The sequence below is a fragment of the Paraplanobispora siamensis genome (assembly GCF_016863175.1).
In the GTDB taxonomy this organism is placed as follows: domain Bacteria; phylum Actinomycetota; class Actinomycetes; order Streptosporangiales; family Streptosporangiaceae; genus Planobispora; species Planobispora siamensis.
The window spans coordinates 112,706-168,645 of record NZ_BOOJ01000027.1 but is presented as its reverse complement, the minus strand read 5'-3'; the positions used below and the strand labels follow the sequence as shown (position 1 = coordinate 168,645).

The 55,940-nt window shown below is 72.0% G+C and carries 53 protein-coding genes (2 of these 53 running past the window's edge); 35 read left to right on the top strand and 18 right to left on the bottom strand.

Annotated features, from left to right (window positions below):
* The 3 genes from Psi01_RS15185 to Psi01_RS15175 all read left to right on the top strand — a co-directional run.
* Positions 1-764 carry the 3' portion of an NAD(P)H-dependent glycerol-3-phosphate dehydrogenase gene (locus tag Psi01_RS15185; protein WP_204064640.1) on the top strand. The gene continues 244 nt to the left of window position 1, outside the view, so only the last 764 of its 1,008 coding nucleotides appear in the window; its start codon lies beyond the left edge, outside the window; its stop codon occupies positions 762-764.
* A gap of 8 nt (positions 765-772) precedes the next feature.
* Positions 773-1,975 carry a trans-sulfuration enzyme family protein gene (locus tag Psi01_RS15180; RefSeq protein WP_204064789.1) on the top strand — a complete coding sequence of 401 codons (1,203 nt, stop codon included), beginning with the start codon at positions 773-775 and terminating at the stop codon, positions 1,973-1,975.
* Positions 1,976-2,040: 65 nt separating this feature from the next.
* Positions 2,041-3,150: a D-alanine--D-alanine ligase family protein gene (locus tag Psi01_RS15175; protein ID WP_204064639.1), complete on the top strand. Its 1,110-nt coding sequence runs from the start codon at positions 2,041-2,043 to the stop codon at positions 3,148-3,150.
* Here the strand turns inward: Psi01_RS15175 and Psi01_RS15170 are convergent.
* Both Psi01_RS15170 and Psi01_RS15165 read right to left on the bottom strand, forming a co-directional pair.
* Entirely contained in the window at positions 3,133-3,579 is a 447-nt protein-coding gene (locus Psi01_RS15170; protein WP_204064638.1) for a DUF3515 domain-containing protein, read from the bottom strand. The genes Psi01_RS15175 and Psi01_RS15170 overlap by 18 nt on opposite strands.
* A 34-nt stretch (positions 3,580-3,613) precedes the next feature.
* The gene (locus Psi01_RS15165; protein WP_203875095.1) at positions 3,614-3,847 is read right to left on the bottom strand and encodes an Lrp/AsnC family transcriptional regulator; all 234 of its coding nucleotides are present in this window, start codon (positions 3,845-3,847) and stop codon (positions 3,614-3,616) included.
* A gap of 51 nt (positions 3,848-3,898) precedes the next feature.
* On the opposite strand from Psi01_RS15165, the gene Psi01_RS15160 reads away from it, so the two are divergent.
* The 3 genes from Psi01_RS15160 to thiD all read left to right on the top strand — a co-directional run bounded on the left by Psi01_RS15160 (position 3,899) and on the right by thiD (position 7,375).
* Positions 3,899-4,930: a thiamine-phosphate kinase gene (locus Psi01_RS15160; RefSeq protein WP_204064637.1), complete on the top strand. Its 1,032-nt coding sequence runs from the start codon at positions 3,899-3,901 to the stop codon at positions 4,928-4,930.
* Between the two features lie 278 nt (positions 4,931-5,208).
* Entirely contained in the window at positions 5,209-6,384 is a 1,176-nt protein-coding gene (locus tag Psi01_RS15155) for a hypothetical protein (protein WP_204064636.1), read from the top strand.
* A gap of 175 nt (positions 6,385-6,559) precedes the next feature.
* Complete coding sequence (thiD, locus tag Psi01_RS15150) at positions 6,560-7,375, top strand: bifunctional hydroxymethylpyrimidine kinase/phosphomethylpyrimidine kinase (RefSeq protein ID WP_373872495.1); 816 nt, start codon at positions 6,560-6,562, stop codon at positions 7,373-7,375.
* Positions 7,376-7,433: 58 nt separating this feature from the next.
* On the opposite strand, the gene rpmB is transcribed toward thiD, so the two are convergent.
* Positions 7,434-7,619 (bottom strand): 50S ribosomal protein L28, encoded by a 186-nt coding sequence (gene rpmB, locus Psi01_RS15145; RefSeq protein WP_068926498.1) that lies wholly within the window; start codon positions 7,617-7,619, stop codon positions 7,434-7,436.
* A gap of 259 nt (positions 7,620-7,878) precedes the next feature.
* Here rpmB and fakA point away from each other — a divergent pair, with 259 nt between their 5' ends.
* From fakA to Psi01_RS15095, 10 genes are all read left to right on the top strand, one after another.
* On the top strand, positions 7,879-9,447 hold the full coding sequence (fakA, locus tag Psi01_RS15140) for a DAK2 domain-containing protein (RefSeq protein WP_204064634.1): 1,569 nt from the start codon (positions 7,879-7,881) through the stop codon (positions 9,445-9,447).
* Positions 9,448-9,525: 78 nt separating this feature from the next.
* On the top strand, positions 9,526-11,697 hold the full coding sequence (gene recG / locus Psi01_RS15135) for an ATP-dependent DNA helicase RecG (RefSeq protein ID WP_204064633.1): 2,172 nt from the start codon (positions 9,526-9,528) through the stop codon (positions 11,695-11,697).
* Positions 11,698-12,204: 507 nt separating this feature from the next.
* Complete coding sequence (gene rsmD, locus Psi01_RS15130) at positions 12,205-12,774, top strand: 16S rRNA (guanine(966)-N(2))-methyltransferase RsmD (RefSeq protein WP_204064632.1); 570 nt, start codon at positions 12,205-12,207, stop codon at positions 12,772-12,774.
* A 15-nt stretch (positions 12,775-12,789) separates the two neighbouring features.
* Positions 12,790-13,266: a pantetheine-phosphate adenylyltransferase gene (gene coaD, locus Psi01_RS15125; RefSeq protein ID WP_204064631.1), complete on the top strand. Its 477-nt coding sequence runs from the start codon at positions 12,790-12,792 to the stop codon at positions 13,264-13,266.
* A gap of 130 nt (positions 13,267-13,396) precedes the next feature.
* Complete coding sequence (locus Psi01_RS15120) at positions 13,397-13,948, top strand: YceD family protein (protein WP_204064630.1); 552 nt, start codon at positions 13,397-13,399, stop codon at positions 13,946-13,948.
* A gap of 1 nt (position 13,949) precedes the next feature.
* Positions 13,950-14,129 carry a 50S ribosomal protein L32 gene (rpmF, locus tag Psi01_RS15115; protein ID WP_068926486.1) on the top strand — a complete coding sequence of 60 codons (180 nt, stop codon included), beginning with the start codon at positions 13,950-13,952 and terminating at the stop codon, positions 14,127-14,129.
* A gap of 280 nt (positions 14,130-14,409) precedes the next feature.
* Complete coding sequence (gene rnc, locus Psi01_RS15110; RefSeq protein ID WP_239127742.1) at positions 14,410-15,093, top strand: ribonuclease III; 684 nt, start codon at positions 14,410-14,412, stop codon at positions 15,091-15,093.
* 48 nt (positions 15,094-15,141) lie between these two features.
* Complete coding sequence (mutM, locus tag Psi01_RS15105) at positions 15,142-16,026, top strand: bifunctional DNA-formamidopyrimidine glycosylase/DNA-(apurinic or apyrimidinic site) lyase (protein WP_204064629.1); 885 nt, start codon at positions 15,142-15,144, stop codon at positions 16,024-16,026.
* Positions 16,023-16,298 carry an acylphosphatase gene (locus tag Psi01_RS15100; protein WP_204064628.1) on the top strand — a complete coding sequence of 92 codons (276 nt, stop codon included), beginning with the start codon at positions 16,023-16,025 and terminating at the stop codon, positions 16,296-16,298. The genes mutM and Psi01_RS15100 overlap by 4 nt, the downstream gene beginning before the upstream one ends.
* A gap of 187 nt (positions 16,299-16,485) precedes the next feature.
* Positions 16,486-16,680: a hypothetical protein gene (locus tag Psi01_RS15095; RefSeq protein ID WP_203875107.1), complete on the top strand. Its 195-nt coding sequence runs from the start codon at positions 16,486-16,488 to the stop codon at positions 16,678-16,680.
* Positions 16,681-16,835: 155 nt separating this feature from the next.
* Here the strand turns inward: Psi01_RS15095 and Psi01_RS15090 are convergent, their stop codons facing one another.
* On the bottom strand, positions 16,836-17,633 hold the full coding sequence (locus tag Psi01_RS15090; protein WP_204064627.1) for an alpha/beta hydrolase: 798 nt from the start codon (positions 17,631-17,633) through the stop codon (positions 16,836-16,838).
* A gap of 88 nt (positions 17,634-17,721) precedes the next feature.
* On the opposite strand from Psi01_RS15090, the gene smc reads away from it, so the two are divergent.
* Both smc and ftsY read left to right on the top strand, forming a co-directional pair.
* The gene (gene smc, locus Psi01_RS15085; RefSeq protein ID WP_204064626.1) at positions 17,722-21,405 is read left to right on the top strand and encodes a chromosome segregation protein SMC; all 3,684 of its coding nucleotides are present in this window, start codon (positions 17,722-17,724) and stop codon (positions 21,403-21,405) included.
* An 83-nt stretch (positions 21,406-21,488) separates the two neighbouring features.
* Positions 21,489-22,664 (top strand): signal recognition particle-docking protein FtsY, encoded by a 1,176-nt coding sequence (ftsY, locus tag Psi01_RS15080; protein ID WP_239127693.1) that lies wholly within the window; start codon positions 21,489-21,491, stop codon positions 22,662-22,664.
* 143 nt (positions 22,665-22,807) lie between these two features.
* Here ftsY and Psi01_RS15075 read toward each other — a convergent pair whose 3' ends face one another.
* From Psi01_RS15075 to Psi01_RS15065, 3 genes are read right to left on the bottom strand one after another with little or no spacing between them, the layout of a single operon-like run.
* Positions 22,808-23,596 (bottom strand): ABC transporter ATP-binding protein, encoded by a 789-nt coding sequence (locus Psi01_RS15075; protein WP_204064625.1) that lies wholly within the window; start codon positions 23,594-23,596, stop codon positions 22,808-22,810.
* The gene (locus Psi01_RS15070) at positions 23,593-24,729 is read right to left on the bottom strand and encodes a FecCD family ABC transporter permease (RefSeq protein ID WP_204064624.1); all 1,137 of its coding nucleotides are present in this window, start codon (positions 24,727-24,729) and stop codon (positions 23,593-23,595) included. Before Psi01_RS15070 ends, Psi01_RS15075 begins: the two co-directional genes overlap by 4 nt.
* Entirely contained in the window at positions 24,726-25,778 is a 1,053-nt protein-coding gene (locus tag Psi01_RS15065) for a FecCD family ABC transporter permease (protein ID WP_204064623.1), read from the bottom strand. The genes Psi01_RS15070 and Psi01_RS15065 overlap by 4 nt, the downstream gene beginning before the upstream one ends.
* A gap of 96 nt (positions 25,779-25,874) precedes the next feature.
* On the opposite strand from Psi01_RS15065, the gene Psi01_RS15060 reads away from it, so the two are divergent.
* Complete coding sequence (locus Psi01_RS15060) at positions 25,875-26,885, top strand: ABC transporter substrate-binding protein (RefSeq protein WP_204064622.1); 1,011 nt, start codon at positions 25,875-25,877, stop codon at positions 26,883-26,885.
* Positions 26,886-26,984: 99 nt separating this feature from the next.
* Here Psi01_RS15060 and cds1 read toward each other — a convergent pair whose 3' ends face one another.
* Positions 26,985-28,061: an L-cysteine desulfhydrase Cds1 gene (cds1, locus tag Psi01_RS15055; RefSeq protein ID WP_204064621.1), complete on the bottom strand. Its 1,077-nt coding sequence runs from the start codon at positions 28,059-28,061 to the stop codon at positions 26,985-26,987.
* A 266-nt stretch (positions 28,062-28,327) separates the two neighbouring features.
* On the opposite strand from cds1, the gene Psi01_RS15050 reads away from it, so the two are divergent.
* Complete coding sequence (locus Psi01_RS15050; protein ID WP_204064620.1) at positions 28,328-28,924, top strand: sigma-70 family RNA polymerase sigma factor; 597 nt, start codon at positions 28,328-28,330, stop codon at positions 28,922-28,924.
* Positions 28,925-28,950: 26 nt separating this feature from the next.
* Here the strand turns inward: Psi01_RS15050 and Psi01_RS15045 are convergent, their stop codons facing one another.
* Positions 28,951-29,889 (bottom strand): anti-sigma factor RsbA family regulatory protein, encoded by a 939-nt coding sequence (locus Psi01_RS15045; RefSeq protein WP_204064619.1) that lies wholly within the window; start codon positions 29,887-29,889, stop codon positions 28,951-28,953.
* Between the two features lie 35 nt (positions 29,890-29,924).
* Complete coding sequence (locus Psi01_RS15040; RefSeq protein ID WP_239127684.1) at positions 29,925-30,764, bottom strand: DMT family transporter; 840 nt, start codon at positions 30,762-30,764, stop codon at positions 29,925-29,927.
* Positions 30,765-30,846: 82 nt separating this feature from the next.
* On the opposite strand from Psi01_RS15040, the gene Psi01_RS15035 reads away from it, so the two are divergent.
* From Psi01_RS15035 to Psi01_RS15020, 4 genes are all read left to right on the top strand, one after another.
* Positions 30,847-31,422, top strand: a complete 576-nt coding sequence (locus Psi01_RS15035; RefSeq protein ID WP_204064618.1) for a helix-turn-helix domain-containing protein — start codon at positions 30,847-30,849, stop codon at positions 31,420-31,422.
* Positions 31,423-31,606: 184 nt separating this feature from the next.
* On the top strand, positions 31,607-32,431 hold the full coding sequence (locus tag Psi01_RS15030) for a polysaccharide deacetylase family protein (RefSeq protein ID WP_239127682.1): 825 nt from the start codon (positions 31,607-31,609) through the stop codon (positions 32,429-32,431).
* Positions 32,432-32,486: 55 nt separating this feature from the next.
* Positions 32,487-33,122 (top strand): DUF2461 domain-containing protein, encoded by a 636-nt coding sequence (locus Psi01_RS15025; protein ID WP_204064617.1) that lies wholly within the window; start codon positions 32,487-32,489, stop codon positions 33,120-33,122.
* Positions 33,123-33,298: 176 nt separating this feature from the next.
* On the top strand, positions 33,299-33,712 hold the full coding sequence (locus Psi01_RS15020; protein ID WP_204064616.1) for a PaaI family thioesterase: 414 nt from the start codon (positions 33,299-33,301) through the stop codon (positions 33,710-33,712).
* Between the two features lie 18 nt (positions 33,713-33,730).
* On the opposite strand, the gene Psi01_RS15015 is transcribed toward Psi01_RS15020, so the two are convergent.
* Together Psi01_RS15015 and typA are read right to left on the bottom strand one after the other, a co-directional pair.
* A complete protein-coding gene (locus Psi01_RS15015) occupies positions 33,731-34,507 on the bottom strand; it encodes a superoxide dismutase family protein (protein ID WP_204064615.1) in 777 nt (258 codons plus the stop codon).
* A gap of 240 nt (positions 34,508-34,747) precedes the next feature.
* On the bottom strand, positions 34,748-36,601 hold the full coding sequence (gene typA, locus Psi01_RS15010; RefSeq protein ID WP_204064614.1) for a translational GTPase TypA: 1,854 nt from the start codon (positions 36,599-36,601) through the stop codon (positions 34,748-34,750).
* 208 nt (positions 36,602-36,809) lie between these two features.
* Between typA and Psi01_RS15005 the strand changes: the two genes are divergently transcribed.
* From Psi01_RS15005 to Psi01_RS14995, 3 genes are read left to right on the top strand one after another with little or no spacing between them, the layout of a single operon-like run.
* Positions 36,810-37,571 (top strand): alpha/beta hydrolase, encoded by a 762-nt coding sequence (locus Psi01_RS15005; RefSeq protein ID WP_204064613.1) that lies wholly within the window; start codon positions 36,810-36,812, stop codon positions 37,569-37,571.
* A 42-nt stretch (positions 37,572-37,613) separates the two neighbouring features.
* Entirely contained in the window at positions 37,614-39,653 is a 2,040-nt protein-coding gene (gene pta, locus Psi01_RS15000; protein ID WP_204064612.1) for a phosphate acetyltransferase, read from the top strand.
* A complete protein-coding gene (locus tag Psi01_RS14995; protein ID WP_204064611.1) occupies positions 39,650-40,828 on the top strand; it encodes an acetate kinase in 1,179 nt (392 codons plus the stop codon). Before pta ends, Psi01_RS14995 begins: the two co-directional genes overlap by 4 nt.
* 201 nt (positions 40,829-41,029) lie before the next feature.
* On the opposite strand, the gene Psi01_RS14990 is transcribed toward Psi01_RS14995, so the two are convergent.
* Positions 41,030-42,463 carry an aldehyde dehydrogenase gene (locus Psi01_RS14990; protein WP_204064610.1) on the bottom strand — a complete coding sequence of 478 codons (1,434 nt, stop codon included), beginning with the start codon at positions 42,461-42,463 and terminating at the stop codon, positions 41,030-41,032.
* 288 nt (positions 42,464-42,751) lie between these two features.
* Between Psi01_RS14990 and Psi01_RS14985 the strand changes: the two genes are divergently transcribed.
* The 3 genes from Psi01_RS14985 (at position 42,752) to Psi01_RS14975 (ending at position 44,693) form a co-directional block, all read left to right on the top strand.
* Entirely contained in the window at positions 42,752-43,663 is a 912-nt protein-coding gene (locus Psi01_RS14985) for a coiled-coil domain-containing protein (protein WP_204064609.1), read from the top strand.
* Between the two features lie 268 nt (positions 43,664-43,931).
* On the top strand, positions 43,932-44,138 hold the full coding sequence (locus Psi01_RS14980) for a cold-shock protein (RefSeq protein WP_204064608.1): 207 nt from the start codon (positions 43,932-43,934) through the stop codon (positions 44,136-44,138).
* A 165-nt stretch (positions 44,139-44,303) separates the two neighbouring features.
* The gene (locus Psi01_RS14975; protein ID WP_204064607.1) at positions 44,304-44,693 is read left to right on the top strand and encodes a nuclear transport factor 2 family protein; all 390 of its coding nucleotides are present in this window, start codon (positions 44,304-44,306) and stop codon (positions 44,691-44,693) included.
* 245 nt (positions 44,694-44,938) lie between these two features.
* Here the strand turns inward: Psi01_RS14975 and Psi01_RS14970 are convergent, their stop codons facing one another.
* The 3 genes from Psi01_RS14970 to Psi01_RS14960 all read right to left on the bottom strand — a co-directional run bounded on the left by Psi01_RS14970 (position 44,939) and on the right by Psi01_RS14960 (position 48,391).
* On the bottom strand, positions 44,939-46,372 hold the full coding sequence (locus tag Psi01_RS14970; RefSeq protein WP_204064606.1) for a carboxylesterase/lipase family protein: 1,434 nt from the start codon (positions 46,370-46,372) through the stop codon (positions 44,939-44,941).
* 88 nt (positions 46,373-46,460) lie between these two features.
* The gene (locus Psi01_RS14965; RefSeq protein WP_204064605.1) at positions 46,461-46,982 is read right to left on the bottom strand and encodes an SRPBCC family protein; all 522 of its coding nucleotides are present in this window, start codon (positions 46,980-46,982) and stop codon (positions 46,461-46,463) included.
* Between the two features lie 86 nt (positions 46,983-47,068).
* Entirely contained in the window at positions 47,069-48,391 is a 1,323-nt protein-coding gene (locus Psi01_RS14960) for a GH1 family beta-glucosidase (protein WP_204064604.1), read from the bottom strand.
* Positions 48,392-48,462: 71 nt separating this feature from the next.
* Between Psi01_RS14960 and Psi01_RS14955 the strand changes: the two genes are divergently transcribed.
* Positions 48,463-49,113 carry a TetR/AcrR family transcriptional regulator gene (locus Psi01_RS14955; protein ID WP_204064603.1) on the top strand — a complete coding sequence of 217 codons (651 nt, stop codon included), beginning with the start codon at positions 48,463-48,465 and terminating at the stop codon, positions 49,111-49,113.
* A 26-nt stretch (positions 49,114-49,139) separates the two neighbouring features.
* Here the strand turns inward: Psi01_RS14955 and Psi01_RS14950 are convergent, their stop codons facing one another.
* Positions 49,140-50,081, bottom strand: a complete 942-nt coding sequence (locus Psi01_RS14950) for an aldo/keto reductase (protein WP_204064602.1) — start codon at positions 50,079-50,081, stop codon at positions 49,140-49,142.
* Positions 50,082-50,171: 90 nt separating this feature from the next.
* On the opposite strand from Psi01_RS14950, the gene Psi01_RS14945 reads away from it, so the two are divergent.
* Both Psi01_RS14945 and Psi01_RS14940 read left to right on the top strand, forming a co-directional pair.
* Positions 50,172-50,540, top strand: a complete 369-nt coding sequence (locus Psi01_RS14945; RefSeq protein ID WP_204064601.1) for a MerR family transcriptional regulator — start codon at positions 50,172-50,174, stop codon at positions 50,538-50,540.
* Positions 50,541-50,778: 238 nt separating this feature from the next.
* Complete coding sequence (locus tag Psi01_RS14940; RefSeq protein ID WP_204064600.1) at positions 50,779-52,227, top strand: peptidoglycan D,D-transpeptidase FtsI family protein; 1,449 nt, start codon at positions 50,779-50,781, stop codon at positions 52,225-52,227.
* 118 nt (positions 52,228-52,345) lie between these two features.
* Here Psi01_RS14940 and Psi01_RS14935 read toward each other — a convergent pair whose 3' ends face one another.
* Positions 52,346-54,259 carry an ABC transporter ATP-binding protein gene (locus Psi01_RS14935; protein ID WP_204064599.1) on the bottom strand — a complete coding sequence of 638 codons (1,914 nt, stop codon included), beginning with the start codon at positions 54,257-54,259 and terminating at the stop codon, positions 52,346-52,348.
* A gap of 267 nt (positions 54,260-54,526) precedes the next feature.
* Here Psi01_RS14935 and Psi01_RS14930 point away from each other — a divergent pair, with 267 nt between their 5' ends.
* Positions 54,527-55,819 (top strand): ABC transporter substrate-binding protein, encoded by a 1,293-nt coding sequence (locus Psi01_RS14930; protein WP_204064598.1) that lies wholly within the window; start codon positions 54,527-54,529, stop codon positions 55,817-55,819.
* Positions 55,820-55,924: 105 nt separating this feature from the next.
* Positions 55,925-55,940: the 5' end (the start) of a carbohydrate ABC transporter permease gene (locus Psi01_RS14925; protein ID WP_204064597.1), read on the top strand. The gene runs 872 nt beyond the window's last position; the window shows 16 of its 888 coding nt (coding positions 1-16); its start codon is at positions 55,925-55,927; its stop codon lies beyond the right edge, outside the window.

The window sequence follows — 55,940 nt, the reverse complement described above, 5'->3', positions numbered from 1 at the left end:
AGACGCTGCGGGGCAACCTGACCGCCTGGAAGCCCCACCTGCCGCCGGAGGCGGTGCTGGTGAGCCTGATGAAGGGCGTCGAGCTCGGCACCACCAAGCGGATGAGCGAGGTGATCTGCGAGGTGGCCGAGGTGCCGCAGGAGCGGGTCGCGGTGGTCTCCGGCCCCAACCTGGTCGGTGAGATCGTCCTCGGGCAGCCCGCGGCGACCGTGGTGGCCTGCCCCGACGAGCGGGTCGCCGAGCGCCTGCAGGAGGCCTGCCACCTGCCCTGGTTCCGGGCCTACACCAATCCCGACGTGGTGGGCGTCGAGCTCGGCGGGGCGGTCAAGAACGTGATCGCCCTGGCGGTCGGGGTCGCCGCGGGCATGGGGCTGGGCGACAACGTCGGGGCGATGCTCATGACGCGCGGCCTGGCGGAGATCTCCCGGCTGGGCGCGGCCCTGGGCGCCGACCCGCACACCTTCGCGGGCCTGGCCGGGATGGGCGACCTGGTGGCGACCTGCACCTCGCCGCTGTCGCGCAACCGCACCTTCGGCGAGAACCTCGGCAAGGGCATGACCCTGGAGGAGGTGATCGCCGCGACCAAGCAGACCGCCGAGGGCGTCAAGTCCTGCGAGTCCGTCCTGGAGCTGGCCAGGAAGCACGATGTGGAGATGCCGATCACCGAGGTCGTGGTGGCCGTCGTCCACGACGGCATGCCCCCGAGCGAGGCCGGGATGCTGCTGATGTCCCGCAGCCCCAAACCCGAACGGTACGGCGTGTGAACCGACGCATGGCCCGGCTCCCGGGCGAGAACACCCGCTCGGCGCACCTGCCGGACCCGGTGGCGCCCGGACCGGTTCCCCTCGGGCCGCCGGTCTGGCGCAGTTCCGCCTGGCGCTTCGACACCGCCGCCGACCACACCGAGGCCCTCGGCGGCAAGGCCCGCCGCCCGGCCGAGAACCCCACCGTCGCCGCGTTCGCCGCGGCCGTGGCCTCGCTGGAGGGCGCGGCGGCCCCCAAGGACGTCGCCGGTCAGGCCTTCTCCTCGGGGATGGCGGCGGTCAACGCGGTGCTGATGACCTTCCTGCGCGCGGGGACGCACGTCGTGGCCCCCGCACCGGTGCACGACGGCACCCACTCGCTGATCGCCAACGTGCTGTCCAGGTTCGGGGTGAGCGCCGACTTCGTCGACTACGCCGACCTGAACCGGGTGCACGAGGCGGTCAGGTCCAGCACCAAGATCATATACGCGGAGACGCTGTCCGACCCGGCGATGGCCGTGGCCGACATCCGCAGCCTCTACCGGATCGCCCGCGCCGCCGGGGCGCTGCTGGTGGTCGACTCGACCTACGCCACCCCCGTCGTGTGCCGGCCCCTGGAGCACGGGGCCGACCTGGTGGTGCACTTCGCGGCCCCCTATCTCGGCGGGCACGACGACTGCGCCGGCGGGGTCGTCGTGGGCCGCCCGGACCTGGTGTCCCGGCTCCGCGAGGTCGTGGCCGACACCGGCGGCACGCTCTCGCCCGACGACGCCTTCCTGCTGCGCCGCGGGGTGGAGACCCTCACGCTGCGGGTGCGCCGCATGTGCGCCACCGCGACGGTGTTCGCCGCCGCGGTGGCCAAGCACCCCGCCGTCCGCAAGGTCGACTATCCGGGCCTGCCGGACCACCCGGGCCACCGGCTCGCCAGGCACCTGTTCGACTCCGGTCCCGAGGGCACCCGGTACGGCGCCTGCGTGACGGTCACCCCGCACGGCGGCCACGACGCCGGGACGCGGCTCCTGGACGCCCTCCGCCTGGTCTCGATCTCCGGCTCGGCCGGCGGCACCCGTACCAAGGCCGTCCACGTGGCCTCCGCCGGTCGCCGCCGGCCGGACGGGAGGCCGGTGGCCGACGCGGCCGCCGTGCGCTTCTCCATCGGCCTGGAGGACGCCGAGGACCTCATCGTGGACGTCACCGAGGCGCTCGACTCCCTGCGGACGTCGCGGGCATAGCGCATCGCGGATATGGCGCGTCCGGCAACCGGATCGACCTCCCAGAGGGGGTAGATTCGGTCATCATGAGCGAGCAGCACACGCCCCGGCCACGGGTCGCAGTCGTCTTCGGTGGCCGCAACTCCGAGCACGCCGTCTCCATCCTCGGAGCGGGAAGCGTGCTGGAGGTCATCGACCGGTCCAAGTACGAGGTGATCCCCGTGGGGATCGCCCGGGACGGGCGGTGGGTGCTCGCCTCCGGCGACCAGCGCTACGCGATCGAGGGGGACGAGCTGCCCTCCATCGACGCCCGGGGCACGGAGCTGGCCCTGCCGTCGGGCGGCGGCTCGCTGGTGGCCTACGACGCCGGTGAGATCCCCGTCGAGCTCGGCCGGGTCGACGTGGTCTTCCCGGTGATGCACGGCCCGTTCGCCGAGGACGGCACCATCCAGGGGCTGCTGGAGATGGCCGGGGTCCGCTACGTCGGCTCCGGGGTGCTCGCCAGCGCGGTCGGCATGGACAAGTCCTACATGAAGATGGTGCTGGCCGCCTCGGGCCTGCCCGTCGGCCCGTACGTCACGATCCGCGACCGCGACTGGCGCACCGACCGCGACCGGGTGCTGAAGGAGGTCCAGGAGCTCGGCTGGCCGGTCTTCGTCAAACCCGCCAGGGCCGGGTCCAGCCAGGGCATCTCCAAGGCGAACGACCTGGAGGAGCTGGAGCGGGCCGTCGAGTTCGCCCGCGAGCACGACCCCAAGGTGCTGGTCGAGGCGGCCATCACCGGGCGGGAGATCGAGTGCGCGGTGCTGCAGTCGCCGGGCGACGCGCCTCCGCAGGCCAGCGTCCCGGGCGAGGTCCTGGTCCGCGGCGACCACGAGTTCTTCGACTTCGAGGCCAAGTACATCGGCGACGACATGTCCCTGTCGGTGCCCGCCGACATCCCCGGCGAGGTGGCCGAGGACCTGCGGGCGATGGCCGTACGGGCCTTCGAGGCGCTGGGGTGCGAGGGACTGTCGCGGGTCGACTTCTTCTACACGCCCGACGGGCGGCTGATCCTCAACGAGATCAACACGATGCCGGGCTTCACCGCCATGTCGGTGGCGCCGCAGCTGTGGGCCGCCAGCGGCCTGCCGTACGGCGAGCTGGTCGACCGGCTGATCCGGCTCGCGCTGGAGCGCTCACCCGGTCTGCGCTAGCGCGGCCTTGATGGGCGCCGCGAGGTCGACCAGGACGGTCTCCGGGACGTGCTTGCGGGAGATCGTCACCTCGACGTAGGCCGTCCTGCCGACGGAGGTGAACAACGTCGGCAGGGACGGGGCGCTGAACCACGCCACGTCGTTGATCACGGGAACCTCGTCCGTGGGGGCCATGTTCACCGGCCGGGGGACCCCGCAGCGCAGTGCGATCTCGCCCTCCCCCCACACGGCGACGTACGGCGAGGCTGGAATGGACTCCACCCGCTCCGCCCCCTTGAGCGTCTGCGGCAGCCGCTCGACGAGCGTCCTGCAGGCGGTCGCGGCCTCGCCCTCCGGGGTGGGAGGGTCGAGCCTGACCGCGCCCCCGCACCCCGCCAGGATCAGCAGGGCGCAGGCGCAGCCCGCCCAACGGGCGAACCGGAATCGCATGTGACTTTCCTGTGGATCGGATGGATCAGAGAGATCAGATGTGGACGATGGGACACGTGAGCGTGCGCGTGATGCCGTCCACCGCCTGAATCTGGGCGACCACGAGTTTCCCCAGCTCGTCGACATTGCGAGCTTCGGCACGCACGATCACGTCGTAGGGACCGGTGACGTCCTCCGCCTGCGTGACGCCGGAGATCCCGGAGATCTCACTCGCCACGCGGGCGGCCTTGCCGACCTCGGTCTGGATAAGGATGTAGGCCTGCACCATAACGTCCTCCCGGGTGATGGGATCAGTGCCGGAGGGCCACCGTACCCTGTGATGAACGGGAGGTGCGTCATCACAGTCGGAGATCTCGGCGAATTCGGAATCGTTGCACGTATTGCCGGACGCCTGCCACAGAGCAGGGCCGTACTGCTCGGCCCCGGGGACGACGCCGCCGTGGTGGGCGCGCCCGACGGGCGGGTCGTCGTGACAACAGACATGTTGCTCGAGGGTAGGCACTTCCGTCGTGACTGGTCTAGTCCATATGACATCGGTCGTAAAGCCGCAGCGCAGAACCTTTCCGACGTCATTGCGATGGGAGCCGATCCCACCGCGATCGTGGTGGGCCTCGGCCTGCCCGCCGACGTCGGCACCGCCTGGCTGGACGACCTGACCGCCGGCTTCCGCGACGAGTGCGACCTGGTCGGAGCCGGGGTGGCGGGCGGCGACACCACCCGCTGCGACCTCGTGGTGATCTCCGTCACCGCCCTGGGGGACCTGGGCGGGCGCGCGCCGGTCACCCGTTCGGGAGCCCGGCCGGGCGACGTGGTCGCGGTGGCGGGACGGCTCGGCCACGCCGCGGCCGGCCTGGCGCTGCTGGAGTCCGGGCGCGAGGGCCTGCCCGGCCCGGCGGACCGGCGGACAGACGGGCGTGCGGAGCCGTACGGATCGGACGAGCTGGGGGAGGACGGCGTGGCGGGGCTGGTGGGAGCGCACCGCCGCCCCCGGCCGCCCTACCCGTGCGGCCCCCAGGCCGCCGCGCTGGGCGCGACCGCGATGCTGGACGTCAGCGACGGCCTGCTGCAAGACCTCGGTCACGTGGCCGCGGCCAGCGGGGTGGGCATCGCGCTCGATCCCGGGGCCTTCGCCGTCACCCCGGAGATGGAGCGGGTCGCCCGCCTGCTCGCCGCCGACCCGCTGGACTGGGTGCTCACCGGCGGCGAGGACCACGCCCTGGCCGCGACCTTCCCTGCGGAGGTACGGCTGCCGCCCGCCTGGACCGTGGTGGGCCGGGTGACCGACGGCGAGGGAGTGCAGGTCGGCGGCCGGTCGGTGGAGCGGGGCGGCTGGGACCACTTCCGGATGTGACATTCCTCATTTCATGCTTCATCAGTGAAATTTGTGACAAACGCGTATTGAAGATGTTATGAAGATGGGCGGCCATCGTTCCCGGAGAAAGAGGTGACATGGGCCGCCACGGAGGACGTGGAGAGGGACCCTCCCCGGACAGGGAGAAACCCGAGCCCGCTCAGGAGCCGCACCATCGCGACGAGCCGCTCGGGCGCCGGCTCCGTCCCGAGGAGTCGGCACCGGCCGGGACCCACCCCGGATGGCCGGCCGGCGCGGAGACCGTCACCGGTCTCCCCGTGTCAGGCGAGCCGGGATGGCCGCGAGAGGCGGAGACCGTCACGGGGCTGTCCGCGCCCGGGTGGCCGAGTGAAGCGGGGCCGCATGCGGCGGAGACCGCCGTCGGATGGTCGGGCGAGCAGGGGCCGCGTACGGCGGAGACCGTCGCCGGGTGGCCGGATGAGCCTCTGACCTCGGGCGGGACAGGGTTCCTGGGATCCGGGTGGTCGGCCGAGGACGAGCCGCGTGAGGCGCGGTCCGGTCGGGCGGGCCGGTCGGAGGCGGACGACCTCGACTGGCCCGACGAGCGACGGGGCATGGGCGGGCGGATCAAGATGACGGTGCTGGCCGTGATCGCGGTGGCCGCGGTGATCGGCGGCACCGTGGCCGGTGTCCAGGCGTGGAAGAGCCCGGGCGCCGCCAGCGCCGACTGCTCCTCCGAGGACTGCTTCGCGGCCGCGCCGGACGCCTCCCCGTCAGGACCGGAGGCCGCCGGTCCCGAGACGGACGACGCGCCGCCCGAGGAGGTCCCCGAGGTCGGTGACCCCGCGCAGGCCGGGGAGGAGACGACCGGGCCGCCGTCCGCGCAGTCGTCCGCCCCGCCCCGCGGCACGGGCCGTGACCGCCGTCCGGACCCCGGCCCGACCTCCACCCGCGCCCCGCGCGACGGTGACGTGACCGACGACGGGTCGCCCGCCGGCAGGCCGCAGGACGACGACCAGCCCTCGGCGGCTGAGGAGAGCGCCCAGCCGCTCGGCGTCGGCAGGGACGGCAAGGACGACACGCCGGCGCCGAACCCCTCGTCCTCCCAGACCCCGACGGCGAGCCCCTCCTCGCTCTCGGACCCGCCCGCACCCGACGACCCCTCCGACCCGGAGGGCCCGCCGTCCGTGACCGGCGGTGCGGCGATCAGCGTCGGCTTCGGCGTCGTACGGCAGCGCTCGCGGGCCTACACCGCAGAAGTGGTGATCGCCGCCGACAAGAAGATCGGCCCGCTGCGGTTGACCCTCCCGGTGAGCGGAGAGGTCTCCTCGGTCTCCGGGGCGGAGTGGAGCCAGGACGGCGACAGCCTGCTGCTGGAGTCCACCGAGAGCCTGACGGAGGGCGGCGAGCTGGTCGTCACCTTCACCGCCACCGGCCGCGCCAGGGCCCCGCAGACCTGCGAGAGCGCCCAGGGAGAGTGCTCGGTCACCTGACCGCGCCGCCACGGCGACCTCGGGGGACCGTACGGCCTGAACCCGCGCCCCCGGCACGCCGTCACCCGGTCAGGCGGACTCCGGCAGTGCGAGGTACGGCCGTCGCCCGGTCCGAGTACGGCCTGCGCCCGGTCCGGTGGAATCGGAGACCCGGGTACGGCCGTCGCCTGGTTGGATGGGAGGTATGACCGTTCCGTCCCCTCCCCGCGTCCTGACCGTCGCCGGCTCCGACTCCGGCGGCGGGGCGGGCATCCAGGCCGACCTGAAGACCATGCTGGCCCTCGGCGTGCACGGCATGAGCGTGATCGCCGCGGTGACCGCGCAGAACTCGCTCGGCGTCCAGGGCTACTGGGAGCTGCCCCCCGAGGCGGTGCGCGCCCAGCTCGACTCCGTGCTCGGCGACATCGGCGCCCAGGCGATCAAGACCGGCATGCTGGCCTCGCCCGTGCTGGTGGAGACCGTGGCCGAGGTGCTGTCCGGAGTGAGCGCGCCGGTCGTGGTCGACCCGGTTGGTGTCTCCAAGCACGGAGACGCGCTGCTCGCCCCCGAGGCCGTGGACACGGTGAAGTCGAAGCTGCTGCGCGTGGCCACCGTCGTCACCCCCAACCTGTGGGAGGTCGCCCAGCTCACCGGGGTCAAGGTCGAGGACGAGAAGGACCTGCCCCGGGCCGCCGAGGCCGTCCTGGAGCTGGGACCGGCCTGGGCGCTGATCAAGGGCGGCCACCTGCCGGGGGCTCCGGTGGACCTGCTGACGGACGGCGCCCGGGAGTTCCGCTTCACCGCCGAGCGCCACGACAACCGCCACACCCACGGCACCGGCTGCACCCTGGCCTCGGCCATCGCCTCCCACCTGGCCCTGGGCGAGGACGTCCCGTCGGCGGTGGAGAAGGCCAAGGCGTACGTCACCGGCGCGATCGCCCGGGGCTTCCCCCTGGGCGCGGGCATCGGCCCGGTCGACCACGCCTGGCGCTGGCGCGGCGCGCGGGAGTAGCCGCACATGCCGACAGCCCGCCGCCCCGGGCGGGGCGGCGGGCTGTCGGAAGTCTGGACTAGCGGGTGACCTTGCCCGCCTTGATGCAGGAGGTGCACACGTTCAGCCGCTTCGGCGTGCCGTTCACGACCGCGCGCACGGGCTGGATGTTCGGCTTCCAGTTGCGGCGGGTGCGGCGGTGCGAGTGGGAGATGTTGTTGCCGAAGATCGGCTTCTTAGCGCAGACGTCGCAGACGGAAGCCACGGTTCGCTCCTTCAATCAGTTGAGAGACCCGATCCGCTTGGCGGTCATCGGGCATGCCGGGACAACCGGCTGGCCAAACGAGGATATCCGATGCCTGACCATGCATGCCAACGCGAGCTGCCACGACAGGCCCAACGGGGATAATCTCCGGAAGGCAACCGTAGCGCATCCTGCCGCGGGCGCATGTCGCGACGGCGGTCGCGGTCGGCGGGGCCGGTGAAGGGTAGGGAACGGGCGCGACACAGGGCACGGAGGCAGGATGCTGCAGGTTCTCGACCCGCCGGCGGTCCGCCGGTGGTCCCGGCTGGCCGCGGAGACCCTCGGCCGGGCCCGTGAGGAGATCGACGCGCTCAACGTCTTCCCCGTGCCCGACGGGGACACCGGGACGAACCTGCACCTGACCATGCTCGCGGCCACCGAGGCGCTCGACGCGCTGCCCGGAGACGCGGACGCGGCGACCACGTGGGGGGAGCTCGCGCGCGGCGCGCTGCTCGGCGCGCGGGGCAACTCCGGGGTCATCGCCAGCCAGGCGCTGCGCGGTCTGGCCGAGGTGCTCGGGTCCGGCCAGGGCCACGGCGCCGACCTGCGGCGCGGCCTGGTCAGGGCCGCCGAGCTGGCCCGCGGAGCGGTGGAGCGGCCGGTCGAGGGCACCCTGCTGAGCGTCCTGGCCGCGGTCGCCTCCGCCGTCGGCGACATGACGGGCGATCTCGCCGAGGTGGTACGGCGGGCGGCGCGGGAGGCCAGGGACGCGCTGCTGCGCACCACAGCCCAGCTCGACGTGCTGGCCCGCAACGGCGTGGTGGACGCCGGGGCCGCGGGCCTGGTGATCATCCTGGAGAGCCTGGCCGCGGTGGTGACCGACTCCTACACCGGACGGCCGGACATCCCCGCCCCGGCGCACAAGGTCGTCGCCCCGGAGCCGGAGCAGGGCCCCTCCTACGAGGTCATGTACCTGCTGGACGCCGACGCCGCGGCGGTGGAGACGCTGCGCGCGGAGCTCGACGCGCTCGGCGACTCGCTGGTGGTCGTGGGCGGCGAGGGCCTGTGGAACGTCCACGTCCACGTCGACGACGCGGGCGCCGCCATCGAGGCGGGCATGCGGTACGGCAGGCCGTACCGGATCAAGGTGACCTACCTGGTCGGGACCGGCCGGACCCACCGGGCCGCGGGCGGGCGGGGCGTGGTGGCCGTGGCCGCGGGCCCGGCCCTGGGCGCGCTGTTCGAGCGCTCCGGCGCCCTCGTGGTCCTGCGCGACCCCGGCTCCAGCCCGCCGCTGGCCGCGGTGCTCGCCGCGATCCGCGAGGCGGGCACCGAGGTGGTGGTCCTGCCCAACGACAGCGGGGCCCGCGAGGTCGCGGCGGCCGCCGCCGAGATCGCCCGCGAGGAGGGGATCGCGGTGAGCGTGCTGCCCACCCGGGCCTCGATGCAGGGCCTGTCGGCCCTGGCGGTCCACGACCCGCTGCGCCGTTTCGACGACGACGTGGTCGCGATGACCGAGGCCGCGGCGCACACCCGGTACGGGCACGTCTGGGTGGCCGACCGCGAGGTCATGACGAGCGCCGGGCTGGTCGAGCCCGGGAAGGTGCTGGGCGTGATCGACGGGGACGCCTCGGTGGTCGGCACGGACCTGGCGGACGTCGTCCTGCGGGTCGTCGACCGCATGGTCTCCTCCAGCAGCGAGCTGGTCACGCTGCTGGAGGGCGAGCGGGCGCCCGGCGGGCTGGCGCAGGCCGTGCAGGACCATCTGGCCGGGGCGCGGCCCGACGTCGAGGTCGTCCGCTACGAGGGCGGGCAGGGCGGCTACCCCCTGCTCATCGGCGTCGAATGACCGAACGTATCCGGACGTCGACGGTGCGTATCCGGGAGTCGGGTGATTTCTGTCGGCGGGAAGCGGTAGAAAGCTGCGGTGACGAGCTTCGACGAGCCGCTGACGAAGGCGCTTGATCCCAAGACGGCCAGGCTGCTGGAGAGCGTCCTCGGCCTGCGCACCGTCGGCGATCTGCTGCGGCACTACCCCCGGCGCTACGCCCAGCGCGGTGAGCTGACCGACCTCGACGACCTGAAGGTCGACGAGCACGTCACGGTGGTGGGCGAGGTCACCAGGCTCATGCGCAAACCGATGCGCAGCAAGGGCGGCACCTGGCTGGAGGTCGAGGTCGTCGACGGCCGCCGCAGCAAGATCTACCTGTCGTTCTTCGGCAAGGCGTCCCACATCGCCGAGACCCGGCTGCGGCCGGGGGCCCGGGGCATGTTCGCGGGCAAGGTGGGCGCGTTCGGCCAGGGCGAGCGCCGCAAGTGGCAGCTCTCCCACCCCGAGTTCGAGATGATCGACGAGTCGGAGACCGAGGCGGGCGAGTTCGCCGCCGCGCTGGTCCCCATCTACCCGGCGGGCAAGGACGTGACGCCCTGGGCGATCCGGCGCGCCCTGGGCGTGATCCTGGACACCCTGGGGCCCATCGACGACCCGCTCCCCGACGCCCTCAGGGCCAGGCACGGGCTGCCCGGCCTGGCCGAGGCGCTGATGGCGATCCACCGCCCGCGCGACCACGGTGACGTGACGCGGGCCCGCAGGCGGCTCAAGTTCGACGAGGCGTTCCTGCTGCAGGCGGTGCTGATGCAGCGGCGGATGGCCGCCGAGGCCTGGCCGGCCACGCCCCGGCCCCGGCGCGGCGACGGGCTGCTGGCCGACTTCGACGGGCGGCTGCCGTTCACGCTCACCGAGGGGCAGCAGAGCGTGGGGGAGGAGATCGCGGCCGATCTGAGCAGGCCCCACCCCATGCACCGGCTGCTGCAGGGCGAGGTCGGCGCGGGCAAGACCGTGGTGGCGCTGCGGGCGATGCTCCAGGTGGTCGACGCGGGCGGCCAGGCCGTGCTGCTCGCGCCCACCGAGGTGCTCGCCCAGCAGCACCACCGCTCGATCTCCGCGATGCTCGGCGACCTGGCCACCGGCGGCATGTTCGGCGGCACCACGGTCGCCCTGCTGACCGGCTCGCTCGGCGCCGCGGCCCGCCGTACGGCGATGCTCGACGCGGCCTCCGGCGCGGCCGGGATCGTGGTCGGCACCCACGCGGTCCTGCAGGAGAAGGTGCAGTTCGCCGACCTGGGGCTGGTCGTGGTCGACGAGCAGCACCGCTTCGGCGTCGAGCAGCGCGACGCGCTGCGCGAGAAGGCCGGGGGCGGGCGCCCGCACGTCCTGGTCATGACCGCCACCCCGATCCCGCGCACGGTGGCCATGACCGTCTTCGGCGACCTGACGGTCTCCACGCTCTCCCAGCTCCCCTCCGGGCGCGCCCCGATCACCACCCACGTGGTCCCCGCCGCGGAGAAGCCGCACTTCCTCGACCGCACCTGGGTCCGGCTGCGCGAGGAGGTGGGGCTGGGCCGTCAGGCCTACGTCGTGTGCCCGCGCATCGGCGACCTGGAGGGCGACGAGGGCGACCTGGCCAAGATCGACGACGAGCGCAGGCCGCCGCTGGCGGTGCTGGACGTGGCGGAGATGCTGTCGCAGGGGCCGCTGCACGGACTGCGCACGCAGGTGCTCCACGGCAAGCTGCCGCCCGAGGACAAGGACGCCGTGATGCGGGCCTTCGCCCGGGGCGAGGTCGACGTCCTGGTGGCCACCACGGTCATCGAGGTCGGCGTGGACGTGCCCAACTCCTCGGTCATGGTCATCATGGACGCCGACCGGTTCGGCGTCTCCCAGCTCCACCAGCTCCGCGGCCGGGTCGGCCGGGGCGGCCTGCCGGGCCTGTGCCTGCTGGTGAGCGAGTCCCCGGCCGGGACCCCGGCCCGTGAGCGGCTCGACGCGGTGGCGGCCACCCTGGACGGCTTCGAGCTGTCCCGGGTGGACCTGGAGCAGCGCCGCGAGGGTGACGTGCTGGGGGTGGCGCAGTCGGGCCGCAGATCGTCGCTGAAGATGCTCCGGCTGCTGCGCGACGAGGACATCATCGAGAGCGCCCGCCAGGAGGCCGAGACCATGCTGACGGCCGACCCCGATCTGGTCACCCACCCGGTCCTGCGGACCGAGATCGAGCGGCTGCTCGCCGACGAGCGCGCGGAGTACCTAGAGAAGACCTGACGCGGAGAGACCCGAGGCGGGAGGGGGCCGACCCGGAGAAGGGGGCGACGCTCAAAGAGGGCGGCGCGGAGAAGAGGCCGACGCGGAGAAGAGGGCGACGCGGAGAGGGAGCCGACGCGGAGAAGAGGCCGACGCGGAGAGGGAGCCGACGCGGAGAGGGAGCCGACGCGGAGAAGAGGCCGACGCGGGGAGGGGGCCGATGCGGATGAAGGGGGCTGAACGCCCAGTAGCGGGGACGGCCTCCCCCCGAATGCCGTCCCCGCCTGGGCCCGCCCTCGGGTCAGGTGCCGAGAGCACCGACGTGCGGAAGGGCTCACGATCACGTCGGCCGGCCTTCCCCTGGGTCATCCGAAGGCCGCAGGACTCATCATGCAGGCTGCGGGCACCCGGGGGAACGACCCTTGCGCTTTCCTCGCCACCCCTTGCCGACTCTTGACCTAGATCACCTCCCACACCCCCTCTGAGCTGCGGTGATGTGTTTCGGCTGCGACACGGGAGAATGGTGGGGTGAGTCGAGTCATCGCGGGGATCGCAGGAGGAAGACGGCTGGCCGTGCCACCGGGGAACCGGACGCGGCCCACCAGCGACCGGGCCAGGGAGGCGATCTTCTCCACGGTGGGGTCGCTGCTCGGCTCGCTGGAGGGGGCGCGGGTGCTGGACCTGTACGCCGGGTCCGGCGCCGTCGGGCTGGAGGCGCTGTCGCGGGGGGCGTCCCACGCGCTGCTGGTGGAGTCCGACGCCAGGGCCGTCAGGACCATCAGGGCCAACATCTCCGCCCTGGGCCTGCCGGGGGCCGAGGTGGCCGCCGACAAGGTCGAGCGGGTGCTCGCCAGGGGCCCCGCGGAGCCGTACGACCTGATCTTCGCCGACCCGCCCTACGCGGTGACCGCCGAGGCGGTGGACGCGGTGCTGGGACAGCTGCGCGACCACGGCTGGCTGGCCGCGCACGCCCTGGTGGCGGTGGAGCGGGAGAGCAGGGGAAAGGACCTGGTGTGGCCCGAGGGCTTCGAAGAGGAGAGGGTCCGTCGTTACGGCGAAGCGGCCGTTTGGTACGGTCGCGCCGCCGGGAATCCGTAAACCTGGGGGTTCGCCTTGCGTCGCGTCGTCTGTCCGGGGTCCTTCGATCCCGTCACCAACGGTCATCTCGACATCATCGGCCGGGCCTCCCGGCAATATGACGAGGTCGTCGTCGCCGTCCTGATCAACATCGAGAAGAAGAGCCTGTTCACGGTCGAGGAGCGCATCGAGATGCTCCAGAGCGTGACCAAGGAGTACGGCAACGTGCGCGTGGACAAGTTCCACGGCCTGCTCGTGGACTACTGCAAGCAGCAGGAGATCCCCGCGATCGTCAAGGGCCTGCGCGCGATCAGCGACTTCGACTACGAGCTGCAGATGGCCCAGCTCAACTACCGGATGTCGGAGGTCGAGACGCTGTTCATGGCGACCGGGCCCGAGGTGTCGTTCCTGTCGTCCAGCCGGATCAAGGAGATCGTCCGGTACGGCGGGGACGTGTCCGGTCTCGTCCCGGACCTCGTCCACGACCTGCTGGTCGAGCGCCTGCGGGGCTGATCGGCCCGGCCGCCGGCCCGTGCTCCGCGCCCGGGCCGAGCGGCGTTCGCAGGACAGGGTCGCGGTCCTGGTATTCTCTTATTTCGGCCTTGCACGACGGCGATGATTCGCCATGCCTGATGAGAGCGTAATGACTCTGCACCTTGATCCCCGAGCCCCCTGGGTGGTCTCCACCCATGATCTGGGGCGGCGACCGGGATCGATGCGCGAGATGCATCTCACTCTCCCGGCACCAGCGGACGTCGGCGTCGACATGATCGGCATCCCCAAGGACGCCGACGTGAAGCTGGACCTCCGGCTTGAGGCGGTCATGGAGGGTGTGCTCGTCACGGGCACGGCGCGGTCCCCGCTGCGGGGGGAGTGCGCACGGTGCCTGGAACCGGTCACCTCGGAAACCGAGGTGTCGTTCCAGGAGCTGTTCTTCTACTCGGCTGAGGATGCAGCCGAGGACGACTCGCTTCTCGACGGTGAACTGCTCGATCTCGAGCCCACCTTCCGCGACGCGGTGGTGCTCACGCTGCCGTTGAGCCCGCTCTGCAGTGAAGACTGCACCGGGCTCTGCTCGCAGTGTGGGGTCAGGCTGGCCGACGCCGAGCCCGACCACGGACACGAGGTCATCGACGCCCGCTGGGCCAAGCTGCAAGGCCTGGTACCGGAACATAACAACGATCAGGAGAGCTGACGTGGCTGTCCCCAAGCGCAAGATGTCGCGGAGCAACACTCGCTCCCGCCGGTCGCAGTGGAAGGCCGCCGCGGTCTCGCTCGTGAGCTGCCCCCAGTGCCGCTCGCCGAAGCGTCCGCACATGGCGTGCCCGACCTGCGGCACCTACAACCGCCGTCAGGTGATCGAGCCCTCCGCCTGATCGCATTCTGACTGACGGATGCCGGCCGGGGGCTCACCGCCCTCGGCCGGCGTCACCGTCTCCACACCGATGCGATGGCGGTCCGCCCGCGGCTGTGGTGGACGCCGGGGTTCGCGGCGACGCGTGCCCTCCCGGCGCCCACCACGTCTTCGGGGTCATCAGGGTTTCCAGGCACTTCCGACTTCTTGCCTCGCCATCGCGCACCTGCTGAACATTCGCGCGAGGAGAAGACGTGGCAACAAGTGTGAAGCCCGTGGCGGTCGAGGTCGCCAGGGACGAGCTGGAGCGGATCCTGTCCGTGCGACTGGACGTCGCGATCCTGGAGCGTGCGCTGACCCACCGCTCGTACGCCTACGAGAACGGCGGCCTGCCGACCAACGAGCGCCTGGAGTTCCTGGGCGACTCGGTGCTGGGCCTGGTGGTCACCGACACCCTCTACCGCAACCACCCCGACCTGCCCGAGGGCCAGCTGGCCAAGCTCCGGGCCGCGGTGGTCAACATGCGCGCGCTCGCCGACGTGGCCCGCAACCTGGGCCTGGGCCGCTTCCTGCGGCTCGGCCGGGGCGAGGAGGGCACCGGAGGACGCGACAAGTCCTCGATCCTGGCCGACACCCTCGAGGCCCTCATCGGCTCGGTCTACGTCAACAAGGGCCTGGACGAGTCCTTCCGCGTCGTCCACCTGCTCTTCGACGCCCTCATCACCCGCTCGGCCTCGCTGGGCGCCGGGCTCGACTGGAAGACCTCCCTTCAGGAGCTGACCGCCTCCGAGTCGCTCGGCGTGCCCGAGTACCACGTCGAGGAGAGCGGGCCCGACCACGCCAAGTCCTTCACCGCGGTGGTGCGCCTCGGCGGCGAGGAGTACGGCGCGGGCTCCGGCCGCTCGAAGAAGGAGGCCGAGCAGCAGGCGGCCGAGGCCGCCTGGAACCGCATCAGGGCCGCCCAGGAGAAGCAGGCGGCCGGCTGACGTCACCGGGGGCCGTCCCCGGGATCCCGTTTCCCGAAGGAGGGACGCATGCCCGAGCTGCCCGAGGTGGAGGTCGTACGGCGCGGCCTGGAACGCTGGGTGTCCGGGCGGACCGTGGCCCACGCCGAGGTGTTCCACCCCCGGGCGATCCGGCGGCACGTCCCCGGAGCCGAGGAGTTCGTCTCCCGGCTGCGGGGTCGTACGGTCGGCGCCGCCCAGCGCCGCGGGAAGTACCTGTGGCTGCCGCTGGACGGCTCCGACGCCGTCCTGGCGCACCTGGGGATGAGCGGGCAGCTGCTGGTGACCGATCCGGGCTCGCCCCCGGAGAAGCACCTGAGGATCCGCCTGAGCTTCACCGACGGCGGTCCGGAGCTGCGCTTCGTCGACCAGCGGACCTTCGGTCACGTGCTGGTGACCGCGCTGGCCGACTCGGCGGGCCGGCCGGTCCCCGAGCCGATCACCCACATCGCGGCGGACCCGTTCGAGGAGCACTTCGACGCCGGCGTGTTCGCCCGGCGGCTGCGCGCCCGGCAGACCGAGATCAAGCGGGCGCTGCTGGACCAGTCGCTGGTAAGCGGGATCGGCAACATCTACGCCGACGAGGCCCTGTGGCGGGCCGGGCTGCACGGCTCGCGGCCCACGGAGAGACTGACCGGGCCGAAGATCGCCGAACTGCTGGACGCCGCCCGCGAGGTGATGTCCGAGGCCCTCGCCGAGGGCGGCACATCTTTCGACAGTTTGTATGTGAATGTCAATGGGGAGAGCGGCTACTTCGACCGCTCGCTGGCCGTGTACGGCCGGCGTGACCTGCCCTGTCGCAGGTGCGGCACCCCGATCGTCCGCGAGTCGTTCATGAACCGTTCGTCCTACAGTTGTCCCCGCTGCCAGCCCCCGCCGCGAGGCCTCCGTACCCCCGGGAGGGCGGGATCGTGACGGACGTTCGGCTGACCGCCTGGGTCAGGGGGCGGGTGCAGGGCGTGGGTTTCCGCTGGTGGACGCGGGCGCGGGCGCTGGAGCTCGGCCTGGTCGGCTGGGCGAGGAACACCGCCGACGGCCGGGTCGAGGTCGTGGCGGAGGGGCCGCAGGAGGCCGGGGAGAGGCTCCTGGAGCTCCTGCGGGGTTGCCATACGCCGGGGAAGGTGGATGGAGTTGTGGAACGCTGGAGCGAAGCCAAAGGTGATTTAGTGGGTTTTGCGGAGCGCTAGCCCTTCCCCTAAACCGATACATAAGGTATATTTAGCCGTCGAGAGTGCCCACAGGTGCATCCATGCGGAGTGTTCAACTTGACCGTCTCCCTCACCGGTGCGACTCTTGATAAGAACCACGCGCACCCCTCCCGCGGCAAGAAGTGCGCGAACCAGTCTGGTCACTCAGCGTGGAGGACCCTTTACCATGGCGAAGGCTCTACTCGGCCACGTCGGCGGTCCCGACCCTCGGATGGTCTCGGAAATGCGCCGTCTCCAGCAGCGCATCCGTGACCTGGAGGCAGAGCTCACCCGGCTCCAGGCCCAGAACGAGGAGCTCACGGCCAACAACCGTGATGAGACGTTCACCCGCCTGCAGGATCGCGAGCCGGCTCTCACCTAGAGCCTGTTCCTCCAGCCCCACGCCTGCTGCGCGGCGCGGGGAATTGTGGAACGGGCCTCGAGACCGGGGCTGAAAAAACCGTCCAGGGACGCCTCCACAAGGGCGTCCCTTGTCATGTCACCCTTCAGATGTCACGTCATGTTGTGACTGTCGCGTCACGTTGTGACGTGGCGTGACAGGAAGGCCAGCTGGTCGGGCAGGATCCGCCGGCGGTAGGCCGTGTCGTCGCATCCGCGCGATATGCCGCCCTCGGCCGGTGCGCCCAGGGCCTGCAGACCCTTCAGCATCGTCACTGTCTGCTGCGCCCATCCGTCGGCGTCCCCGCAGCCCAGCCAGACGGGGATGTCCACCAGCTCCCGCAGCGGCGCCCGCGCCGCGGTGACGGCCGGCGAGGCCGCCGCCACGGCCGCGACCTGCTCCCCGCCCAGCTCGGCGGCCAGCCGCAGCGCTCCGGCGCCCCCGGCCGACCAGCCCAGCAGGCCTATGCGCCGGGTGTCGAGGCCGCAGCCGTGCAGATAGGGCAGGAGCGTGCCGGTCAGGTCGGCGGAGGGCCAGTCGTCGACTGAGGCCACCGCGAAGCGCTCGCCGCCCGCCGCGAGATAGCGGTCGACGGCGTACCGGTCGAACGGGGTCAGCGCGTCGCCCCCGGTCTCCTGCAGCATGATCACCACGGGGATCCGGCCCCGCGCGTTCGGCGGGAACCCGATCACCACCCGGCGGCCGTCCAGGGTGGCCTGCTGGCGGGCCCCCGGGGCCGTGTCCGGGGGATCGGGCGACCTGCCGCACCGGATCTGCCCGTAGGCGTCGCGGACGCCGTCCGGTCCGATGAGGGCGACGCCTCCCAGGCCTGCCAGCGCCAGCCCGCCGGTGAGTAGAAAGCCTCTGCGTTTGAGGGGCTTTTTCCCACTTCGAATGGGTTGTGGAGCTTCCCCCTCGCCGTGTTCCGCATCCATGCAGGGCACCATAGGCCGTGCACGGGCGGGCGCGGGCGAAGAACGGTAGTCTTCCCCTCGCACGGCCACAGGGGATGAGGGGGTTTCCATGTATTTGAAGACCCTCACCCTGCGCGGCTTCAAGTCCTTCGCCTCGGCCACCACCCTGCGCTTCGAGCCCGGCATCACCGCCGTCGTGGGCCCCAACGGCTCGGGCAAGTCCAACGTCGTCGACGCACTGGCCTGGGTCATGGGCGAGCACAGCGCCAAGTCGCTGCGCGGCGGCAAGATGGAGGACGTCATCTTCGCCGGGACCTCCTCGCGGGCCCCGCTGGGCCGCGCCGAGGTCACGCTCACCATCGACAACTCCGACGGCGCCCTGCCGATCGACTACACCGAGGTGACGATCAGCCGCCTGATGTTCCGGGCCGGCCAGAGCGAGTACGCCATCAACGGCGACACCTGCCGCCTGCTCGACATCCAGGAGCTGCTGTCGGACTCCGGCATCGGCCGCGAGATGCACGTCATCGTGGGCCAGGGCCAGCTCGACCAGGTGCTGCACGCCGGTCCGGAGGACCGCAGGGCGTTCATCGAGGAGGCCGCCGGGGTCCTGAAGCACCGCAAGCGCAAGGAGAAGGCGCTGCGGAAGCTGGACGCCATGCAGGCCAACCTCAACCGCGTGCAGGACCTCACCGCCGAGCTGCGCCGCCAGCTCAAGCCGCTGGGCCGCCAGGCCGAGATCGCCCGTAAGGCCGCCGTCATCCAGGCCGACCTGCGCGACGCCCGGCTGCGCCTGCTGGCCGACGACGTGCTCATCCTGCGGACCACCCTGGAGCGAGAGGCCGCCGACGAGGCCGCGATCCTCGCCCGCCGCAGGGCCGTGGAGGAGGAGCTGGAGCAGAGCCAGCAGAGCGAGGCCGAGCTGGAGCAGGCGGAGGCCGAGGCCCAGCCCCGCCTGGCCGCGGCCCAGGAGGCCTACTTCCGGCTCTCCTCGATCCGCGAACGGCTGCGCGGCCTGGCCGGGCTGGCCGCCGAACGGCACCGCCACGCCGCCGAGGGCGCCGTGGAGCGGCGCGGGCGCGATCCGGAGGACTACGAGCGCGAGGCCGAGGAGATCCGCGAGCAGGAGCGGGTGCTGGACGAGCTGCTCGACCAGGAGCGCGAGACCCTGGCCCGCGCCGTGGCCCGCAGGACCGAGGCCGAGGGGGCGCTGGCCGCCGAGGAGCGCCGGCTGACCGCCGAGGCCCGCGCCGCCGCCGACCGCCGCGAGGGGCTCGCCCGGCTCCGGGGCCAGGTCGGCGCGGTGCGCAGCCGCGCGGACGCCGCCGAGGAGGAGATCGGCCGGCTGGCGCGTTCGCTGGCCGAGGCCGAGCGGCGGGCCGAGCTGGCCGAGGCCGAGCACGCCGGTCAGGAGCAGGCCGACCCCGCCGCCGACCCCGCCCTCGCCGAGGAGCTGGAGACGGCCCTGGAGGCCGTCGAGGAGGCCAGGCACGCCGTCGAGACGGCCAAGGCCGTGGTGGAGGAGGCCAAGGCGGCCGTCGCGGGTCCGAACGCGGCGCTGGGCTCCGCCCGAGCCGCCCTGACCGCCGCGCGTGCCGCCGACCAGGAGGCGCAGCGCCAGGCCGCCGCGCTGGAGGCCCGCGCCGAGGCGCTGGAGCTGGGCCTGTCCAGAGGCGCCGACGGCGGCGCCGCGCTGCTGGCCGCCGACCTGGCCGGGGTGCTGGGCCCGGTCGCGGCGACGATGACCGTACGGCCGGGCGCCGAGGTGGCCGTGGCCGCCGTGCTCGGAGCCGCGGCCGAGGCGGTCGCGGTGGAGTCGCTGCAGAGCGCGGTGGACGCCCTGGAGTTCCTGCGGGCGGAGCAGGAGGGCCGGGCGGCCCTGCTCGTGGCCGCCGGAGGCCCGCCGCCCCCGGCCGGACCGGTCCCGGTGCCCGGGGCCGAGTGGGCGGCCGACCTGGTGACCGTCCCCGCCGAGCTGCGGGCGGCCGTCTCCCACCTGCTGGCCGACGTGCTGGTGGTCGACGACCTGCAGGCGGCCAGGAAGACGGTCGAGCAGTGGCCGCACCTGCGGGCCGTGACCAAGTCCGGAGACCTGCTGGGCTCCCACGCCGTCACCGGCGGGGGAGCCGCGGGCTCCTCCGCCCTGCAGATGCGGGCCGCGCTGGACGAGGCGGCCGCCGACCTGGCGCGGGCCCGCCTCGCCGCCGAGCGGACGGCGGCGGCCATGGAGGAGGCCGCCCAGGCCGAGGAGGAGGCCCGGCTCGCCGTGGAGGCCGCCCAGGCCGGGGTGGCCGAGGCCCAGACGGGTGTGCAGACCGCCCAGTCCGGCGTCAACGCGGCGCAGGCCGCGCTGGACGCCGTCCGGTCCAGGCAGCGCGACGCCGACCAGCGGGCCGCCGCCGCGGCCCGGCGGCTGGCCCAGCTCGGTGCCGCGGCCACGGCCGCCCGCGAGGAGTGCACGCGCCTGGCCGCGGGTGTGCGGGCCGCCGAGGAGGCGCGCGGGCGAAGCATGGCCGAGCTGGCGGAGCTGGAGGAACGGCTCGCCACCGCGGAGGGCGCCGCGGAGCCGGAGGCCGAGCCGGGCACCGAGATCCGCGACGAGCTCGCCGAGGTCTGCGAGGTGGCCCGGCAGTCCGAGATGGAGGCCCGGCTGGCCGTGCGCACGGCCGAGGAACGCGTCAGGGGCCTGTCCGGCAGGGCCGAGGGGCTGATGCGGGCGGCGGCGCGCGAGCGCGAGGAGCGGGCCAGAGCGGCCGAGCTGCGCGAGCGGCGCCTGCGGCAGGCCCGTCTGGCCCAGGCGGTCGTCCGGGGCGCCGAGCGCGTTCTCAGCGCGCTGGAGGCCTCGCTCACCGCGGCCGCCGCCGAACGCGACGAGGCCGAGCAGGCGCGCGGGCAGATCGACGCCGCGCTCAAGACCGTCCGGGCCCGGGTCCGTGAGCTGACCGGTGAGCTGGACAAGCTGGTGAACCGGGTGCACGGCAGCGAGATGGCCAGGACCGAGCAGCGGCTGCGCCTGGAGCAGCTGGAGACCCGCGCCGTCGAGGAGTACGGCGTCGAGCCCGAGACCCTCATCGCCGAGTACGGTCCCGACGAGCCGGTGCCGTCGGCCGACGGCGAGCCGGTGCCGTACGTCCGCGAGGAGCAGGAGAAGCGGGCCAGGGCGGCCGACCGGCAGATGGCCCAGCTCGGCAAGGTCAACCCGCTCGCGCTGGAGGAGTTCGCGGCCCTGGAGGAGCGGCACGCCTTCCTCACCTCGCAGCTGGAGGACCTCAAGAAGACCCGCCGCGACCTCCTGCTGGTCGTCAAGGAGGTCGACGAGCGGGTCGAGCAGGTGTTCGCCGCCGCCTACGAGGACGTGGCCCGCGAGTTCGAGACGATCTTCACGCGGGTGTTCCCCGGCGGCGAGGGCAGGCTGGTGCTCACCGACCCGGAGAACATGCTGACCACCGGCGTCGAGGTCGAGGCCCGGCCGCCGGGCAAGAAGGTCAAGCGGCTGTCGCTGCTGTCGGGCGGTGAGCGCTCGCTGACCGCGGTGGCGTTCCTGGTGGCCATCTTCAAGGCCCGGCCCTCGCCGTTCTACGTGATGGACGAGGTCGAGGCCGCCCTGGACGACACCAACACCCAGCGGTTGCTGACCCTCTTCGAGGAGCTGCGCCAGACGTCGCAGATCATCATCATCACCCACCAGAAGCGGACGATGGAGATCGCCGACGCGCTGTACGGCGTGTCGATGCGGGGGGACGGCGTCACCCAGGTCATCAGCCAGCGGCTCCGGGAGCAGGAAGCCGTCTGAGCGGGCGGGTCTCCGTCCGGGAAAACGCCGTGCGGCGGGCCGGAGGTCGGACTAGGACTCTCCGTCTGGGAAACTAGGCGGTTGTGGAGAGCTATCTCGGCCTGATCCTGGTCATCGCCCTCGTCGTCGTGCTGACGGCGGGCGGCATGTTCCTGCTGTTCCGGCAGTCGCGCAAGGCGCCCCCGCCGGTCAAGCCGCCCGAGGCCCCGCCGCTGCCTCCCCGGGAGCAGGCGCCGCCCAGGGGCGCCGTCAAGGAGGACGAGGCGACGACGACCACCGTCCCGCCCCCGGCACGGACGATCGAGCCTCCGGTCGCGCCGGAGATCGAGGTCCCGCCGCCGTCGGCCGGCCGGATGGTACGGCTGCGCGCCCGCCTGGCCCGCTCGCAGACCACCCTCGGCAAGGGACTGCTGGAGCTGCTCTCCCGCGACCGTCTCGACGACGACGTCTGGGACGAGATCGAGGAGACCCTGATCGGCGCCGACGTGGGCATCGCACCCACCCAGGTGATGGTCGAGGAACTGCGCACGCGCGTGAAGGTACTGGGCAGCCGGACCCCCGAGGAGGTGCGGGGCCTGCTCAAGGAGCAGTTGCTCGCCCAGATCGGCCCCGACATGGACCGCACGCTGCACGTCGTCAAGCACGGCGAGCGCCCGGCGGTGGCCCTCGTGGTCGGCGTCAACGGCACCGGCAAGACCACCACCACCGGCAAGCTGGCCCGCTCGCTGGTCGGCGACGGCAAGCACGTCGTGCTCGGCGCCGCCGACACCTTCCGCGCCGCGGCCGCCGACCAGCTCCAGACCTGGGGCGACCGGGTGGGCGCCGAGGTCGTGCGCGGCCCGGAGGGCGGCGACCCGGCCTCCGTGGCGTTCGACGCCGTGGCCAAGGGCATGGAGGTCAAGGCCGACGTGGTGATCGTGGACACCGCGGGCCGCCTGCACACCAAGACCGGCCTGATGGACGAGCTCGGCAAGGTCAAGCGCGTCATCGAGAAGAAGGCCACGGTCGACGAGGTGCTGCTCGTCCTCGACGCCACCACCGGCCAGAACGGCATGCGCCAGGCCCAGGTGTTCGCCGAGGTCGTCAACATCACCGGCATCGCCCTGACCAAGCTCGACGGCACCGCCAAGGGCGGCATCGTCATCTCCGTCCAACGCGAGCTGGGCGTCCCCGTCAAGCTCGTCGGCCTCGGCGAGGGCCCCGACGACCTCGCCCCCTTCGACCCCGAGGTCTTCGTCGACGCCCTCCTCGGCGACTGACCCGCCGCCCAAGGGCGCCGACCCGCACCGCCCCTCTCCTCGCCGCACCGGCGCCATCGAATGCCATCGGTGCAGCGGGCAGAGGGGCGCCGTGTTTCACGGCCCCGCACTGACGCGGCGTTTCTTTCCCCGTGCCGCCGGGGTCAGGCGTGGGGGCGGGTGCCGATGGGGACGACGAGGGGGGTGCCGGCCACGGGGTCTTCGATGACCTTGGCGTCGAGGTCGAAGACCTCCGCCAGCAGTGACTCGGTGAGGACCTCGGAGGGGGTGCCGGCGGCGACGACCTTGCCGGCGCGCATGGCGACCAGGCGGTCGGCGTAGCGGGCGGCGAGGTTGAGGTCGTGCAGGACCATCACGACGGTGCGGCCGAGCTCGCCGTGGAGTCTGCGGACCAGTTCCAGCACCTCGATCTGATGGGCCAGGTCCAGGAAGGTCGTCGGCTCGTCGAGCAGCAGCAGGTCGGTGCCCTGGGCCAGGGCCATGGAGATCCACGCGCGCTGGCGCTGGCCGCCCGACAGCTCGTCCAGGGGACGCTCGCCCAGGTCGCCCAGGCCGGTCATGGACAGCGCCTCGCCCACCGCCGCCTCGTCGTCGGAGGACCACTGCCGGTACCACGTCTGGTGCGGGTGCCGTCCCCTGGCCACCAGGTCGGCCACGGTCAGGCCCTCGGGAGCGGTCGGCGCCTGCGGGAGCACGCCCAGGATCCTGGCGACCTCCTTGGTGGGCATGCGGTCGATGCGCTTGCCGTCCAGCAGGACCTCCCCGCCGGAGGGCTTCAGGAGCCGGCCCAGCGCGCGCAGCAGGGTGGACTTGCCGCACCCGTTCGGCCCGATGATCGTGGTGACCGTCCCGGCCTCGATCCCGAGATCGAGACCGTCGACGACGACGCGATCGCCGTAGCCGAGCCTGACGTCGACGGCCTGCAGCCTCATGAACGGGCCTCCTTGCGTGCGCGGATGAGGAGATAGATCAGGTAGGGGGCGCCGAACACCGCGGTGACCACACCCACGGGCAGCTCGACGGGGCTGAAGACGGTGCGCGCGACCAGGTCGGCGGCGGTGGTCAGGACGGCGCCGGTCAGCGCGGAGACCACCAGCGGCGGCTGGGCCACCCCGGCCAGGCGCAGCGCGATCTGCGGGGACGCCAGCGCGACGAAGGCGATGGGCCCGGCCGAGGCGGTGGCGACCGCGGCCAGCAGTACGGCGGCGAGGATCATCAGGCCGCGGGCGAGGTTCATCCGCACACCCAGGCCGGTCACGGTGTCGTCGCCGAAGCGCAGCGCGCCGAGCGAGCGGGTGCCGAGCAGCGTCAGCGGGACGAGGACGAGCAGGGCCAGCGCGGTCGGGTGGACGTGCTCCCAGCCCCGGCTGTTGAGCGAGCCGCTGATCCAGACCATGGCCCGGCTGCTGTCGTTGACGTCGCCGATGGTCAGCAGCCAGTACTTGACGTTGGTGAACACAGCCGTCACGCCGATCCCGACCAGTACCAGGCGGTAGCCGTCCAGGCCCCTGCGCCAGGCCAGCAGGTAGACGGTCAGCGCCCCGGCCAGACCCCCGGCCAGGGCCGTCAACGGGATGCCGAACGCCGCCAGGTCGCCGCTGGGACCGCCCGCGGTGCTGCCCGCGCCGACGATGACCGCGACCACGGCCACACCGGCCCCGGTGGTGACGCCCAGGATGTCGGGGCTGGCCAGCGGGTTGCGGGCGACGGCCTGGGTGATCGCCCCGGCCAGGGCGAGCGCCGCGCCGACCAGGGCGCCGGTCAGGGCACGGGGCAGGCGCAGCTCCATCACGACGAAGTGGTTGGGGCCGTCGCCGGTGATGGCCTGGAAGACCTCGGCGACCGTCATCGGGATGTCCCCGATGCGGATGTTGAGGGCCATCGTCAGCGTCACGGCCGCCAGCAGGACCAGGGAGACGGTGACGGAGCGCAGGCGCAGCAGCCATGAGGCGGGCCCGACGCGCAGCGCGCGCTCGTGCGGGAGCCGTACCCGGGCGGGTGCCGGAGAGGTCGCGGGGGTGGCCGGACTCTCCGCCGGGGAGGTCTCGGGAGCGGGGGGCTTCACAGGCGGACCGGCTTCCTACGGCGGACCAGGGCGACGAAGAAGGGCGCGCCGAGCAGCGCGAGCACGACGCCGACCTCCAGCTCTCCCGGGCGGGCGACCACCCGGCCGACCACGTCGGCCAGCAGCAGGGCGCAGGCGCCCATCAGCCCGGAGTACGGCAGCAGCCAGCGGTGGTCGGGCCCGGAGAGCGGGCGGGCCAGGTGGGGGACCATCAGGCCGACGAAGGAGAGCGCGCCGCAGGCCGCGACCGAGGCCCCGCTCAGCAGGGTGACCGCGGCGACGCCGACCGCGCGGGTCACGGCGATGTTCTGGCCCAGGGCGCGGGCCACGTCCTCGCCGAGGGAGAGCGTGTTCAGGCCGGGCGCGTTGATCAGCGCCAGCAGCAGGCCGGCGCCGATGAACGGGAGCACCTGCCACACGACGTCGCCGCCGCGGGCGGCGATCGAGCCGGCCTGCCAGAACCGGAAGACGTCCATGGCCTGCTCGTCCATGAGCACCATGGACGAGGTCAGGGCGTAGAGGAAGGCGCTGACGGCGGTGCCCGCGAGGGCGAGGGTCACCGGGGTGGGACCGCCCCGGCCGCCGACCATGCCGAGCGCGAAGACGCCCACGCTGGCGATCAGCGCCCCGGCCAGGCCGAACCAGATGTAGCCGTAGAGGCTGGTGACGCCGATGACCATGATGCTCAGCACCATGGCGAAGGCGGCGCCCTGGGTGACGCCGAGCAGCCCGGGGTCGGCCAGCGGGTTGCGGGTGTGACCCTGCATGAGGGCGCCGGCCACACCGAGCGCGATCCCGGCCAGCACGCCGATCGCGGTCCTGGGGATGCGCAGGGAGCGGACGATGATGTCGTTCTCGGTGCCGGTCGGCGCGGTGATCGCGTGCCAGACCTCGGGCAGCGGGACGGGCTTGGCGCCGGTCGAGACGCTCAGCACGACCGCGACCATGAGCGCCGCGAACAGTCCGGCGAGGACGAGCAGGCGGCGCCGGTAGGTCGCCCGCACCCCGCCGGGTGCGGGTGGCCGCGGCGGGGCCAGCGCTGTGCTCACGTCGTTCCTCTCGGTTGCCGGATCCCGTCCGAGTATGCCAGGTTAGGTATAGCTAAGCTAAATAAGGCTTACCTAACCTGGCTGAAAGGATCCCTGATGAGAGCGTTGCGTGCCCTGTCCGTGGGTGTGGCGGCAGCCGTACTCTCCCTCGGCCTGGCCGCGTGCGGGTCGGGCGACACCTCCGCAACCGCCGCCGGCAGCGCCTCTCCGGCCCCGGCGGGCAGCGGCGGCACGTCGTCGTACCCGCGTACGGTGAAGCACGCCATGGGCGAGACGCAGATCCCCGCCCAGCCCAAGCGGGTCGTCGCCCTCGACCAGAGCTTCGTCGACGCGGTGCTGACGCTGGACACCGAGGTCGTCGGCTACACCGTCTACCGGGGGATCGACGAGAAGCTCCCCGACTATCTGGCCCCGGTCATGGACCAGGCGCAGAACATCAAGGTGGTCGGCACGCTGGAGGCGCCGAGCCTGGAGCAGATCATCGCGCTCAAGCCCGATCTGATCGTCTCGGCCAAGATCCGCCACGAGGCGCTGTACGACAAGCTCACCCAGATCGCGCCGACCGTGTTCAGCGAGACCACCGGCGCCATCTGGAAGGACAACCTCCGGCTGATGGGTCAGGCCCTGGGCAAGGAGACGCTCGCCGACGAGCGGATCAAGGCCTACGAGGACCGGGCCGCCAAGGTCGGCGAGTCCATCAAGGCCAAGGAGGGCGAGATGCCCACGGTCTCCGTCGCCCGCTTCACCAACGAGCCGACCGTCCGCCTGTACGTGGAGAACTCCTACTCCGGCCTGGTGCTCAAGGACGTCGGCTTCCCGCGCCCCGAGGGGCAGCCGAGCACCACTGAGACGATCATGGTGCCGATCAGCGAGGAGAACATCCCGCAGCTCGACGCCGACCACATCTTCGTCGTGTCCTACCCCGACCCGGAGATCGAGGCCGTCCAGAAGCGGTTCCAGTCCAACCCGCTGTGGGGCAAGCTCAAGGGCGAGCAGCACGTGGTCGACGACGTCACCTGGATGAGCGCCGTGGGCATCCAGGGCGCGCACGTCATGCTCGACGACCTCGCGAAGATCTTCGAGGTGGACCCGGCCAAGGCCTCCTGACCCCGGGTCCGGCCCGCCGGACGACTTCCCGATGAGCCCGGCGCCCCGTGAGGGGGCGCCGGGCTCATCGGCGTCACGGCGGGGCGTCACGGCGGGGCGTCATGGGCCGGTCAGGAAGCCGCGGAACTCCTCCAGATGGAGGCCGATGTCCAGGCCGCGCTCGGCCAGCCAGGCGTCGTCGTCGTAGGTACAGCTGTAGCGCTCGCCGCCGTCGCAGATCAGCGTCACCACGCTGCCCCGCTCACCGGCCTCGCGCATCTCCTGGATGAGCTGTACGGCCGCCGCCACGTTGGTGCCGGTGGAGCCGCCGACGTGGCGCCCGGTGACCTCGCGGACCCAGCGCATCGCGGCGATGGAACGCGCGTCGGGCACCTGGATCATGCGGTCGATCACGCTCGGCAGGAAGGACGGCTCGACCCGGGGGCGGCCGATGCCCTCGATCCGGGAGCCGGGGGCGGTGACGGTGTCGTCGCCGGAGGTCCACGACGGGTAGAAGGCCGAGCCCTCGGGGTCCACCACGGCCAGCCGGGTGGGGTGGCGGCGATAGCGGATGTAGCGCCCGATCGTGGAGGAGGTGCCGCCGGTGCCCGCGCCGACCACGATCCAGGCGGGCTCGGGGTGGGGCTCCATCGCCATCTGGTTGAAGATGCTCTCGGCGATGTTGTTGTTGCCGCGCCAGTCGGTGGCCCGCTCCGCGTAGGTGAACTGGTCCATGAAGTGCCCGCCGGTCTCGGCGGCCAGCCGCCGGGACTCGGAGTAGATCGTCCCCGGGTCGTCCACCAGATGGCACTTGCCCCCGTAGAACTCGATCAGGGCGATCTTCTCGGGTGAGGTCGAGGCCGGCATCACCGCGATGAACGGCAGCCCGAGCAGCCGGGCGAAGTACGCCTCGCTCACCGCGGTCGAGCCGCTGGAGGCCTCCACCACCGTGGTCGAGGGGCCGATCCACCCGTTGGCCAGGCCGTACAGAAAAAGCGAGCGTGCCAGGCGGTGCTTAAGTGAACCGGTGGGGTGGACTGACTCGTCTTTCAGATAGAGGTTTACTCCCCAGTGCCCGGGAAGCGGAAAGACGTGGAGATGGGTGTCACAGCTACGGTTGGCGTCGGCCTCGACCCGGCGGATGGCCTCGGCCGTCCAGTCCCGGGTCGCGAAGTCGTATCTATCCAGGTGGCGCATGTCATCAAAAGTAGCCCTAGCAGGGGCTATGTGAGGATAGACACAATCTCTAGGAAATCGAGCAAAGGATGTTACCCTATTGAGATTCGACCGACTGTAGAGCGTGCCGCATCCGCTCACGGAACGGTCACAGATGGACCTCTTGTCCGGACGGAACTCTTAACGACTCCCTTACGGAGCCGATGGGAGCATCGGCAAGGCTGCCGGGAAGGGTGCATCGCACCCGAGCCGTGCGGCATCGGGGGAAAGGTACCTAGGGGGATGAGATGATCTCGATGAGCGAGGAGCAGCGGCAGGACTGGTTCGAGCGCGACGTCGTGCCCGTGACCGGCCAGCTCTACGCGTCCGCGATGCGTCTGACCCGCAACTCCGCCGATGCCGAAGACCTCGTGCAGGAGACGGTCACCAAGGCGTTCACCTCGTATCACCAGTTCCGCGAGGGCACGAACCTCAAGGCGTGGCTGCACCGGATCCTGACCAACAACTTCATCAACGAGTACCGCAAGAAGCAGCGCTCGCCCAAGCTCTCGGCCACCGAGGACATCGAGGACTGGCAGCTCGCCGCGGCCGAGTCCCACAGCTCCACCGGGCTCAAGTCCGCCGAGACCGAGGCGCTGGAGCAGCTGCCCGACACCGTCGTGATGAACGCGCTGCGCTCGCTGCCCCAGGAGTTCCGGGTGGCGGTCTACCTCGCCGACGTCGAGGGGTTCGCCTACAAGGAGATCGCCGAGCGGATGGGCACCCCCATCGGCACGGTCATGTCCCGCCTGCACCGCGGCCGCCGCCAGCTGCGGATCATGCTGGAGGACTACGCCCGCGAGGAGGGCGCCCTCCGGCTGCCCGAGCAGCGCCAGGCCGCCTGACAGACCCGCGAGAAGGGCGGCACGGGTCAGCGCAGGGACATGCGCAGGCGGATCCGTACCAACCCGGGAGAGCTGCGTATCTCCACCCGGTCGCAGAGCTGCCGGCTGATCCACAGCCCGTAGCCGTGCTGGGACTCCGGCTCCGGCGGGCCGTACCCCGCCAGAGGGTCGTCCAGGCCCCCGCCGGAATCGGTGATCTCGCACACGAGCTCGTCCCCCTCCACCCACAGGGCGGCTCGCCCGTGCCCGGCGCCGTGCTCCACGCTGTTGGCCGCGACCTCCGAGACGCTCAGCACCAGTGAGCCGGTCAGCTCGTGGTCCAGCCCGGCCCGCCGCGCGTGGTCGGCCACGACCAGACGCAGGTGCGTCAGGTTCTCCGGGGCGAAGGAGACGACGGTCGCCGATCCGGGCGGATCCCCGAAGGGCAGCTCGTCGTCCGGGAGCCTGAACCGCTCGGGCGGCACGTACAGGCCGCTGGGCTCGACGTCCCCGGCGTCCAGGTACCGGGGATGCACGCGTAGAAGATCGTCGGGCGCGGCCCCCCTCTCGTAGAGGCACCAGACGGCCACCGGGAGCCGGGCCAGCACGGCGTTGATCGCCGACTCGTAGCGGATCCACTCACGCGCCTCGGCGTCAGTCCTGCCCGCCCAGTACACCTCGCCGACGATCAGGGACGGTCTCCGCTCGCGCACGTAGTCGTGGTAGGCGGAGAGCGTGCGCATGGGGTGGCCGTACCACCGGTGGGAGGGCTGGCGGTCCACCCGCCGGGCGTCCTCGCCCAGGGTCTCGGTCAGCAGGTCGAGTTTGCGCTCGCACGTGACCACCAGGACCCGCTGCCCATCACGCAGTCCCCCCACGACGAGATCCGGGATCCGGTGGAGGAACTCCTCGTCTGAGCCGTACGCGACAGCGGTGTGCGCGAACGGCCCGGAGTCGAGAGGGGCCCGCTCGGGCTGCACGGGCATGACCGTAGCAAGCGCTTGACTCCGGCACAACAAGGTCAGCTCGCGGCGATCAGCGCGACCGCGGCGAGGGTGACCCCGATCCCGGTCGCCTGGACGGCGTTCAGCCGCTCCTTCAGCACGTACCGGGCCAGCAGCAGGGTGCTCGCCGGGTAGAGCGAGACCAGGACGCCGACCAGAGTGAGCATGCCGCGCTCCTGGGCAAGGACGAACAGGACGTTGGCCACCATGTCCAGGACCCCGGCCACGACGATGATCCCCAGCGCCCCCGAGCCGGGCCGCAGCGAGCGCCCGGTGGCCACGGCCAGGGCGGCGATGAGCAGGACCGAGGCGAGCCGCGCGCCGAACAGCGGCCACATGCCGCCGCCCTCCGGGGCCTGGGAGAGCAGGACGAAGAACCCGCCGAAGCCCGCCCCCGCGGCGAGCGCGCTCAGGGTCGCGCCGCGGTCCCGGACGGCCGCGGCCGGGGAGGAGTCCCGGCTGACCAGCAGCACCGCCAGCAGCGCCAGCGCGACGCCGCCCAGCGCCATCGGCTCGGGACGCTCCCCTGCCGCCAGCCCGAACAGCACCGGCAGCGCCGCGGAGGTGGTGGCGGTGACCGGCGCCACCACCGACATCACGCCCGTGGCGAGGGCCCGGTAGAACAGCACCAGGGCCACGCCCCCGGAGACGCCGGCGGCCATGCCCCAGGCCAGCCCCTCGGCGGTGGGCGCCCCGGGAAGGAACGGCAGCAGCCCGGCGACCAGTGCGAGACCGGCCAGCTGGGAGAGCACCACCACCGCCATCACCTGCGACCGCCGGGTGGCCAGCCCGCCGAAGAAGTCCGCCGTGCCGTACACCAGAGCACAGGCCGTCGCCAGCACCACCGCGGTCATCATCCACCTCAGTTCATCAGAGTGAACTATTAGTACAACACATGGAGTGCACTACAGTGCAAATCGAGTTCACTAAACTGAACTCATGGACCCCGAGACGATCACCGCCGCGATCGCCAACAACGTCCGCGCGCAGCGCGCCCACCGGCAGATGACGCTCGACGAGCTCGCCGCGCGGTCGGGGGTGAGCCGGGGCATGCTGGTCCAGGTCGAGCAGGGCAGGACCAACCCCAGCATCAACACGCTCACCCGCATCGCCGACGCCCTCGGCGTGACGGTCGCCCGGATGGTCGAGGTCTCCGACACGCCCGTGGTGCGGGTGGTGAACGCCGCCGACGTGGTCACCTTCCCGCACGGTGAGGCGAGTACGGCACGCCTGCTGGTCGGCACCGACGCCCCCGCGATCCTGGAGCTGTGGGACTGGTGCCTGGCCCCCGGCGAGCACCACGACGGCGACGCCCATCCGCCGGGCACCCGCGAGATGCTGACCGTCCTGGAGGGCGAGCTGACCCTCACGGTGTACGGCAGGAGCCATGTGATCGGGACCGACGGGGCCGTCCTGTTCAGCGCCGACCGCCCGCACCGGTACGCCAACGAGGGCGGGAGCCCTCTCAGGTTCGTGATGGTCGTCACCGAGCCGAGGGAGACGCCCGACCACTGATCCCGTCAGGTGATCGGTGGGGGGATCGGCGAAAAGAGTGCTACAAAAACGACATTTGGGTATATAGCTCCAGGCTATGTGGTCCGGTTGGCGCGTTGATACACCGGATCGCACCCTGACATCTCCACCATGGTGGGAGGATCCGGTCCCGGTTCTGCGGGGGGACGTGGCCGGAGAGTCATCCATGCGCGCCCCCGCTCTGCTTTCGGGGGGAAGCGTGCGGGTGTGGGTCTTGCCGATGGCGTTCCTCATCGGGTTCACGGGTGTGGCCGGCCCTCCGGCCGACCCCCCGGCCGACCCCGGGGCGCCGGGAGAGGCCGCGTCGGCCGGCGGGCTCGTCGCCGTCCTGCCGCAGCGGCCCGGACCGCCCGAGCTGCCCACCCCGCCCCCGGCGCGTGCGACGGACTGCGCCAAGACCAGGTGCGTGGCGCTGACCTTCGACGACGGCCCGGGCGAGCACACCGGCGCCCTGCTCGACACCCTCGCCGCGCACCGGGCCAGGGCGACCTTCTTCGTGCTCGGCGGGATGGTCGAGCAGAGCGGCGGGGAGGACCTGCGCAGGATGGTGACCGACGGGCACGAGCTGGGCAACCACGGCTGGAGCCACACCGCGCTCACCGGCCTGTCGAGGAGCGGCATCAGGTCCGAGCTGCGCCGTACCCAGGAGATCGTGGAGCGGGAGACCGGGGTGAGGATGACCCTGATGCGCCCGCCGTACGGCGCCACCGACGAGCGCGTGGCCGCGGAGAGCCGCAGCCAGGGGCTCGCCCAGATCCTGTGGAGTCTCGACACCATGGACTGGCGCGACCGTGACGTCGCGGTCGTGAGCCGCCGCGCCGCCAAGGCCACGTCCGGGTCCATCGTGCTCATGCACGACATCCACCTGACGACGGTCAAGGCGGTCCCGAAGCTGCTGGAGAACCTCGCGGGCAAGGAGTTCACGTTCGTGACGCTGTCGGAGCTGTACGGCGGAGCGCCGTCGCCGGGCAGGCGTTACACCCGGCGCTGACCCGGCGGGCCGGCGGTTCCGGAAACTGTCGGTGGCCGGTGGCACGATGGGCCGCATGAGCTTCAGCGGTTTCCCCGACGACGCCTTCGTGTTCTACGAGGGTCTGGAGGCTGACAACTCCAAGACCTACTGGACCCGCCACAAGCAGGTCTACGAGGAGGCGGTGAAGGCGCCGATGATCGCGCTGGGGGAGGAGCTGGAGGCCGAGTTCGGCGGCACGCACCTGTTCCGGCCCAACCGCGACGTGCGCTTCGCCAAGGACAAGTCGCCCTACAAGACCCACCAGGGAGCCTATGTCCCGACCGCCGAGGCCGTCGGTTACTACGTCCAGCTCGACGCCGCGGGTCTCTACGTCGGGGCGGGCCTCTACGCGGCCGACGGCGAGCGGCTCGCCCGCTTCCGGGAGGCGGTCGACGAGGAGATCAGCGGGGTCCCGCTGGAGAAGATCGTGACCGAGGCCCGGATCGCGGGCTACGAGATCGGAGGCGACCGCCTCAAGACCCGCCCGCGCGGCGTCCCCGAGGACCACCCCCGCCTCGACCTGCTCCGCCACCGCTCGCTGCACGCGAGCCGCCGCTTCGAGCCCGAACCCTGGGTCCACACCCCCGAGGTCGTCGCCCGAGTCCGCACGATCTGGCGCGACCTGACCCCACTCGTGGAGTGGCTCACCACCCACCTGCCGGCCGACTGATCCGGCGCTCCCACCCACGGCGGACCCTTCCCCGGCCCGCCGCGGGGACGGAGTCCTCCGGCCGGGGTCGCGCCGGTGGCGGGGCTCTCCAGGGTGAGCGCCGCGCCGGGGCGGAGCGATCGGCGGGTGGGGCGTCGGGGCTCCTCATCGGCGCCTGCGGGGCGCATCATGGTGGGGTGACGCTACAGCCCGCCGACGGCGACAAGATCCTGCGTGACAACTTCGCCCCCTGGGTGCAGGACCTCGGCCTGCTGGTCGAGGAGCTGGGCGAGCGCCATGCCGTTCTGCGCCTGCCCTGGTCCGACCGGCTGGCCAGGGAGGGCGGCGGCATGTCCGGCCAGGCGCTGATGGCCGCCGCCGACACCGCCACGGTGATCGCGATCTCCTCGGCCCGGGGCGGCTTCGTCCCGATGACCACCGTCCAGCAGTCCACGACGTTCCAGCGCCCGATCATCGGCAAGGACGTCCTCGTCGAGGCCCACGTGACCAAGCTCGGCCGCAGCCTCGCCTTCGCCTCCGTCACCCTCACCGCCGACGGAGACCCCTCACCCGCCGCCCAGGCGGCCACGGTCTACGCGATCCTCGGCTGAGCCCGTCCGCGCCGGGGGTCAGCGCCCGGTGATCACACCGCAGGCTATGCGGCCTCCGGAGTCGCCGCTCTTGAGGGTCTCGTCGTCGGGGCCGATGGTCATCGTCGTCTCGGCCTCGGGGTCGGAGGTGTCGGCCGCGTGGCCGTACCGGTCGGGGATGTTGGCGCGGTTGTCCGGCATGGCGTGGACGACGACCGCGCTGCCGTCGGCGTCGGCGAGCTGCCCGGTCATCAACCGGTCGGTGACGAAGGAGGCGCTGCCGGTGCCGTTCGCGCCGATCAGCAGATCGGGCAGGTCGCCGGCGTGGTCCGGGTGGGACTTCGCGTCGAAGTCGACGTGGCCGCCCGCACTGAAGAAGGGGCTGCCGGTGGCGGGGTCGGTCGAGCCCGGGTCGCAGACGCCCTTGGCGTGGATGTGGAAACCGTGGAAGCCGGCGGGCAGCCCGCCGGTGACGGTGACCGTGATGGAGGGCTTGCCGTCCTGGTCGCTCTTGATGTCGAGCGAGCCCACGGTCCGGCCGTCCACGTCCTTGATGTCGGCGTGCAACGGCCTGTCACCCGACGGCGGCGTCCGCGTGGGAGCGGCGGTCGGCTCGGGTGTCCCGGCGGGCGTGCCGGCCGGCTCGGGGGTTCCCGCAGGCGTGCCGGCCGGCCCCGGCGTCGTCTCTCCCGTGCCGGCGGTCGGATCCGGCGCGGCGGATGCTCGCGGCGACGTCTGGGCCGGCGGGGCGGCCCCGGTGGCGATCATTCCGGCTCCCAGCGCGGCGGCCAGGGCCAGGTGGGTTCTGTGAGCCATGGAAGATTCCCCCGTATGTCCTGACGGCGCCCCTCCGCTGGCGGAGGAGCCCGAACAGGGTCTCTACCGCACAGCGAACGGGAGAATCCTCTTTTTTGGCCATATATGAGACAAAACGGTCATGAGGCGAAACAGCCTCCTGTGTCCGGCCGGGCCGGGCACAGGAGGCGTGTCGGCTGCCGCCCTTGGCGCGGGCGGCGGGCGCGTCGGCTGCCGCCCTTGGCGCGGGCGGCGAGCGCGTCAGCTGCCGCGCTTGGCGCGGGCGGCGGTCCGGCCGCGGGTGGCGGCGTCGAGGACGACCTTGCGGATGCGCACGGCCTCGGGGGTGATCTCCACGCACTCGTCCTCGCGGATGAACTCCAGGGCCTGCTCAAGGGAGAGCTGCCGCGGCGGGATGACCTTCTCGGTCTCGTCCGCGGTGGAGGAGCGCATGTTGGTGAGCTTCTTCTCCTTGGTGATGTTCACGTCCATGTCGTCGGAGCGCGAGTTCTCACCGATGATCATGCCCTCGTAGACCTCGGTGCCCGGCGAGACGAACAGCACGCCGCGCTCCTGGAGGTTCAGCATGGCGAAGGCCGTCACCGGGCCGGAGCGGTCGGCGACCAGGGAGCCGTTGTTGCGGGTGCGCAGCTCGCCGAACCACGGCTCGTAGGACTCGAAGACGTGGTGGACCAGGCCGGTGCCCCGGGTCTCGGTCAGGAACTCGGTGCGGAAGCCGATCAGGCCGCGGGCCGGGACCACGAACTCCATCCGGATCCAGCCGGTGCCGTGGTTGGTCATGTGCTCCATGCGGCCCTTGCGGACGGCCAGCAGCTGGGTGACGGCCCCGAGGTACTCCTCCGGGCAGTCGACGGTCAGCCGCTCGACCGGCTCGTGCAGCTTGCCGTCGATCGTCTTGGTGACGACCTGCGGCTTGCCGACGGTCAGCTCGTAGCCCTCGCGGCGCATCTGCTCGACCAGGATGGCCAGCGCCAGCTCGCCGCGGCCCTGCACCTCCCAGGCGTCCGGGCGCTCGGTCGGCAGCACGCGCAGCGACACGTTGCCGACGAGCTCCTTGTCCAGGCGGTCCTTGACCATGCGGGCGGTGACCTTGGAACCCTTGACCTTGCCGACCAGCGGGGAGGTGTTGGTGCCGATGACCATCGAGATGGCGGGCTCGTCGACGGTGATCAGCGGAAGCGGGCGCGGGTCCTCGGGGTCGGCCAGCGTCTCACCGATCATGATCTCCGGGATGCCGGCGATCGCGATGATGTCGCCGGGGCCGGCCTGCTCGGCGGGCTTGCGCTCCAGCGCCTCGGTCATCAGCAGCTCGCTGATCTTGACGCGCTCGATGGTGCCGTCGGTCTTGCACCAGGCGACCTGCTGACCCTTCTTGATGACGCCCTGGTGCACGCGCAGCAGCGCGATGCGGCCCAGGTAGGTCGAGGAGTCGAGGTTGGTGACGTGGGCCTGCAGCGGCGAGGCCGGGTCGTAGGTCGGGGCGGGGATCGTCTCCTTGATGACCTGGAAGAGCGGCTCCAGGTCCTCGGAGTCGGGCATCCCGCCGTCCTCGGGGCGGTTCAGTGAGGCGCGGCCGGCCTTGGCCGAGGCGTAGACGATCGGGAAGTCGATCTGGTCCTCGGTGGCGTCCAGGTCCATGAAGAGCTCGTAGACCTCGTCCACGACCTCCTTGATCCGGGCGTCGGGGCGGTCGACCTTGTTGATGCACAGGATGACCGGCATCTTCGCCGACAGCGCCTTGCGCAGCACGAAGCGGGTCTGCGGCAGCGGACCTTCGGAGGCGTCCACCAGCAGGACGACGCCGTCCACCATCGACAGGCCGCGCTCGACCTCGCCGCCGAAGTCGGCGTGGCCGGGGGTGTCGATGATGTTGATGGTCATGTCACCGTGCTTGACGGCGGTGTTCTTCGCGAGAATGGTGATGCCCTTCTCGCGCTCCAGGTCGTTGGAGTCCATGACGCGGTCGTCGACGTCCTGGTTCGCCCGGAAGGCACCGGACTGCCAGAGCATGGCATCCACGAGAGTGGTCTTGCCGTGGTCGACGTGCGCGATGATCGCGATGTTCCGCAGGTCGTCGCGGCTGTTCAAAGGCATGGTGGAGTCTCACTCTGTGTTCGTGGAGGCTGGCCGCGGACCGTGCGGCCCTACCATTTTAGTTGATCCCGGCAATCGCTCATGCGCCTCCCTGGGGAAATGCCCTAATTCACAGTCCATCTACCTTTTTGTCACGCATGATGTGCTTCTTCTCTCTTGGGCCGGATCTGGGTGTCCCACGGAGCCGATCACTCTCTAAGCTCGGCGCATGTCTTTCGCCCCGTCCTTCCCCGTGATGCTCGTGACCAAGGACAACGTGCGGATCGACGCGGCGCACACCCCGTCGCGCGGGGCCCCGGATCTGGGCATCGTGCTGGCGCACGGGTTCACCGGATCGCTCAGGGAGCGTCCCACCCGGCGGATCGCCCACGTGCTGAGCGGGTTCGGCGGAGTCGTCTCGATCGACTTCCGCGGCCACGGCCGGTCGGGCGGGGAGACGACCGTGGGCGACCAGGAGATCCTCGACGTGGACGCGGCGGTACGGCACGCCCGGACGATCGGCTACGCCAGGGTCGTGACCGTCGGCTTCTCGATGGGCGGGGCGGTGGTCCTGCGCCACGCGGGCGACCGCGACCACGGGCTCGCGCCGGTCGACGCGGTGGTCTCGGTGAGCGCGCCCGCCCGCTGGTACTACCGGGGGACCCGGCCGATGCGCCAGGTGCACTGGGCGATCGAGCACCCGGCCGGGCGGCTGGCCGCGAGGCTGGGCAAGCGGACGCGGATCAAGAGGGGGATGTGGGACCCGGTGCCGCCGGCGCCGCACGAGGCCGCCGCGCTGATCGCGCCGACGCCCCTGCTGGTCGTGCACGGCGACGCCGACGCCTTCTTCCCGCTCGACCACGCGCACCAGATCCACGACGCGGCCCGCGAGCCGAAGGAGCTGTGGATCGAGCCTGGGTACGGCCACGCGGAGTCGGCCGCCGCTCCCGAGCTGATCCGGCGTATCGGGCGATGGGTGAGCATGGTTTAGTCCTGACATGCAAGGCAAATGGTCCGATCGGGGGTAATGCGTATGCGGAGCATCTACGTGGCCGGTCTCGGGCGCGGGGACGGCAGGCAGATCGTCGAACTGGGTCTGATGGAGTTGCTGACCCGCCGGGTGGACCGGATCGGGGTGTTCCGCCCGATCGCCAGGAGCGAGCGCGCCTCCGAACTGATCGAGGACGGCTACCGCCCGGCCGCCGCGGCGATCGGGCTGAAGGCGGAGGACGCCGCCGAGGTCTACGCCCAGCGGGGCGCCGAGGAGCTCATCTCTCGCCTGGTCACCCGCTTCCACGCCTTCGAGAGCGAGTGCGACGCCCTGCTCGTGCTGGGCAGCTCGTTCGCCACCGACGACCTCCCCCGCGAGCTGGCCTTCAACGCCCGCCTGGCCGCCGAGTTCGGCGCCCCGGTCATCGTGGTGGTGGGCGCGCACGCCGACCGCGCCGACGAGATCGCGATGGAGATGCGCACCGGCTACCAGGTCTTCTCCGACCTGGGCTGCACGGTCCTGGCGGTGATCGCCAACCGGGTGCCGCCCGAGATGGTCGTCGAGCCCGACCTGCCGGTGCCCTTCTACGTCATCCCCGAGCATCCGTCGCTGTCGGCGCCGACCGTCGGGCAGGTGGCGGAGGCCGTACAGGCCAAGCAGATCCTGGGCGACGAGGACGGGCTGTTCCGGGACGTCAACGGGTTCGTCTTCGGCGGCGCCACGATGCCGCTGCTGCTGGAGCACCTGGTGGACGGGGCGCTGCTGCTCACGCCGGGAGACCGGGCAGACCTGCTGCTGGCCGCGGCGGCCGCGGAGGCGGCGGGCACGGTGCGCCCCTCGGGGGTGGTGCTCAGCCTGGGAGAGGAGCCCACCGAGACCGTACGGGCCCTCACCTCCCGGCTGGCGCCCGGCCTGCCGGTGCTGTCGGCCGGGGAGGGCAGCTTCGCCGTCGCGACCACCCTGGGCGGCCTGGAGGGACGGCTCACCGCGGACAACCCGCGCAAGATCGAGACGGCGCTCGGCCACTTCGAGGCGCACGTCGACACCGCCGACCTCGCCGACCGCATCGAGCTGGCCCGCTCCGAGCGGGTCACCCCGATGATGTTCGAGCACACGCTGCTGGAGCGGGCGCGCGCCGACCGCAGGCACATCGTGCTGCCCGAGGGCGAGGAGGAGCGCATCCTGCGCGCCGCCGACGTCCTGGTCCGGCGCGGCATCGTGGACCTCACCCTGCTGGGCCGCGAGGAGGTCGTCCGGCGGCGGATCGCCGAGCTCGGCCTCGACCTGGCCGGGGTGACGGTGGCCGACCCGCTGACCTCGCCGCTGCGCGACTCCTTCGCCGAGGAGTACGCCGCGCTGCGCGCGCACAAGGGCATCACCCTGGAACGGGCCAGGGACGTCCTCAGCGACGTCAACTTCTTCGGCACGATGATGCTGCACCGGGGCGAGGTGGACGGCATGGTCTCCGGCGCCGCGCACACCACGGCCGCTACGATCCTGCCCGCCTTCCAGATCATCAAGACCGTCCCGGAGACCTCGATCGTCTCCTCGGTCTTCTTCATGTGCCTGGCCGACCGGGTGCTCGTCTACGGCGACTGCGCGATCAACCCCGATCCGGACGCCGGTCAGCTCGCCGACATCGCGATCTCCTCGGCGCACACGGCGGAGCGCTTCGGCGTCGAGCCGAGGGTCGCGATGCTGTCCTACTCGACCGGGCAGTCGGGTCACGGCGCCGACGTGGACAAGGTGCGCGAGGCCACCGCCATGGTCGCCGAGCGGGCGCCGGGCCTGCTGGTGGAGGGGCCGATCCAGTACGACGCGGCGGTGGACCCGAGGGTCGCGGCGGCCAAGCTGCCCGGCTCGCAGGTCGCGGGCCGGGCGACCGTGCTGATCTTCCCGGACCTCAACACCGGCAACAACACCTACAAGGCCGTGCAGCGCTCCGCCGGGGCGGTGGCGATCGGCCCCGTCCTGCAGGGACTGCGCAAGCCGGTCAACGACCTGTCGCGGGGCGCGCTGGTCACCGACATCGTCAGCACCGTCGCCATCACCGCCGTCCAGGCCCAGGAGGTCGCCCGATGACGCAGGTCCTCGTCCTCAACTCCGGGTCGTCCTCGGTGAAGTACCGGCTGCTGTCCATCGGCTCCGGCGACCCCGGGGGCGCCGGGAACGACGGAGGGCGGACCGAGCGGCTGGCCTCGGGGACGGTCGAGCGGATCGGCGAGGAGGGCTCGCCGGTGGCCGACCACGCCGCGGCGCTGGAGTCCGTGGCGGACGAGCTGGCCGCGGCGGGCTTCGGGATCGACTCCCCGGAGCTGACCGCGATCGGGCACCGGGTGGTGCACGGCGGCACGGACTTCACCCGGCCCACGCTGATCACCGACGAGGTGGCCGCGGGGATCAGGAACCTCATCCCGCTCGCGCCCCTGCACAATCCGGCGAACCTGGCCGGCATCGAGGTGGCCCGGCGGCTCCGTCCCGACCTGCCGCAGGTCGCGGTCTTCGACACCGCCTTCCACGCCACGATGCCCGAGGCGGCCTCGACCTACGCGATCGACCGGGAGACCGCCCGCAGGTTCGGCGTGCGCCGCTACGGCTTCCACGGCACCTCCCACGCCTACGTCTCGCGCGAGGCGGCCGCGCTGGTGGGCCGGCCGGAGGGCAACGTGATCGTGCTGCACCTGGGCAACGGCGCCAGCGCCTCGGCGGTGTCGGCCGGCCGGTGCGTGGACACCTCGATGGGGATGACCCCGCTGGAGGGCCTGGTCATGGGCACCCGCAGCGGCGACATCGACCCGGGCGCGATCCTGCACCTGCGGCGGACGGCGGGCATGTCCCTCGCCGAGATCGACGGGCTGCTCAACCGGCGCAGCGGGATGCTCGGCCTGTGCGGCGACAACGACATGCGCGAGGTGGGCAGGCGTGTGGCGGAGGGCGACCCGGAGGCCGAGCTGGCCCTGGCGGTCTACTGCCACCGGCTGCGCAAGTACGTCGGCGCCTACTGCGCGGTGCTCGGAACGGTGGACGTGATCGCGTTCACCGGCGGGGTGGGGGAGAACTCCGTCCTGGTCAGGGAGCGGGCGCTGAGCGGCCTGGAGGCGTTCGGGATCGTGCTGGACCCCGCGCGCAACGCGGACGGCAAGGGCGTGATCTCCGCCGACGGGTCGCGGGTGACGGTCGCCGTGGTGCCCACGGACGAGGAGCTGGAGATCGCCCGCCAAACTCTCGACATCATTTCGCGAACCAATCGCGGATGAATGTCGTCTACCTACAGCGGATGGATGAAATCCGCCGGGAGAAGTCCTCGGGAGACGAACCACCAGTAGCTGGTGATCGTGGGACATACTTCATGTAGTTAGGCGGTTGCCCAGCGTCGCGGGGGCGTGCTGGGCCGTCCGTCCATGAGAAAAGTGCCGGTACGGCTCCGCGTGAGCCGTACCGGCACTTTCCTTCTGATCTCAGCCCAGGCGGGCGATGGACTTGTACTCCAGGTAGGCGGCCAGGCCCTCGGGCCCGAGCTCGCGGCCGAGGCCGCTGCTCTTGAAGCCGCCGAACGGGGAGCTGTTCTCGATCATGAAGAGGTTGACGCCGTAGGTGCCGGTGCGGACCTGGCGGGCCACGTCCATGCCGTGCTCGACGTCGGCCGTCCACACGGTGCCGGCCAGGCCGTAGTCGCTGTCGTTGGCGATGCGGATGGCGTCGGCCTCGTCCTCGTAGGGGATCACGGCCAGGACCGGGCCGAAGATCTCCTCGCGGGCGATGCGCATCTCGTTGGTCGCGCCGGCGAAGACGGTGGGGGCGACGTACCAGCCGCGGTCGTAGGGGCGCTCCAGGCCGCCGACCACGGGCTTGGCGCCCTCCTCGATGCCGAGCTTGATGTAGCCCTCGACCCGCTCCTGCTGGCGCTTGGCCACCAGGGGCCCGATGCCGGTGGCCGGGTCCGCGGGGTCGCCGACGGGCATGTTGCGCACCATCGAGGCGACGGCGTCCACGACCTCGTCGTAGCGGTTGCGGGAGGCCAGGATCCGGGTCTGGGCGACGCAGGCCTGACCGTTGTTCATCAGCGAGGCGATGGACAGGAAGCCCATCGCGGACGACAGGTCGCAGTCGTCCAGGATGATCGCGGCGGACTTGCCGCCGAGTTCCAGGGTGTAGCGCTTGAGCTGCTCGCCGCAGATGCTCGCGATGCGGCGGCCGGCCGCGGTGGAGCCGGTGAAGGCGACCTTGTCCACGTCCGGGTGGGAGACGAGGTGCTCGCCGGCCTCGCGCCCGGCGGCGACGATGTTGACGACGCCGTCGGGGATGCCGGCCTCCTTGACCATCTCGGCCAGCAGGTAGGAGTCCAGCGGCGTCTCCGGCGCGGGCTTGATCACGACCGTGCAGCCCGCGACGAGGGCGGGAGCCAGCTTGATCATGATGACGAACTGCGGGACGTTCCACGGGACGACGGCGGCGACCACGCCGACCGGCTCACGCCGTACGACCACCGGGCCGAACGTGCCGGGACGCTCCTCCTCGACGGGGAAGGTCTTGCCGAGCTCGGAGTAGTACTGCAGCATGCCCAGCGGCTGGGGGGCCTGGGCCATCTGGGAGAAGGTGATGGGCGAGCCCATCTCCTCGGTGATGATCTCGGCCATCTCGCCCTGGCGGGCGGCGTAGAGCTCGGCCAGCCCGGCCACGACGGCGGAGCGCTCGGCCATCGTCATCCGGGGCCAGGGACCGTGGTCGAACGCCTGGCGCGCGGCGGCCACCGCGCGGTCCATGTCGGCGGGGGTGCCGTCGGGGACCCGGCCGACGACCTCCTCGGTGTGCGGGGAGATGACCTCGATGGTCGCGGTGCCCGCGGGGGCCACCCAGTCGCCCCCGATGAACAGCGTGTCGTGCTGACGCATGATGTTGCCTCCTGGTGGGCGGGCCGGAGTCGTGATTTGAACGAGTGCTTGCTTGGATAGTCTCACCGCTGGAGGGGGGCTCCACAAGACCCGCCATTGGTGAGACCGAATCATGTTCTATCTGCCATGACAAGAGGGATCGGCGCCGGTGGCGTTTGTTTAAACCGTGACAAACTGGTAGATAGTTCGTCAACGGTGCATGGGTTCCCCCGTTCCGGTGGCGGACACCAAGATCGTCTTCTATAGTTTCGCTCCGTCCATGAGGGGGGCTCTGGAGGTGAGCGAGGCGTGAGATCAAGCCGCCTGGCGATGCTGGGCGCCCTGCTCACCGCGCTGCTTCTGACCCCGGCGATGGCGGGAGCGAGCGCGGGACAGATCGTCAGACCCGATCCCGAGGCCGAGCTGCGCAGGCTGACCCAGGAGGCCGGCAAGCTCAACAAGGAGTACCGCGGCCAGGTCCAGAGCCTCGAGGACGCCCGGGTCAAGGCCAAGAAGGCCACCGACACGGCCAAGCGCCTGAAGGCCGCGCTGGCCACCGCGGAGACCGACGTCGTGCGCTTCGCGCAGACCGCCTACATGGGCGGCGAACTGGACAGCGGCACGCTGTTCAGCTTCCAGGGCGACGCCTCCATCGCCCTCAGTCAGGCGGCCACCATGTCCCACCTGGCCAGCGAGCGGGCCACCCAGCTCACCAGGGTGAAAGAGCTGATCAAGGACGCCGCCAAGGCCGAGAAGGCGGCCGAGTCCGAGATCGTCGAGCTCAAGAAGGACATCGAGAAGCTCAAGAAGGACCGCGTCAAGATCGAGACGCTCCTGGCCAAGTACGGCTTCCAGACCCCCTCCGGCAGCGGCGGCCTGACCGCCCGCACGGTCACGATGCGCAACCTGGTGCTGCAGAACTTCCCCATGCCCTACGGCTACGGCTGCCTGCGCCCCGGCGACCCCGGCGACCACGGCAGCGGCCGGGCCTGCGACTTCATGATGAGCAGCGGCGGCCGCGTCCCCACCGCCGACGCCAAGGCCCGCGGCGACCGCCTGGCCCAGTGGGCCATCGACAACGGCCAGCGCCTCGGGGTGATGTACATCATCTGGCAGCAGCGCTACTACGACGTCCGCACGGGCGCCGGCTGGCGCCTGATGTCCAACCGCGGCGGCAACACGGCCAACCACATCGATCATGTTCACATCTCGATGTTCTGAGGGCCGACGTTCCGGGAGCCGGTGTTCTGGAAGGGCGGCCGCGCCGGGGGGCGTCTGGACGGACGGTGAAAGGGTGTGCACATCGCGTCGTCATCTGTGCTAGGTTGGACGCAGTTGCAGTTGTGGTACCCATGAAGAACTTGTGTGCGCCCGACGGTCGATGTCGTCGGGTGCGTTTTGTTTTCCGGTCTTCCCGGGTGGGCTTATCGCAGCGATGCGGGATTCGCACGGTGCGGATTCCGGTTCTGCACCTGTCAAGGAGATCGACATGGCTACTGGCACCGTGAAGTGGTTCAACGCGGAAAAGGGCTTCGGCTTCATCGAGCAGGACGGCGGCGGCGCCGACGTCTTCGCCCACTACTCCAACATCGTCTCCCAGGGCGGCTACCGCGAGCTCCAGGAGGGCCAGAAGGTGTCCTTCGACGTCACCCAGGGCCAGAAGGGCCCTCAGGCGGAGAACATCGTCTCCGCCTGACACGGCATCGTCACTGATCAGGCCCGCACCCCTCCGGTGCGGGCCTGATCCGTTTCCTCGGGGACCTCGGGCCCTCATCGCCGGCGCCGGAGATCGCCGTGATGTACTGCGGGCGGGGCGGCGGCGCGGGCCCCGCCGCGGGCTCACCCGAGAAACGGAGTTCTCATGGACGAGCGGACGCTCACGGAGGAGCTGTACGAGGCCGAGAGGCGCCTGCAGGCGGCGCAGCTCGCCGGGGACGTCGAGGAGCTGGACCGGCTGCTGGACGAGCGGCTGGTCTTCACCGGGCCGCCGGACGGGCGGCTGCACACCGGGGCCAAGGAACTCGACCTGCACAACCACCGCTCGCGCACGCAGGTCATGACCGAGGTCACCGAGGAGGAGCTCACCGTGGTCGTCGCGGGCACCACCGGGGTGACCTGCTTCCTGGGCACGCTGGAGGGCACGTTCGCGGGCGAGCCGTTCGCCGGGAGGCTGCGCTACACCCGCACCTGGGCGCACACCGAGCGGTACGGCTGGCGCATCGTGGCCGCCCACGCCAGCCCGGCGGGCTGAACACGGGCGGCCTGAACACGGGCGGCCTGAGGACGGCTAGCCCGAACACGAGTGGCCCGAACATGCCGGGCTGAACACGAGTGGCCTGAGCACAGACGGCTAAGCACAGACGGCTAAGCACGGTCGGCCCGAACGCGGCCGGCCCGAACACGGGCGGGCCTGAGTACGGCCGGCCTGGACACGCCGACCCGGTGATCGGTGGCGAGGAACCCGGTGATCGGCGGGGAACATCGGGCCGGTACGGATCAGTGTGGTGCGGCACCCTCCCAGATGCGGCGGGAGTCCGCCAGGGGGTCGGCCGCGTCGGAGGGGACGGTGTCCCAGACGTGGGTCATGCGGCGGTCGAGGTCGAAGCGGGGCCAGCCCGGGTCGCCGGTGGCGGCGAAGGAGGTCCAGGCCGTGCGGATCCGCTCCGACAGGGCGGCGAAGCCGGCGGGCGGCGGGGAGCCGAGGAAACGGGCCGCGAAGCGGTTGTCACCGTTGCCGAAGGTGAACGGCACGTCCACGCCGTGACCGGCGCCGAGGACCGGTCCCTGCCAGGCGAAGTCGTACAGCCAGGTACGGCCGCCGGCCCGCGCGTGCGCCTCGGCCACCCGCGTCGTCGGCATCCGGCCCAGCGCGTCGGACATCATCACCGTGAACACCTCGGCGTCGGCGGCGCCGGGATGGGCTGCGCGATAGGCGTCGGCCGCCTCCGGGCCGAGCCCGAACACCTGCGCGACGGCCGCCAGGTCGACGGTGGACGGGTCGGCCACCGGAGGGAACCCCCGGTACTCCTCGTGGGTGAACCCGCAGACCAGCTCGGTGTCCCGGCACGCCTCCGCGTGCAGCGCCTGCCAGGGCGGGCCGGTGACCAGGTCTCCGTCGACGACCGGCCCGAACGCCCCGCCTCCCGCCCGGGGACCGGCCTGCGGCGCCTCCTGCGCGGCCAGCACCGCCTCGGGTGACAGGGACGACAGCCCCTCCCAGGTGGCGGGCACCCCGGCCGCCGCGGCCAGCGCCGCGGTGGCCCGCTCGGCCTCGGCGGGGCTCTGGTGACCGGCCGGGACGCTCTGCGCGATGGCCCGCCGGAACAGGCCCCGGGCGGCGGGCGCGGCCAGCAGCAGGACGGCCGAGGCCGCGCCCGCGGACTGGCCGAACACGGTGACGTTGCGGGGGTCGCCGCCGAAGGCCGCGACACTTTCCCGTACCCACTCCAGCGCCGCGATCTGGTCGAGCAGTCCCCGGTTGTCCGGGGCGCCCGGCACCCGGCCGAACCCCTCGAAGCCCAGCCGGTAGTTGAAGGTCACCACCACGACCCCCGAACGGGCCAGCGTGGCGCCGTCGAACTGCGGCATCCCCGACCAGCCGATCCGCCACGCCCCGCCGTGGATCCACACCATGACCGGCAGCCCCGAGGCGCCCGGGTCCGGGGTCCAGACGTTCAGCGTCAGGCAGTCCACGCCGTCGCCCGGTTTCCACGCCGGGGGCACGCCCGGCGCCGCCGGCGGCTGCGGCACCGCGGTCCCGAACGCCAGGGCGTCGCGCACCCCGTCCCAGGCGGGCGCCGGCGCGGGCGCGCGGAAGCGCAGCGGACCCTGCGGGGCGGCGGCGAACGGGATCCCCCTGAACGAGACGACGCCGTCCTCACGCAGTCCCCGGACCGCCCCCCGGACGGTCCTCACCACAGTGTCGATCATGTCAGGACGGTACGGCCCGCGCCGATCCCGGGCAAACGCGGCCGGGATCCGGCTGGAGATCCGACTGGGGACCTGGCTGGGGATCTGGTTAGGGGCCCGCCAGGGGACTCGGGGTCCGGGCGGTCTCGACGGCGGACCTCAGGTCGGACAGCCAGCGTTCGTGGTTGGCGCGGAGCTTGCGCTCGCCGTAGAAGAGGGGGAGCAGCGGACCGGCGAGGGACTCCTCGACGGTGACCCGGGTGCGCCCGTCCTCCAGCGGCTCCAGTACGTGCCGGTCCACCGCCTTGTAGCCGAGGAACACACCCGTCCAGGTCAGTTCCCGCCCGGCGGCCACCACGGCGAACCGCGACCGGATCGCGACGCCGTTGAGCCTCCACCGGAACGGCGCGCCGGGCCGCACGTCGCCGAGCTCGGCGATCTCCAGGCCGGAGGCCCACGACGGCCACGAGGCGAGGTCGGCCATGACCTCCCACACCCGCTCCACCGGCGCGCCGACGACGAGGCTGGAGGAGGAGACCAGCTGGGCGCGCGGGTCTACGCGGCCCAGGGCGGCGTACTCCTCGTGCAGGACGTTCAGCGACGGGCCGGAATAGAACAGCTTGAGCGCCATGACGGCTCCTCGGATCGGCGATTCCGTTCGAGAGCAATGCTCTCCCGCGATCCGGCGACAGTCAAGAGCAGTGCTCTCTTTTCGGGTTACCGCTCCGGTTCCAGCCCGAAGCCCTCCTCGATGCGCTTGCGGAACCAGTGGTAGGAGGCCTTGGGCGTGCGCCGCTGCGTGGCGAAGTCGACGTGGACCAGGCCGAACCGCTGGTGGTAGCCCTCGGCCCACTCGAAGTTGTCCAGCAGCGACCACACGTAGTAGCCGCGCACGTCCACGCCCTCGGCCGCGGCCTGCTCGGCGGCCCTGATGTGCCCGTCGAGGTAGGAGATCCTGGCCTGGTCGTCGACGTTCCCGTCGGGGCCGACCTCGTCGGGCTGGGAGCAGCCGTTCTCGGTGATGTAGACCGGCGGCAGGGCGTCGCCGTACCGGGCCTTCAGGCCGGTCAGGAGCTCGCGCAGGCCGTCGGGGACGACGGGCCAGCCGAAGGCGGTGACGGGGTACCCGGTGATCCCGGCGTCGGTGAACGGCAGGCCCTCGGCGGTGGGTGCGGCGATCCGGGTGGGGTTGTAGTAGTTGATCCCGAGGCCGTCGAGCGGGGCGGAGATCAGGTCGAGGTCGCCGTCGCGGACGCAGTCGAGGGTCGTGCCGTACGGTGCCAGGTCGGGATAGCGGCCGAGCAGGACCGGGTCGTTGAACAGGCGGTTGTGCAGGATGTCGTAGGCGTCGGCGGCGGCCAGGTCGGCCGGGTCGTCGGAGGCCGGCCGGACCGGGGTGCAGTTGTTGGTGATCAGCACCCGCTCCGCGCCGCCCGCCCGCAGCGCCGCCACGGCCAGGCCGTGCCCGAGCAGCTGGTGATGGGCGGCGGGCAGGGCGCCGGTGAGCAGGGCCCTGCCCGGCGCGTGGATCCCCATCGCGTAGCCGTAGGCCATGTGGACGAAGGGCTCGTTCAGGGTGATCCACATCGGGACCCGGTCGGCGAGCCGGCCGGCCACCGCGGCGGCGTACTCGGCGAAGCGGTGGGCGGTGTCGCGGGCGAGCCAGCCGCCGGCGTCCTCCAGCGCCTGGGGGAGGTCCCAGTGGAACAGCGTCACGGCCGGGACGATGCCCCGCTCGCACAGCCCGTCCACCAGCCGGTCGTAGAAGTCCAGCCCCGCCCGGTTGACCGGTCCCCGGCCGTCGGGCTGCACCCGCGGCCAGGCGACGGAGAAGCGGTAGGAGCCCGCGCCCAGGCCGGCCATCAGCGCCAGGTCCTCGGGCCAGCGGTGGTAGTGGTCACAGGCGACGTCGCCGGTGTGGCCGTCGCGGACGCGGCCGGGTTCGTGCGCGAAGGTGTCCCAGACGGAGGGGCCGCGGCCGTCCTCGGTCACGGCGCCCTCGATCTGGTAGGAGGCGGTAGCCGTACCCCAGAGGAACATCCTGACCTCCCGATGGTATGAGTACTGCTCATGTTAGCCGCCGGGTCGCCTCCGTAGGGAATGATGGAGACATGACGAACGTCTCCGGGGGAACCCTGCGCCGTCGACCCGCTCAGCGACGCAGCGTCGAGCGCGTCGAGCGGATGCTGGACGAGTGCGCGAGGCTGCTGGACGAGGTCGGATACGAGGCGCTGACCACCAAGGAGGTCGCACGCCGCGCGGAGGTCCCGATCGGGACGTTCTACCAGTTCTTCCCGGACAAGCAGGGGCTGGTGCGCGCGCTGGCCCTGCGCAACCTGGAGGCCTTCCTCGACCGGATCACCACCAGGATCTCCGACGCCGGGCCGTCCGACTGGACCGGGATGGTGGACCTGGCGATCGACGAGTTCGTCGCCATGAAGCGGTCCACCCCCGGGTTCGGCGTCGTCGACTTCGGCGAGGTGCTCTCCGCGCCGGGCGGTCCCGCGCTCAAGGGGACCGAGCGGATGCTCGACTCGGCGCTGGAGAACAACATCGTCGTGGCCGACCGGCTCCGCGCGGTCATCGTGGAGCTGCTCGGCGCCCCCGGGGGGCCGCGGCTGGACCGGGCGCTCGTCGTCGCGGTCGAGGCCGCCGACGCGGTGCTCAAACTGGCCTTCCGCACGCTGCCGGACGGCGACCCCGAGCTGATCGCCGAGTGCAAGCACCTGGTCCGGCGCTATCTGTCCGGGCACGTCTCCTAGGGAGCCCCGAGCACTCCCGGAGTCCGTCAGCGCGCGGAGTCCAGGCGGGCGCGCAGCTCGTCGTCGAGCTTGACGTCGAGGGCTCCGAGCATCTCCTCCAGCTGCTCCGCGGTGCTCACGCCGACGATCGGGACGACGGCCGGCGAGCCGCCGATCAGCCAGGCCAGCACGACCTGGTTGAGGGTGGCGCCCACCTCGGCGGCGACCTCGCGCAGCACGGCCACGCGGCGGGTGGTGCCGGGGTGGTCGAAGGCCTCCTCGAAGGGACGGTCCTCGCGGGTGAAGCCGCCGTTCATCAGCGTGCTGTAGGCCCACAGCGACAGGCCCGGCTCCTGCCGCACGTAGTCGAGGGTGTCGTCGTTGACCAGCGTGTGCCCGGCGGACCGCAGCGGGGCGTCCGGGCGGGGCCGTACGTAGGAGTGACGGAGCTGGAGGTGGGTGTAGGGCGTCCAGCCGTTCGCGCGGGAGAGGGCCCGGGCCCGCTCGAGCCGCCAGGCGGGCATGTTGCTGGCGCCGATCTCGCGGACCTTGCCCGCCCGGACCAGCTCGTCGAACGCGCCGAGGGTCTCCTCCAGCGGGACCGACCGGTCCTCCGTGTGCGCCCAGTAGACGTCGACGCGGTCGGTCCCCAGCCGCCGCAGGCTGCCCTCCGCCGCGGTCCTGACGGCCTGCGCGGACAGGCCCTCGGCGGAGTCCAGGGTGCGGTCGCCGGGGACGGTCGGCCGGGCGCCGCACTTGGTGCTCACCACGATCCGGTCGCGGCGGCCGGTCCGCGCCGCCAGCCAGCGGCCGATCGCCAGCTCGCTCTCGTCGCCGGTCGCTCCGTCGACCCAGAACGGGTAGTTGTTCGAGGTGTCGAGGATGGCGCCACCGGCCTCGGAGAACCGGTCCATGATCGCGAAAGCGGTGCGGTCGTCGACGGTGGTGCCGAAGGGGATGGTGCCCAAAGCGAGAGGGATGTGCGTCATGGGACCCAGCCTGGAAGCTGGAGTGAACTCCATGTCAAGGCGTCCGGCGGGCTTGACCTGGAGCCGACTCCAGGTGGGATGCTGCCGGACATGAGCACGAGTGTGTACACGCCGGGACAGGTGTCAGAAGAGACCGGGTTCAGCCTTGACACTCTGCGCTACTACGAGCGCATCGGGCTGCTGGAGCCGATCGGCCGCAACGCCGCGGGGCAGCGCCGTTTCACCCAGGAGGACATCGGCTGGCTCGGGATGATCCGCTGCCTGCGGGACACCGGGATGCCGATCGCCGAGATGCTCCGCTTCGCCGAGCTGGTCCGCAAGGGAGAGCACACCATTTCCGACCGGATCGCCCTGCTGGAGGCCCACGACCGCAGGGTGGAGGCCCAGGTGGCCAACCTGAGGGAGAAGCAGACGGCGATCCGCAACAAGATCGGTTACTACCGCTCGGTGTCCTGCTGACCCGTCCTGCCGACCCCGCGGTACGGCCCGCGGGGCCCTTCTGACCCTGCGGTACGGCCCGTGCCTTCCCGCTCCTCGGCGCGGCCCGCGGTGTTCTCGCCCGCAATGCTCTCTCCTCGGAACTCTTGCCCGTAGTGCCCCGAACGGGGGCTTTGCCCGGGGGCGGGTGTCCCTTTCAGTCCCGGGTGTTAGACCGGATAACCGGGACCCGGAAGGGCGCCCGGACCGGGGAGGGAGCATGGCCGCCGCGCGCACGCGCAGGATCAACGCCCCGCTGCGGCATCTCGCCGTGGTGTGCGCGGTGCTGCTGTTCGCGCTGCTGGGCAAGGCCACCTACATCCAGGTGTTCGACGCCGCCCGGCTGCGGGAGAACCCCGACAACCGGCGTCCGCTCATCGCCCGCTTCGACCGGGCCATGGGCGAGATCGTGCTGCGCGACGGCACCGTCGTGGCCACCGGCCGGGAGACCGGCGGCACCTACCGGTACCGGCGGGTCTATCCGGCCGGCCCGCTCTACGCGCCGGTCACCGGCCACCTGTCGCGCTACGGCGCCACCGGCCTCGAACGGGCCGAGGAGACCGTGCTCTCCGGGACCGACCCCCGGGTCATGGTGCGCTCGATCATGGGCGGCGCGGCGGCGGGCGCCACGGTCGTGCTCACGATCGACGGCGCGGCCCAGCGCGCCGCCTACGAGGGACTGCGGGCGACCGGGCGGCCCGGGGCCGCGGTCGCGATCGACCCGGTCACCGGCGCCATCCTGGCGATGGTCTCCTTCCCCTCCTACGATCCGAACGTCTACACGACCTTCGACGTCGAGGACCTCGAACGGGCCGACGCCCGGCTGCAGGCCGACCCCGCCGAGCCGATGCTCAACCGGGCGATCCAGCGCAACTACCCGCCCGGCTCCACCTTCAAGGTCATCACCGGGGCGGCCGCGATCGCCGCCGGGCACGGGCCCGAGGAGAGCGTCAGCGCGCCCCTGGCGGTCCGCCTGCCGGGCACCTCGGTGCAGCTGCGCAACGCGCACGGGTCCTCCTGCGGCAACGGTCTGCCCTCGCTCGCCTACGCGTTCAAGACCTCCTGCAACACCCCCTTCGCCAAGCTCGGGGTCGAGCTCGGCCAGGACGCGCTGCGCGAGCAGGCCGAGGCGTTCGGGTTCAACGCCGACGACCTCGCCGTGCCGATGCCCGTGGCCCGGAGCGTCTACCCGGCCGGGATGGACCTCGCGCAGACCGCGATGTCGGCGGTCGGGCAGTTCGACGACCGGGTCACCCCGCTCATGCTCGCGATGATCTCGGCGGCCGTCGCCAACGGCGGCTCGCTCATGCGGCCCCACCTGGTGCGGGAGGTCCGCCTCGACGACGGCACGGTGATCGGCGAGACCGAGCCCGCGGAGTACCGCCGCGCGCTGGGCACGGGCGACGCCGAACGGCTCGCCGTGATGATGGCGACCGTCACCCGGCCGGGCGGCACCGGTACGGCGGCCGCCATCCCGGGTGTCGCGGTGGCGGCCAAGACCGGGACCGCGGAGAGCGCCGCGGGCCGGAGGGACCACGCCGTCTTCACCGGCTTCGCCCCGGTCGGATCCCCCCGGGTGGCGGTGGGGATCGTCGTGGAGGGCGGCGGGTCGGGCGGCCGGGTCGCGGCTCCCATCGCGCGGGCGATCATGCGGGCCGTACTGCGGTAGGGACGCCGGTCGCGCGGTCCGGGAGCGCCGGCCGGGGCGTGCCGGACGTAGCGCGGACGAGGCGTACCGGGCGTGGGCGGTCGCCGTACCGGAGCGGGCGCGGGCACGGGTGCGGCGGTCAGGCCGAGTAGGCGCGGGACTGCAGGGTGTAGAGCTCGGCGTACAGGCCGCCCAGGTCCATGAGGCGGGCGTGGGTGCCCTGCTCGGTGACCTTGCCGTGGTCCAGGACGTAGATCCGGTCGGCGTAGCGCACGCTGGCCAGCCGGTGGGTGATGAGCAGGACGGTCCGGCCGTCGGAGTGGCGCCGGATGCGCTCGAACAGGGCGTGCTCGGCGCGGGCGTCGAGGGCCGCGGTGGGCTCGTCGCAGATCAGCAGGGGAGCGTCGCGGTGGAAGCCGCGGGCGACCGCGATCCGCTGCCACTGGCCGCCCGACAGCTCCTGGCCGTCCTTGAAGCGGCGGTCGAGCAGGGTGTTGTAGCCGTAGGGCAGCTCGGCCACCACCTGGTCGGCCCCGGCGACCTCGGCCGCCGCCGCCAGGGCCGGCTCGCCCTTGTCGGTGCCCATGTCGATGTTGTGCTTGGCGGTCAGCGGCCAGCGGGTGTGGTCCTGGGCGATGACCGCGATGTTCCGGCGGAGCAGGTCGGGGTCGACCTCGGCCAGGTCGGTGTCGTCCCACCGGACGCGCCCGCTGTCCGGTGCGTAGAGACCGGACAGGATCTTGGCCAGGGTGGTCTTGCCCGAGCCGTTCTCGCCGACGAGGGCGATGACCTCGCCGCGGTCGATGTGGATCGTGACCCCCTTCAGCGCCGGGTCGTCGGCTCCCGGGTAGGTGAAGGTGACGTCGTCGACGGCGATCCGCTCGAACGACGCGGGGGCCCGCTTCGTCCTCGCTCTGATCAGCCGGGTCTCGGCGTCGGCGCAGAAGTCGAGGAAGTCGGTGAAGTAGAGCCCCTCCTCGTAGAGGCGGTTGGTGGCGTACATCAGGTTCTGCAGGGAGCCCTTGCCCGACTGGATGGCCAGCACCGCGGTGCCCGCCACGGCCAGCGGCACCGCCCCGACGGCCAGCAGCAGGCCGAGCGCGACGTAGACCACGGCCGTGCCCACGCCGCTGAGCCCCTCGCCGACCAGCCTCGCCACCGTCTGCCGCCGCGCCAGCTTCAGCAGGATGGCCTGCTCGGCCCGGGAGACCGCGTCGTACATCCGCATCAGGAAGCCGCGCATGGTGAACGAGCGCACCTCGGCGGCCGGCTCGCGGTCGGCCAGCAGCTCGGCGATGATCCACTTGCGGCGGTGCGCGGGGATCAGGGCGTACATCGTGGTGTAGCGCATGCGCGCCGCCCGGACGGCGGCCCAGGCGTCGGGCAGGACGGCGAGCACCAGCAGGGGCAGGAGCACCGGGTGCAGGACGCCGAGCACGCCCGCGGCGGCCGCGATGCCGATGGCCGCCGTCAGCACGTCGACGGCCATGCTCACCACCGCGTCGGCCATGGCCACGCCCCGGGTCCTGGCCCGCTGCAGCGCGTCGTGGAAGTCGGGGTCGTCGAAGGAGGCCAGCTCGACCTGGCTGGTCAGGCCGTACAGCCGCTCCTCGGCGATCCTGCTGACCTGCGGGTCGAGGCGGGACTGCGCCCAGCCCGCGCCCGCCTGCACCAGCGTGCGCAGGGTGGCGGCCACGCCCACCAGGATCAGGGAGGGCAGGGCGGCCCTGACCCGCTCGGGGGTGGGACCCGCCTCGAACAGGGCCGACAGGACACCGGTCGTGGCCAGCAGCCCGAACGCGGTGAAGACGCCGCCGAGCGTGCTCAGGACGATCGTGGTGAGGGTGTCGCGGGGACTGGCCCGCCAGGCCAGCCGTACGGCCTGGGCGATGAGCGCGGGCAGCCGCCGGGCGATGGTCAGGAAGCCGACGCCGGCCATCTTGTCGGCGTGGGCGTGCCAGTCGGAGAGGTTCAGCTCGCCGATCTGGGGGTCGGGGTCGGAGGGGGAGGCCGGGGGGACGTCGGGGGAGGCGCCCGAGGGGGTGTCCGCCATACCAGCAGTGTGAGCGGCGCCACCGACAGTCCGCCACGGCTTATTACCCACCCGGCCGAACCGCCGGTACGGCGGAGGCGGATGGGTTTCTTGTGCTTTGGGAGGTTTCCCGAGGATTGCCGGACTGTGTGGCGTAGACGTTATCCGCACACACCTTGACGCCGCTCGGTGCGAGGTGGGTTGATTGCCCTACTGACAACGTTGTCACCTTTCTCGGGGGAACGCGGCGCACTGCGCCGGAACGACGACCCAGGAGGGACTGAAGCTATGCGACGACGGTGGATGGCGGCCGTCGCGGTCACCGTGGCGGGCATGCTGACGCTGACCGCGTGCGGTGGCGGCGGAGAGGAAGGCGCCGCACAGAGCCCGCAGGCGGACGCGGCCAAGAAGGTGGAGGTCTTCTCCTGGTGGACCGGGCCCGGCGAGGCCGACGGCCTGCAGGCCATGAAGGAGATCTTCGAGAAGCAGAACCCCGGCCTGACGTTCTTCGACGCGGCGGTGGCCGGCGGATCGGGCGACAAGGCGCGGGCCCTGCTGACCTCCAAGCTCCAGGCCGACACCCCGCCCGACACCTTCCAGGGGCACGCGGGCGCCGAGCTGCAGGGCTACATCAAGGCCGGTGACCTGGAGCCGGTCAACTTCCTCTACGACGAGCTGAAGCTGAAGGACGTCTTCCCGCAGCAGCTCGTCGACCAGATCAGCGTGGGCGGCCAGATCTACTCGGTGCCGGTGAACATCCACCGCTCCAACGTGATGTGGTTCAACCCCGGCGTGCTGAAGGAGGCGGGCGTCACCGAGGTGCCCGGCACGATCGAGGAGTTCGTCGCGGCGCTGGAGAAGGTCAAGCAGGCGGGCAAGGTCCCGCTCTCGATCGGCTCGGAGTGGACGGCCGTGCACCTGCTGGAGAGCGTGCTGCTCGGCTCGCTCGGCACCGAGGCCTACAACCAGCTGTGGACCGCGAACTCCGACTGGTCGGGCCCGGCGATGACCAAGGCGCTCAACGACTTCAAGACGATCATGTCGTACGCCGGCGACCCGCAGGACGACTGGCAGCCGGCCGCCAAGCAGGTGGCCGACGGCGAGGCCGCCTTCAACATCATGGGCGACTGGGCCTACGGCTACTTCCACAACCCGCCGGACGGCGGTCTGGGCAAGAAGTCCAAGACCGACTTCGACTGGGCGCCCTCGCCCGGCACCGGCGGCACGTTCATGTGGCTGTCGGACAGCTTCACCCTGCCCAAGGGCGCGCCCAACCGCGACGGGGCCGTGGCCTGGCTGAAGGTGGCCGCGAGCAAGGAGGGCCAGGACGCCTTCAACCCGAAGAAGGGCTCGATCCCGGCCCGCAAGGACGCCGACACCTCGCTGTACACCGACTACCTGGCCGACGCCCTGAAGGACTGGGGCAGCAACAAGCTCGCCGGCTCCATCCAGCACGGCGTGACGGTCAACGACGCCTGGCGGACCGCGATCAACGAGGCGGTCGGCCTGTTCCAGCAGTCCAAGGACGTGGCGGCGCTGCAGACCGCGCTGGCCGACGCCGCTAAGAACTCCGGTCAGTGACCCCCGGCCGGCGTCCCCGCCGGGGGACGCCGGCCTCCGGCGCCGGGTGGACTCCGGGCGCCCGCGCCCGCCGGGCGCGGGCCGTGACCAGGGAAGGGATGTCAGTTGACGCGTGCGCGCA

Bases quoted from the DNA above. Each gene is read 5' to 3' on its own strand.
- Psi01_RS15040 (WP_239127684.1), bottom strand. From the start codon at position 30,764: ATGATGACCGCGGTGGTGCTGGCGACGGCCTGTGCTCTGGTGTACGGC.
- Psi01_RS14980 (WP_204064608.1), top strand. From the start codon at position 43,932: ATGGCTACTGGCACCGTGAAGTGGTTCAACGCGGAAAAGGGCTTCGGC.
- Psi01_RS15165 (WP_203875095.1), bottom strand. From the start codon at position 3,847: ATGGTGCAGGCCTACATCCTTATCCAGACCGAGGTCGGCAAGGCCGCC.
- Psi01_RS14930 (WP_204064598.1), top strand. From the start codon at position 54,527: ATGCGACGACGGTGGATGGCGGCCGTCGCGGTCACCGTGGCGGGCATG.
- Psi01_RS14955 (WP_204064603.1), top strand. From the start codon at position 48,463: ATGACGAACGTCTCCGGGGGAACCCTGCGCCGTCGACCCGCTCAGCGA.
- smc (WP_204064626.1), top strand. From the start codon at position 17,722: ATGTATTTGAAGACCCTCACCCTGCGCGGCTTCAAGTCCTTCGCCTCG.
- Psi01_RS15170 (WP_204064638.1), bottom strand. From the start codon at position 3,579: ATGCGATTCCGGTTCGCCCGTTGGGCGGGCTGCGCCTGCGCCCTGCTG.
- Psi01_RS14970 (WP_204064606.1), bottom strand. From the start codon at position 46,372: ATGATCGACACTGTGGTGAGGACCGTCCGGGGGGCGGTCCGGGGACTG.
- Psi01_RS15030 (WP_239127682.1), top strand. From the start codon at position 31,607: ATGCGCGCCCCCGCTCTGCTTTCGGGGGGAAGCGTGCGGGTGTGGGTC.
- Psi01_RS15075 (WP_204064625.1), bottom strand. From the start codon at position 23,596: ATGAGGCTGCAGGCCGTCGACGTCAGGCTCGGCTACGGCGATCGCGTC.
- Psi01_RS15180 (WP_204064789.1), top strand. From the start codon at position 773: ATGGCCCGGCTCCCGGGCGAGAACACCCGCTCGGCGCACCTGCCGGAC.
- thiD (WP_373872495.1), top strand. From the start codon at position 6,560: ATGGGAGGTATGACCGTTCCGTCCCCTCCCCGCGTCCTGACCGTCGCC.
- Psi01_RS14945 (WP_204064601.1), top strand. From the start codon at position 50,172: ATGAGCACGAGTGTGTACACGCCGGGACAGGTGTCAGAAGAGACCGGG.
- Psi01_RS15045 (WP_204064619.1), bottom strand. From the start codon at position 29,889: ATGCCCGTGCAGCCCGAGCGGGCCCCTCTCGACTCCGGGCCGTTCGCG.
- fakA (WP_204064634.1), top strand. From the start codon at position 7,879: ATGCTGCAGGTTCTCGACCCGCCGGCGGTCCGCCGGTGGTCCCGGCTG.
- Psi01_RS15160 (WP_204064637.1), top strand. From the start codon at position 3,899: ATGAACGGGAGGTGCGTCATCACAGTCGGAGATCTCGGCGAATTCGGA.
- cds1 (WP_204064621.1), bottom strand. From the start codon at position 28,061: ATGCGCCACCTGGATAGATACGACTTCGCGACCCGGGACTGGACGGCC.
- pta (WP_204064612.1), top strand. From the start codon at position 37,614: ATGCGGAGCATCTACGTGGCCGGTCTCGGGCGCGGGGACGGCAGGCAG.
- Psi01_RS14960 (WP_204064604.1), bottom strand. From the start codon at position 48,391: ATGTTCCTCTGGGGTACGGCTACCGCCTCCTACCAGATCGAGGGCGCC.
- Psi01_RS15035 (WP_204064618.1), top strand. From the start codon at position 30,847: ATGGACCCCGAGACGATCACCGCCGCGATCGCCAACAACGTCCGCGCG.
- Psi01_RS14975 (WP_204064607.1), top strand. From the start codon at position 44,304: ATGGACGAGCGGACGCTCACGGAGGAGCTGTACGAGGCCGAGAGGCGC.
- Psi01_RS15120 (WP_204064630.1), top strand. From the start codon at position 13,397: ATGACTCTGCACCTTGATCCCCGAGCCCCCTGGGTGGTCTCCACCCAT.
- Psi01_RS14940 (WP_204064600.1), top strand. From the start codon at position 50,779: ATGGCCGCCGCGCGCACGCGCAGGATCAACGCCCCGCTGCGGCATCTC.
- Psi01_RS15005 (WP_204064613.1), top strand. From the start codon at position 36,810: ATGTCTTTCGCCCCGTCCTTCCCCGTGATGCTCGTGACCAAGGACAAC.
- Psi01_RS15015 (WP_204064615.1), bottom strand. From the start codon at position 34,507: ATGGCTCACAGAACCCACCTGGCCCTGGCCGCCGCGCTGGGAGCCGGA.
- mutM (WP_204064629.1), top strand. From the start codon at position 15,142: ATGCCCGAGCTGCCCGAGGTGGAGGTCGTACGGCGCGGCCTGGAACGC.
- Psi01_RS14950 (WP_204064602.1), bottom strand. From the start codon at position 50,081: ATGACGCACATCCCTCTCGCTTTGGGCACCATCCCCTTCGGCACCACC.
- Psi01_RS15060 (WP_204064622.1), top strand. From the start codon at position 25,875: ATGAGAGCGTTGCGTGCCCTGTCCGTGGGTGTGGCGGCAGCCGTACTC.
- typA (WP_204064614.1), bottom strand. From the start codon at position 36,601: ATGCCTTTGAACAGCCGCGACGACCTGCGGAACATCGCGATCATCGCG.
- Psi01_RS15025 (WP_204064617.1), top strand. From the start codon at position 32,487: ATGAGCTTCAGCGGTTTCCCCGACGACGCCTTCGTGTTCTACGAGGGT.
- Psi01_RS15090 (WP_204064627.1), bottom strand. From the start codon at position 17,633: ATGGATGCGGAACACGGCGAGGGGGAAGCTCCACAACCCATTCGAAGT.
- Psi01_RS14995 (WP_204064611.1), top strand. From the start codon at position 39,650: ATGACGCAGGTCCTCGTCCTCAACTCCGGGTCGTCCTCGGTGAAGTAC.
- Psi01_RS14965 (WP_204064605.1), bottom strand. From the start codon at position 46,982: ATGGCGCTCAAGCTGTTCTATTCCGGCCCGTCGCTGAACGTCCTGCAC.
- Psi01_RS15175 (WP_204064639.1), top strand. From the start codon at position 2,041: ATGAGCGAGCAGCACACGCCCCGGCCACGGGTCGCAGTCGTCTTCGGT.
- Psi01_RS14990 (WP_204064610.1), bottom strand. From the start codon at position 42,463: ATGCGTCAGCACGACACGCTGTTCATCGGGGGCGACTGGGTGGCCCCC.
- Psi01_RS15050 (WP_204064620.1), top strand. From the start codon at position 28,328: ATGATCTCGATGAGCGAGGAGCAGCGGCAGGACTGGTTCGAGCGCGAC.
- Psi01_RS15095 (WP_203875107.1), top strand. From the start codon at position 16,486: ATGGCGAAGGCTCTACTCGGCCACGTCGGCGGTCCCGACCCTCGGATG.
- Psi01_RS14935 (WP_204064599.1), bottom strand. From the start codon at position 54,259: ATGGCGGACACCCCCTCGGGCGCCTCCCCCGACGTCCCCCCGGCCTCC.